This is a genomic window from Prosthecobacter debontii, assembly GCF_900167535.1.
Classification (GTDB): Bacteria; Verrucomicrobiota; Verrucomicrobiia; order Verrucomicrobiales; family Verrucomicrobiaceae; genus Prosthecobacter; species Prosthecobacter debontii.
Genome location: NZ_FUYE01000001.1, coordinates 55128 through 112798 on the forward strand (window position 1 = coordinate 55128; position 57671 = coordinate 112798).

Annotated in this window: 45 protein-coding genes (1 of these 45 only partly in view); 22 read left to right on the forward strand and 23 right to left on the reverse strand. The window is 56.1% G+C overall.

What is annotated here, in order from left to right; all coding sequences use genetic code 11:
* Window positions 1–11: 11 nt before the first annotated feature.
* The 3 genes from B5D61_RS00290 to B5D61_RS00300 form a co-directional block, all read right to left on the reverse strand.
* Window positions 12–896, reverse strand: a complete 885-nt coding sequence (locus B5D61_RS00290) for a CvpA family protein (RefSeq protein WP_139372969.1) — start codon at window positions 894–896, stop codon at window positions 12–14.
* A gap of 110 nt (window positions 897–1006) precedes the next feature.
* The gene (locus B5D61_RS00295; protein ID WP_078811304.1) at window positions 1007–1591 is read right to left on the reverse strand and encodes a hypothetical protein; all 585 of its coding nucleotides are present in this window, start codon (window positions 1589–1591) and stop codon (window positions 1007–1009) included.
* 42 nt (window positions 1592–1633) lie between these two features.
* Window positions 1634–2674, reverse strand: a complete 1041-nt coding sequence (locus B5D61_RS00300) for an aldo/keto reductase (RefSeq protein WP_078811305.1) — start codon at window positions 2672–2674, stop codon at window positions 1634–1636.
* Window positions 2675–2870: 196 nt separating this feature from the next.
* On the opposite strand from B5D61_RS00300, the gene B5D61_RS00305 reads away from it, so the two are divergent.
* Window positions 2871–4412 carry a porin gene (locus tag B5D61_RS00305; protein ID WP_176159145.1) on the forward strand — a complete coding sequence of 514 codons (1542 nt, stop codon included), beginning with the start codon at window positions 2871–2873 and terminating at the stop codon, window positions 4410–4412.
* 79 nt (window positions 4413–4491) lie between these two features.
* On the opposite strand, the gene B5D61_RS00310 is transcribed toward B5D61_RS00305, so the two are convergent.
* Both B5D61_RS00310 and B5D61_RS00315 read right to left on the reverse strand, forming a co-directional pair.
* Complete coding sequence (locus B5D61_RS00310; protein WP_078811306.1) at window positions 4492–5385, reverse strand: alpha/beta hydrolase; 894 nt, start codon at window positions 5383–5385, stop codon at window positions 4492–4494.
* A gap of 56 nt (window positions 5386–5441) precedes the next feature.
* Window positions 5442–6371, reverse strand: coding sequence for a ribokinase (locus tag B5D61_RS00315; protein WP_176159146.1), 930 nt, complete (start codon window positions 6369–6371; stop codon window positions 5442–5444).
* Window positions 6372–6716: 345 nt separating this feature from the next.
* Here B5D61_RS00315 and B5D61_RS00320 point away from each other — a divergent pair, with 345 nt between their 5' ends.
* Window positions 6717–15650 carry a beta strand repeat-containing protein gene (locus B5D61_RS00320; RefSeq protein ID WP_078811308.1) on the forward strand — a complete coding sequence of 2978 codons (8934 nt, stop codon included), beginning with the start codon at window positions 6717–6719 and terminating at the stop codon, window positions 15648–15650.
* 66 nt (window positions 15651–15716) lie between these two features.
* Here the strand turns inward: B5D61_RS00320 and B5D61_RS00325 are convergent, their stop codons facing one another.
* The 8 genes from B5D61_RS00325 to B5D61_RS00360 form a co-directional block, all read right to left on the reverse strand.
* Window positions 15717–16730 carry a nucleoside hydrolase gene (locus B5D61_RS00325; protein ID WP_078811309.1) on the reverse strand — a complete coding sequence of 338 codons (1014 nt, stop codon included), beginning with the start codon at window positions 16728–16730 and terminating at the stop codon, window positions 15717–15719.
* A 26-nt stretch (window positions 16731–16756) separates the two neighbouring features.
* Window positions 16757–17767 carry a nucleoside hydrolase gene (locus B5D61_RS00330; RefSeq protein ID WP_217698866.1) on the reverse strand — a complete coding sequence of 337 codons (1011 nt, stop codon included), beginning with the start codon at window positions 17765–17767 and terminating at the stop codon, window positions 16757–16759.
* A 5-nt stretch (window positions 17768–17772) separates the two neighbouring features.
* Complete coding sequence (locus B5D61_RS00335) at window positions 17773–18786, reverse strand: nucleoside hydrolase (protein WP_078811311.1); 1014 nt, start codon at window positions 18784–18786, stop codon at window positions 17773–17775.
* Window positions 18783–19715, reverse strand: a complete 933-nt coding sequence (locus B5D61_RS00340; protein WP_078811705.1) for an ABC transporter permease — start codon at window positions 19713–19715, stop codon at window positions 18783–18785. Before B5D61_RS00340 ends, B5D61_RS00335 begins: the two co-directional genes overlap by 4 nt.
* 11 nt (window positions 19716–19726) lie before the next feature.
* The gene (locus B5D61_RS00345) at window positions 19727–20662 is read right to left on the reverse strand and encodes a sugar ABC transporter substrate-binding protein (RefSeq protein WP_078811312.1); all 936 of its coding nucleotides are present in this window, start codon (window positions 20660–20662) and stop codon (window positions 19727–19729) included.
* Between the two features lie 7 nt (window positions 20663–20669).
* Window positions 20670–21758, reverse strand: a complete 1089-nt coding sequence (locus tag B5D61_RS00350; protein WP_078811313.1) for a LacI family DNA-binding transcriptional regulator — start codon at window positions 21756–21758, stop codon at window positions 20670–20672.
* Between the two features lie 9 nt (window positions 21759–21767).
* Window positions 21768–22676, reverse strand: coding sequence for a ThuA domain-containing protein (locus B5D61_RS00355; RefSeq protein WP_078811314.1), 909 nt, complete (start codon window positions 22674–22676; stop codon window positions 21768–21770).
* A gap of 80 nt (window positions 22677–22756) precedes the next feature.
* Window positions 22757–24217, reverse strand: coding sequence for a DEAD/DEAH box helicase (locus tag B5D61_RS00360; RefSeq protein ID WP_078811706.1), 1461 nt, complete (start codon window positions 24215–24217; stop codon window positions 22757–22759).
* A gap of 145 nt (window positions 24218–24362) precedes the next feature.
* Between B5D61_RS00360 and B5D61_RS00365 the strand changes: the two genes are divergently transcribed.
* The 3 genes from B5D61_RS00365 to B5D61_RS00375 all read left to right on the forward strand — a co-directional run bounded on the left by B5D61_RS00365 (window position 24363) and on the right by B5D61_RS00375 (window position 27166).
* Window positions 24363–25682, forward strand: coding sequence for a hypothetical protein (locus B5D61_RS00365; protein ID WP_078811315.1), 1320 nt, complete (start codon window positions 24363–24365; stop codon window positions 25680–25682).
* Window positions 25683–25722: 40 nt separating this feature from the next.
* Complete coding sequence (locus tag B5D61_RS00370) at window positions 25723–26481, forward strand: Nif3-like dinuclear metal center hexameric protein (RefSeq protein ID WP_078811316.1); 759 nt, start codon at window positions 25723–25725, stop codon at window positions 26479–26481.
* A 79-nt stretch (window positions 26482–26560) separates the two neighbouring features.
* On the forward strand, window positions 26561–27166 hold the full coding sequence (locus tag B5D61_RS00375) for a DNA-3-methyladenine glycosylase (RefSeq protein WP_078811317.1): 606 nt from the start codon (window positions 26561–26563) through the stop codon (window positions 27164–27166).
* On the opposite strand, the gene B5D61_RS00380 is transcribed toward B5D61_RS00375, so the two are convergent.
* From B5D61_RS00380 to B5D61_RS00390, 3 genes are all read right to left on the reverse strand, one after another.
* The gene (locus B5D61_RS00380; protein WP_139372971.1) at window positions 27159–27377 is read right to left on the reverse strand and encodes a hypothetical protein; all 219 of its coding nucleotides are present in this window, start codon (window positions 27375–27377) and stop codon (window positions 27159–27161) included. The two genes, B5D61_RS00375 and B5D61_RS00380, sit on opposite strands and share 8 nt — an antisense overlap.
* Before the next feature lie 92 nt (window positions 27378–27469).
* Window positions 27470–28576, reverse strand: a complete 1107-nt coding sequence (locus B5D61_RS00385; RefSeq protein ID WP_078811319.1) for an SMP-30/gluconolactonase/LRE family protein — start codon at window positions 28574–28576, stop codon at window positions 27470–27472.
* 26 nt (window positions 28577–28602) lie between these two features.
* The gene (locus tag B5D61_RS00390; RefSeq protein WP_078811320.1) at window positions 28603–30390 is read right to left on the reverse strand and encodes a prenyltransferase/squalene oxidase repeat-containing protein; all 1788 of its coding nucleotides are present in this window, start codon (window positions 30388–30390) and stop codon (window positions 28603–28605) included.
* Between the two features lie 50 nt (window positions 30391–30440).
* Between B5D61_RS00390 and B5D61_RS00395 the strand changes: the two genes are divergently transcribed.
* From B5D61_RS00395 to B5D61_RS00410, 4 genes are read left to right on the forward strand one after another with little or no spacing between them, the layout of a single operon-like run.
* Entirely contained in the window at window positions 30441–31712 is a 1272-nt protein-coding gene (locus tag B5D61_RS00395) for a PHP domain-containing protein (RefSeq protein ID WP_078811321.1), read from the forward strand.
* Window positions 31713–31764: 52 nt separating this feature from the next.
* Complete coding sequence (locus tag B5D61_RS00400; protein WP_078811322.1) at window positions 31765–32571, forward strand: MlaE family ABC transporter permease; 807 nt, start codon at window positions 31765–31767, stop codon at window positions 32569–32571.
* A gap of 4 nt (window positions 32572–32575) precedes the next feature.
* Entirely contained in the window at window positions 32576–33343 is a 768-nt protein-coding gene (locus B5D61_RS00405; protein ID WP_078811323.1) for an ABC transporter ATP-binding protein, read from the forward strand.
* Between the two features lie 6 nt (window positions 33344–33349).
* Window positions 33350–34387 carry an MlaD family protein gene (locus B5D61_RS00410; protein ID WP_078811324.1) on the forward strand — a complete coding sequence of 346 codons (1038 nt, stop codon included), beginning with the start codon at window positions 33350–33352 and terminating at the stop codon, window positions 34385–34387.
* Window positions 34388–34393: 6 nt separating this feature from the next.
* Here B5D61_RS00410 and dinB read toward each other — a convergent pair whose 3' ends face one another.
* Together dinB and B5D61_RS00425 are read right to left on the reverse strand one after the other, a co-directional pair.
* Window positions 34394–35473 (reverse strand): DNA polymerase IV, encoded by a 1080-nt coding sequence (gene dinB, locus B5D61_RS00415; protein WP_078811325.1) that lies wholly within the window; start codon window positions 35471–35473, stop codon window positions 34394–34396.
* Between the two features lie 599 nt (window positions 35474–36072).
* The gene (locus B5D61_RS00425) at window positions 36073–36957 is read right to left on the reverse strand and encodes a LysR substrate-binding domain-containing protein (RefSeq protein ID WP_078811327.1); all 885 of its coding nucleotides are present in this window, start codon (window positions 36955–36957) and stop codon (window positions 36073–36075) included.
* Window positions 36958–37097: 140 nt separating this feature from the next.
* Here B5D61_RS00425 and B5D61_RS00430 point away from each other — a divergent pair, with 140 nt between their 5' ends.
* The 6 genes from B5D61_RS00430 (at window position 37098) to B5D61_RS00455 (ending at window position 41894) form a co-directional block, all read left to right on the forward strand.
* Complete coding sequence (locus B5D61_RS00430; protein WP_078811328.1) at window positions 37098–37895, forward strand: DJ-1/PfpI family protein; 798 nt, start codon at window positions 37098–37100, stop codon at window positions 37893–37895.
* A 135-nt stretch (window positions 37896–38030) separates the two neighbouring features.
* Window positions 38031–39131 carry an NADH:flavin oxidoreductase/NADH oxidase gene (locus B5D61_RS00435; RefSeq protein ID WP_078811329.1) on the forward strand — a complete coding sequence of 367 codons (1101 nt, stop codon included), beginning with the start codon at window positions 38031–38033 and terminating at the stop codon, window positions 39129–39131.
* Between the two features lie 61 nt (window positions 39132–39192).
* Window positions 39193–39774: a cupin domain-containing protein gene (locus B5D61_RS00440; RefSeq protein WP_078811330.1), complete on the forward strand. Its 582-nt coding sequence runs from the start codon at window positions 39193–39195 to the stop codon at window positions 39772–39774.
* A 6-nt stretch (window positions 39775–39780) separates the two neighbouring features.
* A complete protein-coding gene (locus B5D61_RS00445) occupies window positions 39781–40347 on the forward strand; it encodes a carboxymuconolactone decarboxylase family protein (RefSeq protein WP_078811331.1) in 567 nt (188 codons plus the stop codon).
* Between the two features lie 47 nt (window positions 40348–40394).
* On the forward strand, window positions 40395–41156 hold the full coding sequence (locus tag B5D61_RS00450; protein WP_078811332.1) for an alpha/beta fold hydrolase: 762 nt from the start codon (window positions 40395–40397) through the stop codon (window positions 41154–41156).
* A 99-nt stretch (window positions 41157–41255) separates the two neighbouring features.
* Window positions 41256–41894 (forward strand): NAD(P)H-binding protein, encoded by a 639-nt coding sequence (locus tag B5D61_RS00455; protein ID WP_078811333.1) that lies wholly within the window; start codon window positions 41256–41258, stop codon window positions 41892–41894.
* A gap of 8 nt (window positions 41895–41902) precedes the next feature.
* Here the strand turns inward: B5D61_RS00455 and B5D61_RS00460 are convergent, their stop codons facing one another.
* Both B5D61_RS00460 and B5D61_RS00465 read right to left on the reverse strand, forming a co-directional pair.
* Entirely contained in the window at window positions 41903–42139 is a 237-nt protein-coding gene (locus B5D61_RS00460; protein WP_078811334.1) for a hypothetical protein, read from the reverse strand.
* Between the two features lie 62 nt (window positions 42140–42201).
* Window positions 42202–43287, reverse strand: coding sequence for an OmpA family protein (locus tag B5D61_RS00465; RefSeq protein WP_078811335.1), 1086 nt, complete (start codon window positions 43285–43287; stop codon window positions 42202–42204).
* A 123-nt stretch (window positions 43288–43410) separates the two neighbouring features.
* Here B5D61_RS00465 and B5D61_RS00470 point away from each other — a divergent pair, with 123 nt between their 5' ends.
* Window positions 43411–44709, forward strand: coding sequence for a GDSL-type esterase/lipase family protein (locus B5D61_RS00470; protein ID WP_078811336.1), 1299 nt, complete (start codon window positions 43411–43413; stop codon window positions 44707–44709).
* A 3-nt stretch (window positions 44710–44712) separates the two neighbouring features.
* Here the strand turns inward: B5D61_RS00470 and B5D61_RS00475 are convergent, their stop codons facing one another.
* Window positions 44713–45246: a hypothetical protein gene (locus tag B5D61_RS00475; protein ID WP_078811337.1), complete on the reverse strand. Its 534-nt coding sequence runs from the start codon at window positions 45244–45246 to the stop codon at window positions 44713–44715.
* Between the two features lie 108 nt (window positions 45247–45354).
* Here B5D61_RS00475 and B5D61_RS00480 point away from each other — a divergent pair, with 108 nt between their 5' ends.
* The 3 genes from B5D61_RS00480 to gltB all read left to right on the forward strand — a co-directional run bounded on the left by B5D61_RS00480 (window position 45355) and on the right by gltB (window position 52982).
* A complete protein-coding gene (locus B5D61_RS00480) occupies window positions 45355–46605 on the forward strand; it encodes a hypothetical protein (protein ID WP_078811338.1) in 1251 nt (416 codons plus the stop codon).
* A 251-nt stretch (window positions 46606–46856) separates the two neighbouring features.
* Window positions 46857–47939: a hypothetical protein gene (locus tag B5D61_RS00485; protein ID WP_078811339.1), complete on the forward strand. Its 1083-nt coding sequence runs from the start codon at window positions 46857–46859 to the stop codon at window positions 47937–47939.
* 447 nt (window positions 47940–48386) lie between these two features.
* Complete coding sequence (gene gltB, locus B5D61_RS00490; protein WP_078811340.1) at window positions 48387–52982, forward strand: glutamate synthase large subunit; 4596 nt, start codon at window positions 48387–48389, stop codon at window positions 52980–52982.
* A gap of 131 nt (window positions 52983–53113) precedes the next feature.
* Here the strand turns inward: gltB and B5D61_RS00495 are convergent, their stop codons facing one another.
* Together B5D61_RS00495 and B5D61_RS00500 are read right to left on the reverse strand one after the other, a co-directional pair.
* A complete protein-coding gene (locus B5D61_RS00495) occupies window positions 53114–53986 on the reverse strand; it encodes a DUF4159 domain-containing protein (RefSeq protein ID WP_078811341.1) in 873 nt (290 codons plus the stop codon).
* 81 nt (window positions 53987–54067) lie between these two features.
* Window positions 54068–55171: a dienelactone hydrolase family protein gene (locus B5D61_RS00500; protein WP_245846412.1), complete on the reverse strand. Its 1104-nt coding sequence runs from the start codon at window positions 55169–55171 to the stop codon at window positions 54068–54070.
* Between the two features lie 86 nt (window positions 55172–55257).
* Here B5D61_RS00500 and B5D61_RS00505 point away from each other — a divergent pair, with 86 nt between their 5' ends.
* From B5D61_RS00505 to B5D61_RS00515, 3 genes are all read left to right on the forward strand, one after another.
* Window positions 55258–55668 (forward strand): thiol-disulfide oxidoreductase DCC family protein, encoded by a 411-nt coding sequence (locus B5D61_RS00505; protein ID WP_078811343.1) that lies wholly within the window; start codon window positions 55258–55260, stop codon window positions 55666–55668.
* A 485-nt stretch (window positions 55669–56153) separates the two neighbouring features.
* Window positions 56154–57179, forward strand: a complete 1026-nt coding sequence (locus tag B5D61_RS00510) for a TIGR02597 family protein (RefSeq protein WP_078811344.1) — start codon at window positions 56154–56156, stop codon at window positions 57177–57179.
* 320 nt (window positions 57180–57499) lie between these two features.
* Window positions 57500–57671: the 5' end (the start) of an Ig domain-containing protein gene (locus tag B5D61_RS00515; RefSeq protein WP_176159147.1), read on the forward strand. It continues 2363 nt past the right edge of the window; the window shows 172 of its 2535 coding nt (coding positions 1–172); it begins with the start codon at window positions 57500–57502; its stop codon lies off the right edge, out of view.

Genomic DNA, 57671 nt, shown 5'->3' on the forward strand with positions numbered 1-57671 from the left:
CTTTCGCCGTTTTACCGCCTTTGTTGATACACGATGTTGTCCATCGCTTGCTCCAGCGCCAAGCCTTTGAGGAATGGCTCAAGGTCTGGATTGTTGGCCACTTCAACGACTTGGGGAAGCTGCATGAGTCCGGCGAAGTCTTGCCGCTCGATGGCTTGGCGCACTTTCGGGTCACGGCCCAGTTTGCCCAGTTCAGGGTGATTGAGGGCCTGGGCCATGGAGGGGCTCTTCGCTGCGATTTGCTGCCAGACACGGCCATCGGGCCAGAGAATGAGTAGGCGTGCGAGGTTCGCCGTGGCCTTGAGATCATAGGGGTCCAGCTTTTCCACCCACTGTCCAACGGAGGTGCGGTCCACCTTCTGCGCGAGTTGCTGCACCCAGGCTCCGAAGTCACTGGTGCTGCCTTTTCCACTCTGCTGGACGGAGGCATTCTCCAACCCGTAAACGCTACCGACGAGGCGCAACACTAGAGTGCTCAGCCAGACGATGACCCCCGAAGGAAGTAGGCTCAGCAGTCCCGCCTTCCAGCCTGTGATGTTGGCCAGGAAGGCTAGCAGGCCAAAGCCTGCGACCAGATTGATCACAGCGCGGACGATGAAGAAAGTCAGCAGAGCGGCGGCGCCTGACATGATGAGCAGCGTATCCGTGCTCATATTGGCCCCATAGGCGCCAAAGATCTGGGCCCGATGCTGGAAGACGTAAAGCCCGGCCAGCACGGCGGCCCCGAGGCTGGCCATGGTCAGAATCTGCTTCACAATGCCACGTGCGAAGGCCAACCCCGCTAAGAAGGCGACCACGATCAAGCCCCCTGTCGTCATGCTGCTGCCTGAGAAGGCGCGTTTGACAGATTCGATGATGCCACTGAAGTCCGGCAGGCTAAAGGCAAGGTCATGCATGACGTGGCGCATCAAACGAGGTCGCCGGGCAGCCTGCAAGCCGTTTGTTGAAGTGCCCTTAAGGTAGGAAAGGGCTCTGTGTCTCGCGTGGCAGCGAAGCTTGCGGGCGGTCACTTACCTTTGGGGGGCTTGGACTCGGTCCTCCATAAACTCGGCGGATTGAGTTCCTCCCCCTTCATGAATCTGCCGTCGTAATGACGATGGAGATCATCGTCCGTCCACATTTGGCCGTCAGGTCCAGCACTGCGGATATCCACGCGGTCTTGTGAGACGGTGTGGAAATAAAGCGGACTGCCCCAGCGATCCAAAAGCTGACCGTTGGGATTGAAAGCCCGGTGGGAGTCTGACACAAAACGCAAGTGGCTGCGGTTCTTCCCACGGAGGGCGGCTGCGAATTCTTCATTCGCCCCCATGTGAAAGGGCGAGTCACCTTTGACGAGAAGCATGAGATTTGAAAAGGCATGTGCGAGCATGTCCAGATCCTCCTCTGGGCGTGTCTCGGGAGACGCATAATGCTTCAGGATTTCATCCCCCGGAAGAGTGGTGGCTCGATCTTGTCGAGTTTCCATCACCTTCTGGGTTTGGGCAAAACGCGCAGCATCCTGGTGGGCTCGATACCTGCTGATCCCATCATAGAGCCCCCAAGACAAGGTCACGACAACGGCTAAGATGAGGAGCTTTCGCAGCCGTGACATGGCGAGGGGGGAAGAATGCTAGGAATACAGATGGCAGATCGTTTAAAGCCGTCGCAATCCGTCTTCCGTCATCGGATTGGGGATTTCGACATCCAACTCGTCAATGCGGCGGAGGGTTGCGGCATCCAGAATCAGATCTTTGGCCTTCAGACTCTCATCGAGTTGCTCAACGCTTGTAGCTCCAATGATGGTCGAGCCCACAAAGTTGTGCTGCCTGCTCCAGGCCACCGAGAGGGCAGTGACACTCACCCCGATATCGGCGGCGATCTGTTGCAGGCGTGCGGTTGTGGCGAGGGTGCGCTCGTTGACGAAACGTTTGGCCATGCGCTTCTGGCGTTCCCCGCCATTGACGAGGTAATCGCTAAAGCGGGCCCCCGTGGGGAGAGCACCTTGATTGTATTTGCCTGTCAGCACCCCGCCGCCCAGGGGGGAGTAGGGGAGAAGGCTCACGCCTTCCATCCGGCAGACCTGCGCCAATTCATTTTCGCAGCGGCGATTGATGAGGGAGAAGTTGTTCTGGACGGTGTCAAAGCGAGCCAAATGATGCTTTTCGGAGGCCCAGAGGTTTTTCATCAGACCCCAGCTTGTTTCATTGCTACAACCGATGGCGCGGACTTTTCCCTGCTTCACCAACTCTGTGAGGGCCTCCAGGGTATCTTCTTGGCGCATGCCGTGGTCCGGCCAATGGGTCTGGTAGAGGTCGATGTAGTCCGTTTGCAACCGCCGCAGGCTGTCCTCACAGGCGCGATGAATCTGACGGCGATCCAGAGCTGTGAAGCCTCCTCGAAGGGGTGGGCGAAACCAGCCGTGACCCGGACCCGTGACCTTAGTGGCAACGATGATTTCCTCTCGGCGTTTCGTTTTCAGCCAGCGACCCACGATCGCCTCGGTGTCACCTGCGAGCTCGGCGCTGGGGGGCACAGGGTAAATTTCGGCGGTGTCGAAGAAGTCAATTCCGGCTTCATAAGCCCGATCCATGATTGCAAAAGAGGTCTTTTCATCGGCCTGGAGACCGAAAGTCATGGTCCCCATGCAAATGTCTGTCACTACAATGCCACTGCGTCCGAGTCGTCTGCGTTCCATGATAACAGGGTAAAAAGAAGCGGGGGAGGATCAACTATCAGCCGAATTTACCTGCTTTGTGACAGGAAAACGTCACAAAACGGGCCCATGTGACAGGTTGTGTGACGAACATGTCACACATGATCGCTACGCATTTCCCGCGGATGTTTCAAATGTGACGCGCATGTCACTAAGTAACCGCGTCACATCAACCCTCTTGTCAAAGCTGTCACAGAGCTTCCGTGTCGGCACCGCCCTCCTTACCCTTTTTACCTTGGCTCTGCCGCCTCAGGTTCTGGCCGATAATGCGGCTCTTCTGAAGCTGTTTGAAATCATGAAGGCCAAGGGTTCCATCACCCAAGAGGAATATGATCTCCTCGTGGCCACGGCGAAGGAGGACTCCGCTAAGGATGTGCCATCAGCCAGTCCCGCTCCGGCGGCTGCACCTGCGCCTGCCGTCGCTTCTGTGGAGAGCTACCCGACCGAACAACGCCTCCAGCAGATGGAGGCCCGGATTGCCGAAACGGAGGCAGAAATGAAGGCCTTGGATGCCCATATCGCCGAAAGCCGCAAATCTCTCGCCGAGCTCGACAAACTTTCCGCCGAGAATCCCAAGGACCTGCTGGAAAAGATGTTGGACGGCAAGTGGTATGAAAACTTGAGCTTCCGTGGGTATGCCCAGTTCCGCTACACGGCTGTCTATGGCGACAACGGGGGAGATCTGAGTGTGCCGAATGACCGTTCCGTCAGCGATATGGAATCCTTCATGATCCGCCGTGGTCGGTTGGTGCTGAGTGGAGATGTCACCGACCATCTTTATATCTATGCGCAGACCGATTTTGCGGGTTCCACTGGTAGTGGCGACTACGCGCTACAGATGCGTGATCTTTATGCAGATATCGCTCTGGATGCTGATAAGGAGTTCCGTTTCCGCGTGGGTCAGTCCAAGGTTCCCTTCGGCTTCGTGAACATGCAGTCCAGCCAGAACCGAGCCGCCCTTGAGCGTCCAGACGCCCTTAACTCGGCAGTCGAAGGTGAGCGTGACATCGGTGCCTACTTCTACTGGGCACCGAAAGAAAAGCGCAAGCTCTTCAGCAAACTGGTCAAAGAGGGCCTCAAAGGTTCCGGCGACTATGGGGTCTTTGGCATCGGTGCCTACAATGGCCAGGGTTTGAACCGAGGGGACTTGAACGGCCAGCCTCACTATGTGGCTCGCTTCAGTTACCCTGTGGAGTTTAGTAACAAGCAGATCATGGAGTTTGGTATTCAGGGTTATACCGGAAGCTATGTTTCCCGAGTTTCGAGCATTCCTGGCGTGGGCACGCCAGCGTCTCCGGAGCACGGGAATAAGGATGAACGTGTGGCTCTCTCCTACATTCTGTATCCGCAACCTTTCGGCATCGAGGCCGAATGGAACTGGGGTCGCGGGCCCCAGCTCACGGACGATATGACGGCGATCGAATCCACATCCCTCCAAGGTGGATATGTACAGGCCAGCTACCGCATCAAGGATGGTCAAGCCGCTTGGTTGCCATTCGTTCGCTACAACCACTATGATGGTGGCCGCAAGTTCGGCACCAACTCGCCATGGGATCGCGTAACTGAGCTCGATATCGGTCTGGAGTGGTCACCTCGTCCAGAAATCGAATTGGCACTGATGTATACCCACACCTTCACTCGCACCAACACCTCCACCGCACCTTACAACGATGTGGAAGATGTGGATCGTCTAGGTTTGCAACTCCAGTGGAACTTTTGAGCCGAAGCTTTGTGTAGCAATCTGAACTCCTAAAGTCTTGAAACAAAACGGGGAAACCACACTGGTTTCCCCGTTTTGGTTATTTGAGATGCTCTAACAGAAACCCAAACAAGTCAGGATGCTTCACGGGTGGAGCTCCGATGTAGTTCAGTTCATAGGGAATGCCGACTTCGTTGAGTTTCTTTTCCAAACCGACGCCGAAGTTGGCGGAGTGCGGCGGGTCCTTGGCCTCTTTTCCCATGGCGGGTGCAGAATCATAGAAAAGATAAACGGGAGGATCGTCCGAGGTGGCCAGTTCATAAGGCGAGAACTTCTGGATCCACGGCATCAACTCCTGGCGGCGATTGATGAATTCCTGGTAGCTCGGCAGCAGGAAGGCGTGGTGACCGTAATCATTGTTAGAAATCCAATCGCGCATTTGCTGGGGATCGAGTGAGGTCTGCGGCACGAAGGCAAGCACACAGCTTAGACGTGTGGATTCATGAGCGATAGGATCACTGCTTTGAGGATCAGCCAAGTCGGGGTGGAAGGCCAACCAGAGGCAGTTGAATCCACCCGCAGAGCCGCCGCAGCCTCCGATGCGAGTGGGATCTATCTGCCATTCGTGGGCTTGGCTGCGCACGAATTGTAAGGCCCGGGCACAATCGTCCAGGCAGGTTTTTACAGCCGGGATCTGCTTGTCCGGGCTTGCATCGGGGATGAGGCGATAGTTGATCGATACAACCGAGATACCGGCTTGGAGGCATTGTGGTAGAAAGTCAGGATTGGCTTTATCCCCACTCATCCACCCACCACCGTGGATGAAAAACAATAGTGGGTGAATGCCTTCGCCGGGGGCTTGATAGAAATCCAGCACCTGCTTCGGGTGGCCTCCATAGGCCACGTCGGCGTGAGTGGGCTTTGCCTGCTCGGCCCCGGATGCCAGACGAAAGGTGAAGGCGACTGAGGTCAGCAGGATAAAGAAAGAGCGCATGCCCAAACCAAGCGGAGAAATGCTCGGTAGCAACTGGATGCTCGTGGAGGGGGCCTCTAGGCAGAGAGTGCACTCTGGACATCCCCGCGATGAGGAATGCCTTCCTGAGCGCCCACTTTAAGGGTGGCCAGCGCCCCTGCGGTATTGGCCCAGCGCACGCACTCCAGCAGCGGGGAGCCCTCAGCCAGATGAGTCGTGAAGGCTCCTGCAAAGGTATCTCCTGCACCCACGGTATCGATAGGTTTGACCTTGTGGGTGGCCACTTTTTTCAAGCCCGAGTCGGTGAGTACCAAAGTCGATTTTTCACCTCGGGTAACGACCAGAGTACGCACCCCTTTCTCTTTCAGGCGCTGTTTCCAGGCATCAAGTTCATCGGCGATGTCATCGGCATCGGCACCGAAGATTTGGCGAGCCTCTCCGTTGTTGACGATCAAGACATTGATGGTCACTTCGCCCCAGGGGAAATCGGCTTGAGCCGGAGAAGGATTCAAAACGACAGGCACCTCGCGGCCGTTGGCGAGTTTGATGGCCTCGATTACCGTATCCAGAGGTACTTCCAGCTGTACCAGCAGGGCTTTGGCCACCTCGATGCGAGAGCGTTGCATCTTGAGAGAGGGGGCTGTCAAAGCTGCATTTGCGCCCGGGATAACGATGATCTGATTCTCCCCTTTGGCATCGACGGCGATGAAGGCGCTGCCGGTGCCGCCTTTGACAGTATTCACCGCACTGCAGTTGATCCCCTCACGACGGAGATGATTGCGGTAGTCCCGGCCGTCGGGATCGTCTCCGAGGCATCCAATCAACGTCACCTGAGCCCCGTGGCGAGCTGCAGCCAAGGCTTGATTGGCTCCTTTACCGCCGAAGCGTTTTTCCAGAGAGGTCGCCGAAACGGTCTCACCCGCAGTGGGCAGACTCTTCACGGAAGCGATATGGTCCACATTCAGGGACCCCACGACGACAACGGAGGCTGCAGAGATTCTGGCCATGATAAAGGAAGTTAAAACGTGACGAGACGCCATCAGCCTTGCATTGCAAGCGTAGTCCAGAAATCTTTTTCAGGGGTGAATGCAAGGCCCGACTTCATTTGTGGGCTCTTAGCGGATAGCATTCTCGTTGGAGAGCCGGGAAGGAAAAACGTATTCTAACGAGTGTTTCCTTTATGGAAACACAAGGCCCTTTGAGGGGATATGGGGATTGCTAAATCGCGTTCATTTTGAGCAAATGCCCCGGCTGAGCCCAGGGCCAGTTCCAACCCCCACCCCAAGGCCGCTCTCTGCATACGGATTCCCCTTCCGGATTGTCGGTGCTGTCGTCTCTACCTGTCATTTCTTATGCCAAGCACTCGGCTTACTTCCCTGTCTACAAGTGCCCGCACTCTCTTCCCGAAGATCTCTTCGCTGATGTTCAATGCCACATGGGCGAGCTTAGTCACTCTTGCGACCCCTGCCATAGCTCAGACAGGTTCTTTTGCGGATTGGAATGTGAACGCAGATGGCAATTGGGGGGATGCAAGTCGTTGGACAGGAGCAACACCTTCTTCCACTTACCCTAGCGGTGTCGGAGCAACGGCCAGTGTGGTCCACGACATTGGGGCTACGCGAACGATTTCACTGGTCGATGGCTCGGGCAGTATCGACGTGACGCTCGGCACACTGAGGTTAGGGGACACCAATGCAACTCATGCGTTCGTCCTAGGCTCTGTCAGCAGCGGTGGCAAATTCATCTTCGATAACGGTGGCCTTGGGGCGTTGCTGGATCACAGCGTCAAGACGGGTGGCACTACGACGGATCCGAATAAGAATCCTAACAGTGGAGATCGCATCGATGCTCAAGTTTTGCTCAATGACGACCTGACCATCTTTGCCAACACCAACATTGAATTTAGGAATCTGTGGACGGCTGCTGGCCATGACATCACGCTAACCGGAGCAGGGCGAGTTTACTGGAATGCCAACAATACCAGCACGGCAAAGGGCACTCTCTCGGGCATGGGCAATCTCTACATTTACAATGGCGAGGCTCGTTTTGATGGTATTGCAGGCACGGCGGATTCTAATGTTATTGATGCGCCGGAGATTTATATCGGAGATGGCTTGGTCACGACGGGCAATACGGGTTTCCGCACCTTACCCCGCCTTTATCTGGTCAATACTGAATCCACGCTGACTTCGGATCTCTTCCTCAATGGGGGCATGCTGGTCTCTGACCTTGGTAACCTGACGCCCGTCAATGGCGATGGCATGGTGATCCTGAGTGGTAACTTACAAATCACAGGGGCAGCGGCCACGAATATCATCGATGTCAATGACACCAGCACCTCGGTCGCAGGAACGCCGGAGGTTCATTATGTAACGGGAGTCATCAGTGGCACGGGTGGATTCAGCAAGGTCAATATTGGTAGTCTGAACCTCCAGGCTGACAACACGATCCAGGGTGAGATTTATGTGCAGCGTGCTGGACCCGGAGGGGCGGCTTTGACGGCTAAAGGTGGTCTCACGCTCTCGGGGGCGGACGGTGCCTTCTCTGCGGCTTCAAAATTAATCATGAGCCGCGATGGCAGCTTCTATCTGGATAACTCGAAGGCGGTGAATTTGAACCGTGTTACTGATACCGCAGAAATCATCCTGCGTGGCCAAGGGCGTCTTCGCATGGTGGGAAATGCCAGTGCAGCCACCTCGGAAACCTTGGGGGCGCTGACGGTTGAGACAGGGTCTGGCAAGATCAACTTTGATCTGGATGACACCACACCGCAGTCCACCACACTGACCTTCAGCAGCTTTAATCGTAGCGTGGGTGCCATCGCGCAGTTTCAGGTGCTGGATAACACCCCCGGTGCCTTTGGCTCCTATCTGGGCGGCAATGCCAGACTCAACATCGCGGATCAAGGAGCCTCTGCTGTGCTAAAAGGCGGCGGTGGTGCTAATGGCAGCACGAATCAAACGCTGGTGATCGGTGCCTTTGGAGGGGTCAATAACATCTCCAATCACTTCATGACCTTTGATAAGACGAATCCGACGGAATTGCGTCCGCTCGATTTCGATACGGAGTATCTCAAGAGTTCCACCCTGGTGGATGGCGGTGTGATCCATACCATCAACCCCACCACATTGGGAACGTTGGATCAGAACCTGATGATCAACTACAACGTGGATCGTGATGGCGATGTGAATTGGTATGAAGCTCGTCCGGTGCGGATGACCGCTAACTCGGCCGTCAATTCGCTTCGATTCGGTGTGAATGTGCCCACTGCGGCGAGCAACAGCCAAAACACCAATGAAATCGGCGCGGCCCTGGTGCTCAATCCGGGGGCGGTTCTGTATCTTGGCGATTCCCTGGCTGCTAACACGGGTCTCTCGGGGAATACCGATGGCTCAGGCATGGTCCTCTTCGGAAGGGATGTCACGGGCACGAACCCTGGAAGGAATCAGTTTATCGCGGGCGGTATTTTAGACTTCGGCAGCCGCGAGGCCATCTTCGTCAATGAAAGTGGTAACAGTGCCTTCATTCGTTCCGAAATTCGAGGCACAGGTGGTTTCACCAAAGCGGGTGCACAGACGATCTATCTCGATAACTCGAACAGCTACTCCGGCCCAACTAACATTGCAGAAGGTCTCTTGGTGTTGCGTGATCAACATGCACTGGGGAATTCGAACATCGTCAATATCCAAGGCTCCGGCAGTCTTTATCTTGATCTCGGGACTAATATTGTAAGTTCCGTCTCAGGTGGCGCGGCTCCAGACCTCTATGTGGGGGTTACGGATGCCAGCCGCACGATTCTTTATAGCAATGGCACCAACAATACCTGGGGTGGCAACGTCATCATCGATGCGGTCGATAGCTCAGGTAACTGGGTCTTCGAATCCCGTATTGGCACAAATGCCCTGGCGACCTTGAACATCAATGGTGATATCTATTCCAACGACATCGCCAATCCGATCAATACCGATACGGCCCTGAATGATGCACGACTGCTGACGACCAACGGGACGAGCGCCACGGGAGGTATCATCAACCTCAACGGTCAATTCAAGGATAACATCAATGGTGCTGCAGGTGGAGGCTTGCCCATCAATTCGAATGTGGAAAACCAAGTCCTGCGATTCCAGATCCGTGGCAGTAATGAGCTGGTCGTGAATGCCCGCCAGCAGTGGGACTCGGCAGGGCGTATCTATGTGGAGCAGGGTATCCTGCGTTATGAAGGTGATGGCAACTTCTTCACCGATGGCGCAGCAGCGGCCACCACGACAGGCAATGGCCAGAGTGGTATTCGCATGGGTGGCACAGCGGGCGGCACTAACAATGGCACCGCGAATAACGCCATCATCCTGACCAAACCAGGGCAGGTGCTGAACATCAGTCGCATTGATATCGGCGGCGATGGCAGCAATAATTTTAATGCTCTCGGCAATACAATGCTGGCGGGCACGAACACCTCTGGCACGGTCACTTTCGGTAATGGTGATGAGCGGATTCTTTTCACGCAAGCCAGCTCGACGAACGGTGTGGGCTTTAATCGTGATCTATCCGTTTATGCGGCGGAAGGTGGCACCGTAGATCTGAATTTCTGGCTGGATGACCAGGGGGGCAATGTCTCTTCCTGGTTGACCAAGATTGGCCGTGGGACAGTCAACTACAACAGCCGCAATAGCAGCCAGGCATCGGATGTGGAAGGTGTTTTCCTTTCGGGAGGTTTGCTGAGGCTAACGAATTATACACTCGGAACGGGTGTCCGCTTTGCCACCGGAGCACGCACCATTTTTGGGGGTGGTGGCCTGGAAATGGATGGGACGGCAACGAGCAATCGCACAGAAAACCTCACGGGTGATGTGCGCATCATGGCGGGTGGCACGGATGTGATTGTCAGTTCGGCGGCTGGGCGGACGACGACGCTGAATATTGGCGCCACGACAGCGACCTTTACTCGTGAGTCGGGTGGCACGCTGGCTTTGGTGGAAAATACCAATGGTGGTGTGGCCTCGGTGATCACCCTCAATGGTGCCACTGCGCCTGCGGCCGGATCTTTGATTGCCTACTCCTCATACGGTAGCGGCATAGGCACAGCCTTTGCCACGGACTTTGCAATGAGAGCGGATGCGTTGGGGAATATCACCGGCTTTAGCGGTGCTACCCGTCAGAATGAAGATAATACTTCGCTCTGGACGAACGGTAACGATATCAGTGAAGGAGCTTCAGGCTTTGGCGCAGCAACGACCAATGCTGGTGCAAGCATCAACAGCCTTCATTTCGATGCCAATGTCGCTAGCACTGTGAATGTGGATGCGGGAGGACTGACCATCACCAGTGGTGGCCTTCTCATCAGCTCAGGGATTGATGTGTCTACCTCAACGAAAACAATCACTGGAGGCACCCTTTCTGCCGGCGGCGGAAACGATCTCATCATTCATCATTATGGAGCGGGAACCCTCACCATCGAATCCGCTATTGGAGGCGCTTCTTTGGTGAAAACAGGCACGGGGGACATGGTCTTGACGGCCATGAATACCTACACGGGTAACACTTACTTTAACGGAGGCAGTGTCTCCATCTCCTCCCAGTCTGCTTTGGGTGTAACGCCAGTATCGCTCACAGCAAACAATCTTTACTTCAACGGAGGCACTCTTCACACCTCTGCGGACATGAGCCTGGATGCAAATCGCGGAATTCTGTTCGGCGGTAATGGTGGAGCGATTGATGTGGAGGCTTCCACAACTCTGACGGTCAATGGTCAAATGGCCTCGGAGGCCAGTGTTTTTGGGTATGTCTCGAATGTGGCTGTGGGGCGTTTGGATAAGCTCGGAGCAGGCACATTGGTGCTTACTCAATTTGATAACGCCTACAACGGACTCACCGATATTCGTGAAGGTACATTGATCTGGGCTCCTGGCGTCGAGGGTTCCACCACACGCTCTCCGTTCGGGTCCAACAGTGCTTTCTTGGATGGAACCATTGTCCGTAGTGGTGCTACCTTAGAGATCGCTGCCACGGGAACCTCGACCAACCAAACCACGACGATGCAAGAGTGGTTTACCTTCGAAGGCGGCAGCACGCTGAATGTCTCTCTGCTTGCGGCCAATGATCGTAACCTTGTACTGAACGGTGTGATCAAACTCGATAGCCTGGGGCATATAGGCACGCTGGATGGCATTTCTACTGCAGACACCATTGCTGGCGCAACGACGATCAATGTCGGACGCCGAACCACTCACTTGAATAATGCCGGTGGGTATCTGACGGGCGATGGCGGGATCACCAAAATTGGTGCTGGTGCCCTGGCCTTCCGTGAGAATAACCCTGAGTGGACTGGGCAGCTCATCGTCAATGAAGGGCTTGTGGAAATTTACAGTGCTGGATATGCCCTCGGCACAGGCACGATGCCGATCATCCTGGGGCATAACCTATCTGCCGAACTCGCAGGTGAGGCAGTCAGTGGCAATACGACAGTTCAGCTGTTCTTCCGTGATGAGGGAGGTTACCGAGATGTCTCGACCATCACCCAGGACATCATCGTGCGTGCAGATGAAGGCGCAGGCACCCAGGCGAAGCACATTGGAGCCCGCTACATGGCCGATGTGGATGTAGTCAATTTTGCCGGGAATCTGACACTCAACGATGATGTCACCTTCTTTTACCAAGATGACGTGAGGAACTCCACTGACCAGTTTAATGAAACAAGTTCGAGCACGGCGGCTGCCAACACGCGTAACGATACGCGTTCTTATGGTGCCGCGCTGAATGTGGAAACGATTTTCATCAATTTTGATGGCGACATCATCGGTTCGAAGAGCATCACCACTCGTGTGGATCAAGGTGGGAATGGAAATGCGACCAATGGGAGTATCACCGGTGCCAATGATGACTTTGTGCTGCGGCCTGTGTTTGGTCTCAATGGCGATAACTCGGCTTGGACAGGCTCGCTGACGCTGGGAAATACCAGCAGTGATGTGGACCGCGAGCATCTTGTCCGCTTCGGCCAATCGTCCAGCATCTCATCGGCTAACGATGTGATTATGCATCACAATGCCTCTCTACAGGCGGGTGGTCAAAACATCACCATCGGCAGTTTGATCAATCCCACAGGGGCCGCCACGATCGATAGCTACATTGAAAATGCCGCTACCTCACCAGGGGTGATTACCATCAATCAGCTCACGGACGCCACCGTCGGCATCATCTTCCGTGATGGCATCAATTTTTTCCAGCTTCAGGCGGGTGAAGTGGATGCTTCACTGTCCATTGTGAAGACGGGGGGAGCGATGCTGGAATGGCTGAAAGGAAACAGCTATTCGGGCTCCACCACGATTGATGCTGGCGAACTGAAACTCAGTTACGGGGCAGATGCATCGATGCTCGCAGACTCCGCCTCACTGATCATTCGTGATGGGATGTTGAATCTGGCGGGAACGGTTGCCCATCAAGAGATCGTCAGTGGCACCACCATTGATGGAAATGCCCGCATCATTCGTTCGGCCGGCAGTTCGACGATCCAACTCAATGCGATAAACTACATCAGCGGCACCCTTCACATCAGTGAGGATAACATTGCCACCACAGATACCTTAAACGATCCGACAACAGGCATCATTGGTGTCTGGGCTACGGTGGGTGGAAGTTGGGCGGTGAATGCCACCAATTCCGTTGACGGCGCACTGGTCGGTCTCACGACGTTTTCGGATGTAAATCGCCTCGGCGGAGTGATTCCAGATGGAGCGGCGCTGAATGTTCGTATCATCGAGGCTGGCAGTTCTGGTCCTGTCACGCTTGGCGCAGGAACAACGGTGATCAATACCTTGCTCCAAGGTGCTAGCGGTGGCGCGGGTGTAGAAGCTGCATTCGTGCAGATAGGCGCGACAGAGACGCTCCGAATCGCTTCGGGTGGGATTCTGCTGCCTTCGACCAGTTCAGCACTCACTTTCGGTGGCACGGGTGCTTTGACGGCAGGCGTCAATCTGAACGATGACGCGGTTCTGAATCTCCAGAACGAAAGCGTGACTGAGGCTCTGACGGTGGGAGTCAGCATCACTGACAACGGCACGGGCCAGGTCGGTGTGGCAACGCCTGGAGTTGGAAACGTGATTTTCACTGGCACTAATAGTTACTCCGGACAGACTCAAGTGACGTGGGGGACTTTGTCAGTGGGTGATGGTGGAACAACGGGCACTTTGGGAACAGGGGCCGTCGAAGCCGCGGCAACGGGCACGCTTCGTTTTAATCGTTCAGATTCAGCACTCAGCATTGTTGGACCTGTGAATGGTGCGGGAACGGTCATTCAAACTGGATCAGGAACGACGACGCTGAATAGCTCGACTGTGCTGAATGAGCTGAATTTCATTCTTGCTGGAGGAACGCTAGCGACGGGTGCGGATCAGGCGATCAATACGACTCGACCATTGATCTTCGGTGATACTGTGGCCAGCACATCCGTCGGTTCACTGGATCTGACTCTGGGTAGTGCCACGGTGGGGGGGCTGCAGGTGCAAACCAACACCACGACGGCGAACGAAATACTCATCGGCTCAGGCAAGACCCTTCAGGTGAATGGCAATGTTCTGATCGGTATCAATGTCGCTCCTAGCGGGACTGGAACTCCGGTTTTCCCGAACACTGCGCTGACCGTCTCTGGGGGTGGGCAGTGGGTGGTGAATAGCCTTGGAGGCAGCTTCCAGATTGGCGGTGGAACGGGCAGCGTGAATGCCAACCGCGTGGTGGTTGATTTGTCTGGTTTGGCCAATTTCTCCGTGGATCTAGGCAGCTCCGGCACGTTCCGGCTAGGAGATGCCAATGGCAATTCTTCGGGTTCTGGTAATGCCACTTCCTCTCTGCTGCTGGCTGAGAATACCACCATCACGGCTTCGCTGTTGGGTATCGGTGATCGTCAAGGTGTGGGGGGCAGTAGCAATGCGCTAAGGATGGGAGCAGGCACGACTGTGTTTAATGTGAACACACTTTCGGTTGGTGATCGGGGCCAGCGTGGCACCGGCAGCCTGAACTTTGCCGGGAGCACTGGGACGCTGAAAGTGCGTGCTGCCGATGGGGTTGGCCGAACGGTGATGCACGTCCTGAGTTCCTCGGCGGGCACAGGTTATGATCTTTCAGGCACCGTGAACCTTCTGGGGCACGATGCGGATTTACTACTCAGCACTTTGGAGATCGGTATCCGCACCAATGGTAACGGGTCGGGCATCGGCACGTTCTCTTTTGATCAAGGGACACTGGACGTCACTTCTATCTCCATCGGCAGGAAGACAGGAGGTGCGGGAACGGAGAGCGATTCGGTGGTGGGCACGCTGAACATCGGTGGCGGCACGGTGATTGTTGGGGAGGGCGGCATCGCGATGGCTGAAAATAGCTCGACGGGAACCTCGCCCTCCAGTGGTGTGCTGAATTTCACAGGCGGTGACATTCAGATCGGTGGAGACATCCTTAAAATCGGCACCACAGGGGCGGCTGCCGCTTCAGCGACTCTGAATCTCACGGGCACTGCGGTCCTGGATATGACTGGGCATGCCATCGGCTCAGTTTCGCAGCCTTTGGATTCTTTGATTCTCGATAGCGGCACACTCAAGAACGTGAGCCAGATCAATGGCGGAACGACAGGCCTTATCACGGCGGGTAATGGCGGCACCTTGATCCTGGCCGGCAATAACAACTACAGCGGGGGAACCCAGATCAACACAGGCACCTTGCTGATTGCTAGCGCAGCCACTACCGGTTTCGGAAATGTCGCGGTGAATGCGAATGGGGTCCTTGCAGGTGTCGGCACCGTGCGTGGAGATACGACCATTTCCCTGAATGGAGCTGTCAGTCCGGGTTTGGGCGCTGGCACTGTCGGCACGCTGACCTGGGCTTCGGGGATGGACTTGAGCTTTGAATCCGGTTCCAGCGCGAGCTTCCTGCTCGGCTCGACCTCGGGTGTCAGTGATCAACTTGCCAGCGAAGGGCTGGGCACGCTGACGCTGGATGCAGGCACCACCTTCAATGTGACGGGTTGGGACTCGGCTTATGTGCCCAACGGTGGCGACTCCTGGCAGATCTTGGATTGGGGAACTATCACTGGAAGCTTTGAAGTGGGAACCAACTTCCGCTCATCAGGTTCAGGTGGTGGGGATCTCTTCTTGCCAGACTTAGGAGGCGGTCACTTCTGGGATGTTTCGAACTTTATGAGCGCAGGTGTTATTACCGTGGTGGCCATTCCTGAGCCTGGTCGTGTTTCCTTCCTGCTTGTGGGAGGTTTGTTGTTGATGATGCGCCGTCGGCGTAAGTCGTGAGTCGGTGAACGAAAAGGGGCGGTCCAATGGCCGCCCCTTTGAGTTTAAAGATCAGGTTTGATCAGCTTACTTGGCAGGTGGTTCCACACAAAGCTGCACAATCGCTTCACGCACTCGCGAAGCTTGCTCGGGAGACATGACTAAATACCGGTGGCGGCCTTTGCCATCCTTCGTGGGACGATACCATGTGGCGCCGTTATCTTCCACGGTCACACCGCCACCAGGGGAGAGATCAAAGTAACCGCGATCTGGATAGATGACGTAGAGGACAGCCGTCGGGTCCCATGTCGGACGATCATGGGGAGGTGGATTGTAGAGATAGTAAGCTTCCTTCAGCGGGTGATGTTTCACATACTCAAAGTCCTTCTCGATGCTCACATGCGGATAGGCGGCGGCGACACCGATCTCATAACCACTCCACACGATGGGGGTGGGCCAGTGAACCGCCAGCTTCTGAGCGGCTGGGATGTCTTTGATCACATTGTATTCCAGATGGCGCGTATTCCAGTTCACCGTCTGGAAAGCACCTGCCATGATGGCGAGCACCGTGACTTTCTTTTTGATCAAGTCGCGACCACTGAGCGGTGAATGCTCATCTGCTTGGGAGTCTAGCAGGCGCGAGAAGTTGGTAAAGAAGCCGACCTGAGCCAGGGCCACAGAGTTGTCAGGCTGAGCTGCCAGCAGCTTACGGATCAGACCGACAGCTTCCGGGGCATCCGCACCGCTGAGGAGGTCATGGGGATAACGGAAGCTGCCATCTGCATTCTTTTCATCGGCCAGCAGGTTGAATCTGCCGGGTTCTGGAGTGGCTCCATTTCGCACGACACCGATGGGAGTGTCGGGATAGCCATGGAAGGTGTTGATGGCGTCAACGAAGGCTGCGGCCTGGGGATGATCCTTGGTGATCGTCACTGCAAGCAATTCACAAGCGCCACGCTTTTGCAGGTTGTGAATCATCTCCAGAGCCATCACGTCGTCCACGTCATTACCCATATCGGTATCGAAGATGAGCTTGACGGGAGCGGCTTGAGACCAACTGCCAAGGGCAATCAGAAGCAGGGGGAATAAAGTTCGTTTCATGCAGGGTTGGTTGGGTTGGGTGAGATTTAGCGGGTTCTTTTGGAAGGTGGTGCGGCCATCAGTTCACCGATAATCTTTTGCAAAGCGGAGGGACCGTTTTTGATTTTCACGTAGCGATGCGGGCGCGGCCAATCCCGTGACCATTCGGTGTGACCATCGGAGTCCACGATCACGCGCCCTTTATCCACCACGTCCCAAAGTTCGGGTTGGGGACCTCGCACGGCGAGTAGCACGGTGGCTTGATCATGGCTGGGTTTGCCGTGTTCCAGCGCAGGTTTGCCATGATGCATGCGCAGCTCGAAAGCTCGCCTCACCGGATTATTGGAGGGGGTAGCCTGAAGCTCTGAGCCCGTGATGAGGGCTGCGCCGATTTCATACCCCTGCCACAGGAGCGGACCTCGCCATTCATTGACCACGCTGACAGCCGCCGGTGGGTCGAGCTTGATGTTGGTTTCAGGATTGGCGGTGCGTGGAAAACCGCCGCCCATGATGACGGTGAGCTTCACCTTTTTCATCACCAACTCGGTGCCGGAAAGCGGGCTGAATTCATCGGCCTTAGAATGCCATAGATCTTCCAGATTGCTTAAAGCTCCGACGCTACAAATCACCACGCTGCCGTCAGGTTGCGCAGCTAAAGTCCGGCGGTAGATGGCCAGAGCATCAGGCATCTCGTCATCGGGTTTCGCTTGATGAGGAAATTCATCGCGCAGGGCCGGCGTGTAGCTGCTGGCTCTCCCCCCTGAAATCTTGGCTCCATCTTTGTCTGTGCCGATGGGGATGTTGCCCCGTCCATAGTAGGTGTTGATGGCGGCACATGCGGCGGCAGACGCATTGCCCGGGCATTTGCGATTGGTCACCTCCGCCAAGATTTCAGCTTCACCGCGGTCAGCTAAAGCATGCAGCACGGCTAGGGCTCCGACGTCATCGCAGTCATTCGCCATGTCTGTGTCAAAGATCACTTTGACCGGTTCGGCTGTTGCCAAAGACGCTGACACGCAGAAACTGGTGAGAATGCACAATAAGTTAGGCTTTGGCATGACGATCATTTTCTGGGAGGTTGAGCCGTCAGGTGAACCATCGCTTCCAGCGCACGAGCTCTTTGAGCGGATGTCAGAGTGAGAAAGCGGTCGCGCGGTGTGGAGCTGTTATCTTTTTTGGGAAGGGTGAAACGTGTGAAACCATCGTTTTCCACCGACACCCAACCACCTTTCGAAAGCCCGAAAATATCGCGATCAGGAAACACAGCATAGAGGACGCTGCTTTGATCCCAGCAAGGTCGGTCATGCTCAGGACCACTGTGGAGCAGGTAGGCTTCTTTGACGATGTGATGCGGCACGTAGTCAAAGTCCCGCGCGATGCTCTGGCGTGGATAGGGGAGGGAAACTCCGATTTCATAACCGCTCCAGACAACCGGCACTTCTTGAGGCCAATCACGTGCCACCGTTTGCATGGCAGCAATGCCGTTGATGACGTTGGCTTCCAGGAAATGATTGTTGGCGTCGATCGTTTCAAAAGCGCCAGCCATGATGGATAGCAGCTTCACCTTTTGCCGGATCAGAGTAGGACCGTCGAGAGGAGATACGGTATCGGCTTTAGATCGCAGCAGATTGGCCATGTTGGAAGCGATGCCGACACTGACAAGGCTGACGCTGCCGTCCGGCTGAGCGGCGAGCAATTGTCGGAGCAATGCCACCGCTTCAGGCACATCGTCATTGCTGCGGATGTTGTGGGGATAATTAGCAGAATCGGCGAGCTTCAAATAACGACTCTCCCGTTTTTGCGCCGTTTCGTCTCGGGTGACACCAATGGGCAGATCAGGTCTCCCATAAAAGGTATTTTGAGCGTCCACAAAAGCCGCCGTCTGAGGATTCTGTTTGGAAATGGTGACACCTAGCAAGTGACAGGCTCCACGATCAGCCAGCGAATGCAGCATGGCGAGCGCCAGCACGTCATCCACATCCCCCGTGATGTCGGTATCGAAGATGATGCGAGGGATATCTCCGTGAACGGTGCTGATGGCCAAACAAGCCGCGAGAGTGGATAACCAAGTTTTCATGCTTTTCTCCTCCAGGTGTCCGCCAAGACGGCGGCAACAATGACTGCCCCAGTGACCACGCGTTTCATGGGTTCCGAGGCACCAATCTGCACGAGGCCTGCCTCCAAAGTGGCGATGATGAGCACCCCCAGAAAGCTTTTTACGACGGAGCCGCGACCTCCCATCAAACTGGTCCCGCCGACAACGACCGCGGCAATGGCAGAGAGCTCGAATCCGACACCTGCATTGGGGTCCGCTGAACCGAGGCGAGAGCAGTTGAAGACTGCGGCTAGGCCTGTGAGAAGGCCTAACAGGGAGTGGGCAAGAATGCGGGGGCGATCCACGGGGACGCCCGAGACGAGAGCCGCTTCACGGTTGGCACCGATGGCAATGAGATGTCTGCCGAAAGCCATGTGCGAGAGCATGATTTGTCCGACAGCCACGATGACCAGCGAAATAACAAAGGCGGGTGAGATGACCAGCCCACCAATCGGTGCGCCAAGGGACTCGATGCTTGCACCGATGTATTTCGTTTGTGAATCGGTGGTGAGGAAAGAGAGTCCGCGTGCGATCTCCAGCATGCCCAGGCTGACGATGAAAGAAGGCAAGCGGAGTTTCACACTCACGGCTCCAGTGAGCCATCCCATGAAAGTGCCGGCAGCAAGGCTCACGGCCAGGGCACCGGGAAGCCCCCAGTGCTGATCGGCCATCATGACTCCCACGATGGCACCACAGAATCCCAGCAAGGAGCCGACCGAGAGATCAATGCCGCCCGTGACCATCACCAAGGTCATCCCTGTGGCTACCAAGGCTAAAGCAGGGATACGATTCGCGACCGACCCCAGCGTGGCGGCGCTGAAGAAGCTATCCCGCATGCAACCGAAGAGCACGATCATGCCTGCCCAGACGGCAATCAGAACGAAAAAATCTGCCCAGCGACGGAAGTTCATGGGTGTGAGAGTCACTTGGAAATCACATCCACCGCCGTGGTCTGATCGGCGGGGTTTTCACCACCTTGGAGAACCTTCAGTGCGGCTTCGATGCCATACACTGCGAGTTGATCAGCATGCTGATCTGCGGTGGCGATGACACGACCATCTTCCAACAAGGGTTTGATGGCGCTGATGTTATCGAAACCGACAATGAGCACTTGGCCAGACTTGCCTGCCGATTGGACAGCTGCGGCAGCGCCGAGAGCCATGTTATCATTGGCACAGAGCAGCGCTTTCACGTGGGGATGCGCACTGAGAATCCCGGCCGCGACCGTGTTGGCTTTTTCCATCTCCCACTGACCGCTTTGCGTGGCGACGATGTTCATGCCTGCTGCCTTCATGGCATCCTCAAAGCCAGCCCGGCGTTGCTGGCCATTAAAGGCGGTGGTGACACCTTCAATAATGGCGACTTCATCTCCGGCTTTGAGTTTTTTGGCCAGGACATCTCCCACCTTCTTAGCTCCTTCGCGATTGTCGGGTCCGACGAAGGGGACGTTTAACCCCGCTTGTTTCAGCACGTCGGCATCCAGCTTGTTATCAATGTTAATAACGAGAACTCCCGCTTGTTGAGCACGCTTCAGGGAAGGCACCAGGGCTTTGGAATCCGCCGGGGCGATAATGAGGGCCCTGGCTCCTTGAGCGACCATTTGTTCGACAAGGTTCACCTGCTCGGAAAGGTCGGTTTCGTTTTTGATGCCACTGACCAGAAGCTCATAGTCGGCAGCATGCGCAGCCTGATGCTTCTTGGCTCCCTCTGCCATGTTGCTGAAAAATTCGTTCGCCAGGGATTTCATGACCAAGGCGACCTTGGGTTTACCTGAGCTGGAATCGGAGGTGGAAGCCGGTTTGCAAGCAATGAGGCTGAGGGCCAAAAGGGGCAGCAGGAGACGTGAGGTGAGTTTCATGGCTGGATTAGCGCAAACGTTTGCGCAAAGGAGTTCTTTCGGTCAATCTTATTCTGTTGGAACCTGCCAGCGGCGCGACCGAGGCGCGTTGGATCAGGGTGACAGGGAGAAGAATCTCCTGCTTATGAGAATTCAATGGGGTGCGCGCGAGCTGTTGAAACAGTAGATCCATGGCGGTCTCAGCCATCTTCTCCACAGGCTGTGAGAGGGTGGTCAGCGGCGGATCCACCAACTCTGCCCAGGGCTGCTCGTCGAAGGAGATGAGCGAGACATCATCCGGCACCTTGAGTTTCAGATGGCGCAGAGCCTGCAAGGCTCCGAGGGCGATGAGGTTTCCTAAGGCCATAATGGCCGTGGGCCGTGGGTTTGACTGGCTGAAGAGTTCATGAACAGCCGAACGTCCGGTTTCGATGGCGTAGTCATGACCGATCACGAGCTTGGCATTCACGGGGACTCGGGCTTCTTGGAGCGCCTGTTGATAACCGAGCACGCGTTGCTGATTGGCGGATGAAGCAGGTAACCCTTGGAGACAGACGATATGGCGATGCCCCTGTTCGAGGAAGTGTTGCACGGCTGCCTTGGAGGCTTGTCGGTTATCACTGGTGACACAGGGGCCTGCATAGCCTGTGGGCACGCGATCGAGCAGGACTAAGGGCCAGTTCTCAGATCCCGTCTGGTGAAGGTGATCCCCGCTAATCCCCACCGGTGCGACGACGAGGCCATCCACACGACGGCTGCGCATGAGCTTCACGGATTCCGCTTCGACTTCGACATTCTCCTGGGAGTCCGCCAGTAGCACCGAGTAGCCCTTGGCTCTCGCGAGGTGCTCGATGTGGCGTGCTAATGAAGCAAAGAAGGGGTTGGAGACGTCTGGGATGATCAGGCCGATGGTCTGTGTGGTGCGCAGGCGTAGCCCTCTTGCCACTTCGTTCACGACGATGCCTTGCTGGCGTGCGGCGCGCATCACACGCTCCTGGGTATCTGTGCTGATGCGATAGGCTGCGGCCTTACCACTGAGCACTCGAGAGACGGTGGAGACGGAGAGTCCGGTGGCCTCAGCCAGATGTTTCAGACCGTCTTGGGGGAGGGAAGCCATGATGGGAGCTTACTTCTTCGCGGCTGTTTTTTTCAGGAAGACTTTGCGGTCCCAGTTCTTCGCCAGATCTTCGGGAGTGGTCTCGGATGAGGCTCCGCCCGCAGGCACCTCCAGCTTACTGGTCCAGAGGATGCCATTCAGCAGTAGCTTACGTTGGTTAGGCTCAGACCAGTTGCTGTGCAGGTCACAGCCCGTGAAGCCGAAGCTGCGTCCACCGTTCGGGCGTTCATAAGCCCAGGCCACGGTTTCAGCACGTCCGGCATGGCTTTTGGCATCCTCCGTTTTGCGACTGCTGTCGGGCATGGGGCAGGCCAGGAGGGAAGTGACTCCTGTTTGGGCAAAATGAAGGTTGTAAAGCCACCCATCTTTAAGCAGTTCAAAAGGGACGATACCCTGATTCACTGCATGAGTAGGCACGGCATTAAACTTCACGTCCCAATGACCGCGACAGCCGATGTCACTCTGAAAAGCGGCACCGAACCAATTTTGAAAATCGGTTGCTCGGTCTGCGTGACAATCAATCGCTTGATGGAGAATGACGAAGCCAGTCCCCGCATCCGCAAGAGCTTTCATGCGTGCCCAGCGCTCGGGCGCGAGGAAGGCCAGCTTATCGCCGCCATCCATGTAGATGACTACACTGTGTGCTCCCTCCAGCACAGCCTCATTCTTCGGCCAGCCATCGGCCACCATGACGGGGGCGACCCCCGGCACGCTTTTCAGCCAGTCCGCCATTAAAGAGCAGCCGGCGAAGTATTCGTGCTGCCCAGGTTTGTTACTGGGGGAACCTGCAAGCAGAACGATCTTGGCTTGAGAGGGATCGGTGGGGAGACTTTCCAGCGGCACCTGCTGCTGCTCACCGGTCAATTCCGCTTGGGCCGCGGAGGTGAGAAGAAGGGAGAGGAAAAGGAAAGGGCGCATGACAGAGAGCGTGAATGATGGCTTGGGTATAAAGCAAGCATCAAACGCTGCTAAGGCATGAGCCCTTCCAGAAACTGGGATTAACGCCCGGATAAACGCCGCCAGATGCTGCGCTTGGCAGGTTGCTCTTGCGCTGGCGCAGGTGGTTTACCCTGGCCATCGGCTCGTGCGGGGGGGCGCTGCTGGGGTTTGGATTTCTGCTGCCCGCGTGGGTCGCGTCCGCCGGATTGCGGCCGTCCCTGCTTGTCTGCGGAGGGTTTGCCGCCCTGCTGACGTGGAGGGCCTCCTTGTTGTTCGCCTTGGCCTTTTTGATCCCCTTGACCTCCCTGCGGTTTGCCTCCACGGCCCTGACCCTGAGGGCGGGCGCGAGGATCGCGATAACGCGGTGGTTCTTCTCCACGTGGAGGAGCTGAGGCGGTGTAATCAAAGCCGTCCGCTTTCTTGCGAACCAGACCTCGACCGATGAACTTCTCCAGGGCACGAAGAGAGGCCTGATCCTCAGGGCTGATGAAGCTGATGGCATCACCGATGGCTTGAGCGCGTCCGGTGCGGCCGATGCGATGCACGTAATCCTCGGCATGCATGGGGAAGTCGTAGTTCACCACATGGGAGATGCCATCCACGTCAATGCCACGTGCCGCGATGTCGGTCGCCACGAGCACACGCACTTCTCCGGATTTGAAGTCGGCCAGCGCTTTGAGGCGTTGATTCTGGGAGCGGTTGGCATGCAGGGTAGCGCACTTGACGCCGGTCTGTTCCAGCTTGCGTGCGACTCGGTCAGCCCCGTGCTTGGTGCGGGTGAAGACGAGCACCATGTTCAGGGAGTCATCGCGTAACAAGTGATTCAGTAAGGTGATCTTCAAGTGCGCCGGGACTTCATACACCCACTGAGCGACGGTTTCTGCAGGATTGGACCGGCGGCCGATCTGCACGGTCTTCGGGCGATGCTGAAACTCGTGCGTGAGGGCTTCGATCTCTTTGGAAAGCGTGGCGGAAAAGAGCAGGGTTTGGCGCTTTTTCGGGAGCTGTTTGACGATGCTTTTAATGCTGGGCAGGAAACCCATGTCGAGCATGCGGTCGGCCTCATCGAGCACGAGATTTTGTAGGCCGCTGAAGTCGCCATAGCCCTGGTTCATGAGATCTAGCAAGCGGCCAGGCGTCGCGATGACGATGTGGCAACCGGAACGGAGGGCCTGGATCTGAGGGCGCTCGCCCACGCCGCCGAAGACCTTGGCAATCGTCAGGGGAAGATGCTTGGCATAGGCCAATACATTTTCTTCGATTTGTACGACCAACTCACGGGTGGGAGCTAGGATGAGGACCTGGGTGCCACGCCGCTGGGGCTGCATGGCCAGACGTGTGAGGATAGGGAGCGTGAAGGCGGCTGTCTTGCCTGTGCCGGTCTGGGCGATGCCAATGAGATCGGTGCCCGCGATGATGGGCGGAATGGCGGCGGCTTGGATCGGCGTGGGTTCGGTGTAACCCGCTTCGGCGATGGCTTGGAGAATTTTGGGATCGAGACCCAGTGCTTTGAAAGGCATCGCTGAGGATGCACGGGATTGGGCCAAGTGCGAGTGGTTGTTTTGATCTCCGGGTGGGAGAACCGATGAAAATTGTAACTGGCAAGAGTCGATTTTTTGGCATTCTTGAACCCTGTCGGCTCCGAACCCTTCAGAGATCTTGGTCATGAACACACGCCTTCTGAAATCCGCCTGCCTTGCGTTACTCCTGGGGCCTTTTATCGTCGGTTCCACGATGGGGCAGGACGTCATGGCCTCACCCGAGGCTGAATCCGTAGCGAAGAAGCTGCGCTCGGATATGATCGTTCCCGGGGTCGCTCTGGCTGAGGGGGTCTCCGAGATCACCGGCGTGGCCATCAGCCCGTTGCTGGGCATGAGCGCCATTGGGGCCTGGAAATATTACGACACGGTTCCGGAGATGCGGGATCGTTTGCCTTGGTATTGCCATCCGTATGCCTGGGGCACAGGTTTGGCGATCATTGGCATGTGCTTTTTGAAGGACTTTCTCGGCGCAGCCGCTCCGGCCTTGGTGAAGAAGCCCTTGGATTTTGCCGAACTGTTTGAGGATAAGGCCAGCGCCCTCGTGGCAAGCACAGCGTTTGTGCCCTTGGTGGCCTTGGCGATGTCGCAGATTCAGAGCATCCAGCCGCAGGCCATGGATGGCATGGCGGCTTCAGGTTTGGCCATGCTACCGCTCGGCAGTGCGCTGGGTGCGACCCTGAACACCCCCTGGCTGACGGTGCCTGTCTCCGTCTTCATTTTCATCGCGGTGTGGTTGAGTTCACATGCCATCAACGTGCTGATCGCTTTGTCGCCTTTTGGGATTGTGGATGCCGGCTTGAAGCTGACCAAGCTTGGGCTTCTAGCCATCGTGACGGGGAGTGCGGCCTTGATTCCTTACAGCCCGATTCCTGCGTTGGTGGTATGCTCCATCATCATTCTGGCCGGTCTGCTGATGGCGGGTTGGTCTTTCCGACTCACGCTGTTTGGCACGTTGATGGGCCGCGATTTTCTCCTGAACAAACGTGCCGAGAAAGCCGACCTTGATCAGGGTGTGAAAGGCTTCTTGGCGCGTCGGACTCAGAGCGTGCCTGTGCGCACCTGGGGTAGGCTGGACCACGATGAATCTGGCGCGGTGTGTTTCCATTATCGCCCCTGGCTGGTCCTGCCTGAGAGAAGGCTGCCGCTGGTGGCTGAAGGTGTGGTGATGTGCCGTGGCATGATGCATCCGAGCGTGGCGCATCGTCCTGATGCAGACACACGCTTACGCAGTTCGATCATCCTGCTGCCGCGTTATCGTAAGCTGGAGGAATCCATCGCCACCAAGTTCGGCTGGCAAGAGATCACGGACAGCGCCCTGCTGCGAGGTTTCAAAGCCATTCGCCAGTGGCTGGTGGAGATGCTTTCCCGCAGGGAAGAATCTGGTGGAAGCACGCTCGGCGACCTCGGCATAAGGCGCAAGGCCTCGATCATCTCTTGCTGGTGAATGCTCGTTGATGCAGGCTAATTAAAATCAACCCTGGCCCATGAATCTACCCGACCTCACCGCTTACCTCGATACTCTTTTGCGCATCCGCGAACTGCCGGATTATTCCAATGCGGTAAACGGACTGCAACTGGCCAATCGCAAAGGTGAGGTGACGAAGATCGTGGCTGCGGTGGACGCGACGCTGCCCGTGGTGAAGAAGGCCATCGCGGCGGGGGCAGATCTGCTGATCGTACATCACGGCATGTTTTGGAGTGGGCTCCAACCGTGGACCGGAGCCACGTTTGAGCGCATGAGCTTGGCCTTGGAAAATAACCTCGCCATCTACAGCGCGCATTTGCCTTTGGATGTGCATCCCGACCTCGGAAACAATGCGCAAATTGCAAAGGCTATGCAGTTGGTGCCTAGCGGTGGTTTCTTGGATTATAAGGGGATGTCTGTTGGTGTGACCTGCGAGTCTGCTTTGTCATTGGAGGAAGTGGTGTCGAGATTTACCAGCGCCTTGGATGGTGGTCGAGTGCATGTCTGTGCAGGTGGGCCGAAGATCACGCGCAAGATTGGCATTTCCTCGGGTGGTTCGGGCTCGGAAGTCGCCGCAGCGGCGAAGGCGGGCGTGGATACTTTCATCACGGGGGAAGGCCCGCACTGGAGTTATACCTTGGCTGAAGAGTTGGGCATCAACGTCCTGTATGGGGGACACTATGCGACGGAGACCTTTGGTGTGAAGGCTCTCGCTCAACACCTCCAGGGGCAGTTTGATTTGCCCTGGCAATTTGTGGATCACCCGACTGGGCTTTGATTAAACAACCACGGAACATGCTGAATACACGGAAAGTGTTTTTAGATTTCCGTGTGTTTCGTGTCTTCAGTGGTTGCTCATGATGGCTTTCCTCAATTCAGATTTCTTTAAGCGTGACGTGCTCACCGTCGCCCATGACCTGATTGGTGTGGAGTTGGTCTGGGAGGGATGCTCGGGCGTCATCGTGGAGACGGAGGCTTATGCTGTAGAAAATGACCCCGCTTGTCACACTGCGTCGCGCCCCAGCGCCCGAGAGTTTGTCAGGACCCAGACACCGGGCACGGCTTACGTCTATTTCAACTACGGCATGTATTGGCTCTTCAACCTGCTGGTGAAGGGAGGAGATCGAGATGGCTTGATCTTGATTCGAGCCTTAGATCCGAGGCAAGGCATTGAGGAAATGCAGGAGCGGCGGCAGAAGCAAAAGCTCACCGATCTCTGCTCTGGCCCGGGGAAGCTGGCCGTGGCTATGGGCATCGGTGGCGTGCATCACGGCACGCCGATGACGGGTAAGCAGAGACCTAAACTCTGCGGCTTACGGGCGCGTTCAGAACCCGTCGAGGTCGTGGCGGATGTGCGTGTGGGCATCAGCCAAGCGGTGGATTTCCCCTGGCGATTTCTTGCCCGTGACAACCCGCATGTGAGCGTGAAGCACGGGCGTGTGAAATTGCCGCCCGTTAGATGACGCCGCCGCCGAGGAAGAGGCGAAGGGCTGCGATGAAGGCCACGGCCAAGTTGATGGTTAGGCCGATCTTGCGCTGCGGGAAGGCTCCGAAGATAATGCCGATCAAGCTGCCGAAAAGAGTGACCCACAAGGTCCATCCCAGCAGTGGAATGAGCCCTGGGACGAGCAACACCGCGCACAGCACGCCGATAAGAACAGAGATGGTTTGCATGACGAACGGAAAGTCATGCAAACCGCTCGAACCGCAAAGATAAAATGGGCGCAGTTTTGTAAAGAAGGGCAGGCGTCGCCCTCTGGCTTGAATTAGCAGAAGTGTGCGCCGCTGGTATTTACATGCAGCGAGTAGAGTGACTGGCTGGCGGTGATGAACAAACGGTTACGCTTCGGACCGCCAAAGCAGAGGTTACTGCCGGTTTCGGGGAGCCTGATGAGGCCGATGCGTTGACCTTCGGGAGAGAAAATATGCACACCATCGAATCCACCCCCAGCCCAGCCTGCAGAAGCCCATACATTGCCGTCCACATCGCACCGAACGCCATCGGAACCGCCTTTGCCTGAACGCAGTATCCCTTGGAGAAGTAGCGTGGGAGGAATCGGCTGGACACGCTTATTGGGTTTTTGGCTATCGGGACTAACTGGCGCCGACTTGTCGATCTTCATCGCTGCAAACTCCTTGCCCTCCCCCAGCTTCAAGCTGTCTTTGACATCATAAACCCGGATATTCTTGGCATCGCTCGTGTCCACGATGTAGAGTTTCTTGTAGTCAGGGCTGAAACACAATCCGTTAGGCTTGCCTTCGGCTTCGGTCACCTTTTCGACCTTGCCGCTGGGATCAATGCGATAGACCGCTTCTTTGAGTTGGAGTTCGCCTTTATTCCCCTCGTAGTCTCCCATGCTGCCGTAGCCAGGGTCAGTGAACCACACGCCGCCATCGGGATGCACCACCACGTCATTGGGGGCATTGAGCGGTTTGCCTTCAAACTCGGAGGCCAGCACCGTGACTTGGCCATTGAGTTCATAACGCACCACACGGCGGTTGGCATGTTCGCATGAGATTTGGCGCCCTTGCAGGTCAAAGGTATTGCCGTTGCTATTGCCCGAGTTGTTGCGCATCACGCTCACATGACCGTCCTCAGGCAGGTAACGCATCTGGGCGTTGTTGGGGATGTCACTCCAAACGAGGTAATTACCCGAGCCATTCCAGGCCGGACCCTCAGCCCAGAGCATGCCGGTATGCAGACGGCGGAGGGGGGAGTTGCCTTGGATGTATTTGCCAAAGGAGGGCTCGAGGGCAATCACATCCGGGTCGGGGTAGCGCTCAGGCACTTGCCCCGTCCAATCACGAGCGATGGCGGAGGCGGCGGCGCTGCTGGCAAGTGTGGTCAGGAAAGTGCGGCGGGATGTGTTCATGGTGGGATGCGCGTGGTTGTAGAGACTCAGGAAACGGAGGGCAAGACCGCTTTTGCACGATGAAGTGCTTGGAGTGTCCAGACCACAGGATAGAGTTTCTCGTGATACCACAGTCGAGCGAAGTAAAGACCGATGGGAGAGGGTGGAAACTGAGTGCCTTTTTGAGTGGCGTTGCTGAGCCATTCGACGGCTCGTTGCGCGGGTTCTATCGCTAAGTCTCCCTGTTGCAGTAAAGCATTCAAGGCGACGGCGGTTTCTTCAATGGAGGAGGGGGCGTTTTTGTCTCCTCCCCAGCTTCCATCAGGCTTTTGTGCGGAGATCAAGTAACGACGGCCACTTTGAATCAAGTCTTGGGCCTGGCTGGCCAGAGACGCCGTGCCGCTGAGATAAGCCACGACCTGAGCCGTTCCATAAACAGGATTGTTTTCATCAGGCGTGTGTTCATTGCCGAACCACAGTGGAATCCAAGAACCTTCGGGACTCTGATTTTTACGCAAGTAACTCAAAGCGTGGCGGGTCGCTCGATGAATCTGCAGCTTCAAGGATTCAGGCATCTCCTTCTCCCATAGCCACCACGCCAGAAGCGCATGGGCGGTGAGCTCGGGCGTGCTGCGATCAAAGGGGAGCGTTCCCCAGCCCCGGCAAAAGGTCGGAATACCGCCATCGCGATTTTGCAGATCCAGCAGCCAAGTGATGCCCTTTGCTGCGGCGGCTGCATTGCGGGCGGCATCGTCACCCGTCAGTTTCATCGCAATCAAGGCCCCAGCAGTATCATCCGCATCCGGGACGCCACCGGGGAGGTCGGTCCAGGCCCAACCTCCGGGAGCGGCATTGGTGAAGGGGTGAATCGTTTGATATTGTTGGTTAGACACCCATTCGCGAACGTAAGTGTCTATGCTTCCAAGCGCCTTGCTGGCAAGCGTAGTCCCCCAAGTGGCGAGGTTGGTGTCGATGGGCCAGCTCCCATCGGCTCGCACGGAGCGAAGAAGGAATTCGACAGCGCCAGGGATGCAAGGATGATCTTTCTCCCCGGCGGAGGCGAGGGCCATGGTGACAAAGCTGGTTAGGGGTGTCGCTTCTAGATAACCCCCGCTGGAGGGCTGCAGGGTCTTGAGCATCGGTCGAATCCTTCCCCATGTGGCCGCGCGCAACCAACCCAACGGATTCCACCACGCAGGTGGGGCGTTTTTAAACCGGGCATACCCAATGGCGATCAGGGCCGGGAGGGCGTAGCTCACCACTGGAAGCCCGATGGCACCGAACCATGAGCGCGGCAGGGCTGCCAATTCGAAGGGTAGGGGAAGCACGCGTCGCCACGCGTTTTTCCCCATCGTCCCGCCTATGGTGCAGAGCATGAGGATGGGCACGGAAAAGGTCTTGTCCTTGCCATAACGAGCGATGACGGCCTTGGCGATGTCATCTGGTTGAAGAGAGCCGACCTGCGTGGTGATCCAGGTTTCGCAGGCAAGCATGGCAGGGACACGCTGCGTCGTGTCCGACAGTGAGGAGGCAGTGCGGCGCGTCCCGACCAGAGTGAGCGCACTCCAGCAAAGAAGCGTGGTGGAAAGGTTGCTCTTGCTGATCGCCGTATCGCCCCAACCGCCATCGGCATTTTGGTGAGCGACCAGCCAGGCTGCGCCCGCTTGAATCAAAGTCTCATGCTTCGCTGCATCCACGCCGTGTAGTGCCACGATGGCGGTGGCGGTGGATAAGGCGCTGCTGGATAGCTCGCCCTCCCAATGCCCCGCGGCATTGCGTAGGGCAAGGAGGTGGGCCTCAGTATGGGCCAGCGTTTCGTGAACAGAATGTAACATGCGTATGGCTGATTGTTCGTGCCTGTGGGCTCCGTTCAAGAAGAACCACCATGAGATTTATCCTGCTCCCCGTTCTTTTGATTGCCATGACGGCTGCCGCCGACGAGCCCCGCTGGTACAAAGGCAACACCCACACGCATTCCCTGTGGAGCGATGGCAATGACTTTCCGGAGATGATCTCGGCTTGGTATAAAGATCATGGCTATGACTTCCTTTGCATGTCGGATCACAATACGTTGGCCGAGGGAGATAAATGGGTGGCGGAAGCGACGATCGAAAAGAAAAAAATGACCCTGGGCAAGAAGGTCATCGATAAGTGCAAGGCTCGTTATGGTGACGACTGGCTCGTCACCCGCACGGACGAAAAAGGCGGCCTGGAGGTGAAGTTGAAGACGTTAGAGGAGTATCGCGGCAAATTGGAGGAGCCGGGCAAGTTTCTGCTCGTCCAGGCGGAAGAGGTCACAGGTGGTTTTGCCAAATCACCCATCCATATCAATGCTCTCAACATCACCGAGGCGATTGAGCCGGTGAAAGATCTGGTTTCAATCCGGGAAACCATCCGCAAGAACCTGCAAAATATCGCTGCTCAAGCGGCCAAAACGGGCCGTCCTATCATGGCGCATGTGAATCATCCCAACTTCCGTTGGGGCATCAGTGCTGAGGATTTGGCCCATGTGATTGAGGATAAGTTTTTCGAAGTGTACAATGGTCACCCCATGACTTATCCCGAGGGCGATCCTCTGCGTGCGGATACTTCCACGGATCGCATGTGGGACATCGCCAGCACCATCCGTCTGGTGGAGCTGAAGCAGCCTCCGCTTTACGCTTTGGGCACCGATGACAGTCATCACTATCATGGTGGCACAGCGACTTCTGGACGTGGTTGGGTGATGGTGAAGTCGGATAAGCTCGACCCGAATGCCTTGGTGGAGGCCATGCAGCGGGGTGACTTCTATGCGTCGTGCGGTGTCACCTTGGAGGATGTGAGTTTTGATCCAGCTACGCGCAAACTAACCGTCAAAATCAAAGGAGAACCCGGGGTGAAATACACCACGGAGTTTCGCGGCACTCCGAAAAACTATGATCGTGCAGTGAAAGAAGTGCCTGCCCCTGCGGATGACAACTACCCCGTTCGTCTAAAGCACAGTGAGGATGTGGGTAAGCTGCTGGCCAGCAGCGAGAGCCTGGAATCCAGCTACCAGATGACGGGGGATGAACTGTATGTGCGTGCGATCATCATCTCCGACAAGGTGATGGATAACCCCGCTACCCCGGGGCAACTCCAAAAAGCCTGGACGCAGCCCGTGGGCTGGCAGCCTTAACAGCATACCGTGGGTTGCCTTTGCGGCAGCATCGTGCCATCGTGCATGTCTGATGGGTGCACTGTATGGTTTTTTGGCGATTCCTGGCCGCTCCTTACTGAACTTCCTGGGCTATCTTGGGCAGTTGGGGGCGTTGCTGGGAGAACTGTGGCAGTCTGTCACGAAAGGCACGTTGAGACTGCGTCTGATGGCCGAGCAGATCGTCACGATCGGTTACGGTTCCCAGGCGGTGGTGCTGGTGACCGGGGCATTCACGGGAGCAGTGTTCACGGCGCAGTCGTATTTCAAATTCAAGGACTTTGGCATTGAGTCCACGGTCGGGGGCATTGTGAGTGTTTCCCTCTGTCGTGAATTGGGACCTGTCTTGGCGGGCCTGATGGTCACGGGTCGAGTCGGCGCGTCCATGGCGGCCGAGATTGGCACCATGAAGGTCAGTGAGCAGGTCGATGCCTTACGCGTCATGGGGGCTCATCCGGTGGACTATCTCGTGCTACCGCGCTTTTTGGCCATGATGATCTCCATGCCGCTGCTGATTGCGGAGTGCATCGTGTTTGGTCTGGCGGCTTCCGTGATCGTGGGCACAGGGGTCTTTGAGATTCCCTTCGCCTGGTTCTGGGAGCATGTACGGGATCACACGAACCTCGAAGATCTGAGCTTTGGGATGATCAAGGGGTTTGTGTTCGGTATCCTCATCGTGCTCATTTCCTGTCACCAAGGTCTCATCGCTTCGAATGGAGCTGTTGGTGTCGGATTAGGCACGATTCGTGCCGTGGTGTTTTCCTCGTTGGCCCTGCTGGTGGCTAACTTCTTCCTGACCATGCTTCTGAATTATTTCTTCCCCCTGGGGACTGCTCTGTGACGCCATGCATGTGCCTAGCAATCCAGACGTTCCCTTCATCCGTGTCTCCGGGCTCAAAAAGAGCTTCGGCGAGCAGAAGACTCTACAGGGAGTGGATCTCACCATCAGCCATGGCGAAACGTTGGTGCTGATCGGACCGAGCGGCGAGGGCAAAAGCGTGCTACTGAAGCATATCATCGGCCTGTTGCACCCTGATGAAGGGCATGTGGAATTGGATGGCGTGGATCTTTGCAGCATGAATGAGCGCCAGATGGTTAAGTTCCGGCGGCGCATGGGCTACCTCTTTCAAAATGCGGCGCTGTTTGATAGCCTGACTGTGGCTCAGAACGTGGCGTTTCCTCTGAAAGAAGCGGGTGTCACGAACAAAGACGAGATCGACCAGCAAGTGCATGAAGCTCTGGAGTTGGTCGAACTGGAAGAGCATAAAAATAAAATGCCCATCAACCTCTCGGGGGGGATGCGTAAGCGTGTAGGCATCGCTCGAGCCATCATCTGCCGCCCGGAATGCGTGTTGTATGATGAGCCCACGGCAGGTCTGGATCCGATCGTTACCGATGTGATCGATCAGATGATCATCCGCCTGCAAAAACGTTTTCGTGTGACCAGCATCGTGATCACCCATGACATGAGCAGCGTGTTCAAGATCGCGGATCGTGTCGCCATGCTCAAAAACGGCGTGATCTCTTTCCTCGGCACTCCTGAGGATTTGCGCCAATCCCCTGATCCCGACATTCAAAATTTCATCGCCGGACGCTCCGGTATGTGTGCTTAGACCTGTATGACTAAAGATCGTAAAACCGAAATCCTCGTGGGGTTATTCCTCCTCGTAGGCCTGCTGATGCTGGGCGGCATCATTCTGGAGTTTGGCAGCTTGCGCACGTTGTTTCGGGATACCTATGAGCTTCGTGTGGCTTTCCCCAATGCGGCAGGCATCAAAGAAGGTTCTCCCGTTTTCCTGGGCGGTTCCAAGGTGGGCAAGGTGAAGAAGCATCCTGAGCTGAATGACACCTTCACAGGGGTGGTGATGACGCTGGAGATTTTTGACGATGTGGATATTCCCGTGGACGCTACCTTTGGCATCGGTTCCAAAGGTCTGATGGGAGATGCCCTGGTGGAGATCAAACCCAGTGGCAAACAGACGGATCAGTTTCTCGCCCATGATTATGACAAGATCATCGACGGTAGCCAATCCGGCGGATTGTCCGATCTGCAGGGGCAAGCCGAGGTGGTGGCAAAGAAGGTGGATTTAGTGTTGGATGATATTCGGACCGCGTTGGTGGATGTGAAAGCCGCCATGGGGAAAGTGAATCAAGAGGCGCTCTCAGACACGACCATTCAGGATTTCAAAAAGAGCATGGAGCACCTCAGCAACACCATGACGCGGATCGACACCCAAGTGCTGGGTGACGAGAATACCAAGAACCTGAAGGCCGCTATCCTGGATATCAAGGAGGCGGCAGCGAGCTTTAAAACCTCCGCTAAAAACATCGAGGCAACGACGCAGAAGCTCACCCCGATCGTGGAGAAGCTGGACCCGGTGATCACGAAGGCTGACAGAGCGATGGCTACCGCAGATGAGTCCCTGCAATCCATCAAAAAAGCGGCGGATAGCTTCTCGGTCGCCGCCCGCAATATTACCACGGGGAAAGGCTTGCTCGGGGCCTTGATGAATGACCCAGTGCTCAAGGACGACTTCAAAGATCTAATCGGCAACCTCAAGCGCAACGGGGTGCTGTTTTATCGTAACAATGCCGAGAAAGAGCGCGCGCGTCAGGAGGCTGAGCGGCAAGTGCCCTTGTCACCTCTCCGTCGGTGAGCGTTTTCAGAAAGGCAGCCGCAATTGATGGCTCGACGGAGGCACGAGAGTCGAGACACCGATGCCGATGAGGCGCAGCGGGCTGGTGACGAGGTGATGCCTAGCCAGTAAGAAGCAAGCAATGCGGTAGATCTCGTTCTCTGAGGTCACGGGATCATCCAGGCGAGTCTGACGGGTGAGCGTGGTGAAGTCGCTGTAGCGCACTTTCACCTGCACGGTTAGAGCACCGAGATCATGCTTTGAGAGCGTCTGGGCCACATCCAGCGCCATTTCCTTCAAGGCGGCCTTCAGGGTAGGGCGGTGCTCCGTATCCTCAAGGAAGGTGTTTTCGGCACTGATGCTCTTACGCTCGTCGCTCAGATCCAGAGGCCGATCATCGATTCCAAAAGCCCGGGCTTTCAGCTTTTCGGCAAACGAACCAGCCACCTCGCCCAAGGGAAGTGTGGTGTCTTGGAGATCGCCGATGGTTTTCAAACCCATCGCTTCAAGCCCACGTGCAGTCACGGGGCCAACGCCGTGAATGGTGCCGATGGGCAGCGGCCGAAGAAAGGCGACCCTATCACGATCAAAGATCAGGGTCAGCCCGTCTGGCTTTTGATAATCACTGGCGAGCTTGGCCAGAAATTTGTTCATGCTGATGCCGATGCTGGCGGTCAGTTGGCAGTCGTGCTTGATTCGTTCCTTGATGGTTTCGGCGATGGGATGCAGGGCTTCAATGGCCGTGTCTTGCGGCAGTCGTTCATAGGCCAAAGCGCTGACATCCAGATAGGCTTCATCCACGGAGACTTGTTCGATGAGCGGGGTGAATTCCTTCAAGATGGCCATGATGCGTGCCGACTCCGCTCGATAGACCTCCATGCGAGGTCGCACAAAGATGCCCTGCGGGCAGAGGCGCCCCGCCGTACTCGAGGGCATGGCGGAGCGGACCTTGAATTTCCGCGCCTCATAACTGGCTGCACAAACCACTCCACGCTGATCTGGAGGGGAACCGACAATGACTGGTTTGCCTCGGTATTCTGGATGGTCACGCTGCTCCACGGAGGCGTAAAACGCATCCATGTCCATATGCATGATGACTCTGGGCATGCCTGAGTGAAGAAGAAACGAAACCTATCAGATCCCTGCGTTACAGCCGCGCATCACAAGGGGCAGCAATGCCGTGCCTGCGATGGAGATGAGCAAGGAAGTGAGGCAGCCAACCCAGTTGGAGAAGAAAATCAATATCGGGTTATATCGCAGGGCCTTTCAGGCTCGGCCTTGCGTGTAGGTCAAATCTGAACTGAGCACCGAAGGGGAGCTACGCATGGCCAAGACCTTCGCGCTGGCGACGCCGCTGCGAAGGTCATCAAAGTGGGTTCACACACTCCCTGTGCGGGCCACTTTAAACAGTTGCGCTACCTTTTTGCAAAGCGGACCCAATAGCCGATGGCAACAGCTATCAGGAGGCTGACGAGTACGGACCCGCTAAGCAGCGAGTCCAACGAGCAAGGCATGACAAGGCTTTTGGGGCCGACAAAGAGGATCACCTGTCTGCCTGGGGCGATGCGGTGCCCAAATTCTAACATCACAACCCTATCGGTCTCCCAGACACCCCACCCCACTCCATGTGCCGAAGCCGTCCATTCACAATGAACCCGAGGCGTTGGAAGATAGGCTAGCATCAATGTTTTGGTAAAGGCTGCCCATTAGCGCGTCTTCTTGACCAGCTCCACAAACTTGACCAGCGCCGGGCTCTGGCTGCGACGGAGCCAGGCGAGTTTGTATTGGTATTTCGGCAGGCGACCTTTCATGGGTAGAAACCGAACGCCGGGGGTGGCGAACGAGGCGATTCGGGCAGGAAAAAGAGAGACCCCAAATCCGGCAGCGACATAGTTCAGGACGGTGGCGGCGCGGTCGGTTTCACGGGCGATGCGCGGCTGGAATCCGGCGTTTTCGCAGAGCTTCATGAGCCAGGGATTGAACACGGGCGCATTGGCCTGCGCAGTGAGGTAAAAAGCCTCATCCTTGAGATCCGCCAGCCCGACGGTGGATTGTTTGGCCAGCGGATGATTGGATGGGATGGCGGCCATCAGGTCGTCTTCGGCGACAACTATCATTTCCAAGCCCGGGTCAGGTGACTCCACGGCAAAGCCGATAAAACCGCAGTCGAGATGACCGGAATGGATTCGTTCGCGTTGCGGAGTCGGACCGAGCTCGCTGAGAATCAGATCGACCGATGGATATTGCGCCCGGTAAGTTTGCAACAGGTGCGGCAGCAATGAATGGCTCAGAGTGCCGATGAAGCCAATGCGCAAGGTTCCAGTCTCGCCACGCGCCCGGCGTTGCGCTTCTGCCACGGCATCGCGTGTATCTTCCAGGATCAATCGCACTTTCGAGAGAAAGAGTGTTCCGGCTTCGGTGAGGGCCACACCGTGGGTGCTTCGCTCCAGCAGCTTGACTTCCATTTCGAATTCCAGGTCGGCGATGGTGCGGCTGAGCGCGGATTGAGCGACGTGGAGCTTCTCTGCGGCCCGGCTGTAGTTCAGTTCTTCGGCGACGGTTTGAAAGGAGCGGAGATGACGCAGTTCCATGCGGTGAACGGTTATCTAAAAAATAGATCACGGCAATAGAATCGTTCTATTTCAACTATAACCAATATTGAATCACTCTGACGACGTGATGAATCCACAACGGACGGATCCTAACAACAAACGACTCAGAAAATAACATCATGAAAACTGTGACTTCCCTCTTCACCGCCAGCGTTCTCAGTCTGCTCCCCCTCTTCAACGCAACAGCCCAGGACGCCAGCGCCCGCGAGCTCGACATCATCAACCAGCTCTCCACCCAGCCCGTGGCGTCCACGCTGCCGGTGACGGGTTTCCTCAATGCTCCCGGGAATGAAAAGGTGAAGGATTTTTTCCTGACTCCGGTGAAGGACACCACTGCGCTGAAGGGCAAACGCATCGCTGTTCTGGTCGCCGATGGCTTTGAAGAGATCGAACTTACCGGGCCGGTCTGGTTTTTCCGCTCGCTCGGAGCGCAGGTCGATATCGTGTCACCGAAGTTCGTGGCTCCTCCTGCCCGCTACGGACTCAGCGTCCCGGAAATGGCGAAGACTCACGTGATGGCCATCCAATACTTGCAGCCCGTTGGCTGGATCAAAGTGGATCGCCGTGCGAATGAAATCAAAGTGGACGAATACGATGCCGTTTTCATCCCCGGAGGTGCATGGAACCCGGACAACCTTCGTTACGACAAGGACGTCATCCAGTTCCTCAAAGACTTCAGCCGATCTGGCAAACTCATCGCCGCCATCTGCCACGGCCCCGTTGTGCTGGCTTCTGCGGATTTGCTGAAAGGCAAAAAACTCACGGGCTACTGGAATATCCAGGTCGATCTCACCAACGCGGGTGGCACCGTTTTGGAAGAACCTGTCGTCGTGGACGGCAACATCGTCACCAGCCGCCACCCTATCGATGTGGCTGATTTCTCCATCGCCGTGAAGGATTGGCTGCTGGCCAAATGAGCCTCCCACAAATGAAAGCCACTCATCGTCTGGCTGTGAGGAAAATCGCTTAACACAAACGCTCCTGGCACACCTGATGTTTACTTAACGTCATTTTGCATCAACCAAGTCGCCCCGTCTCATTTCTTCCGCATCATGAAACCGAAACTCTTCACGCCGATCCAGCTCAAAGGCATCACCCTGCGCAACCGCATCGCCATGTCGCCCATGTGCCAATACACTGCGGTGGATGGACTGCCCACCGACTGGCATCCTGCCCACTATCAATCACGTGCCCGTGGCGGAGCGGGGTTGGTGGTGGTGGAGGCCACCGCTGTCAGCCCGGAAGGACGCATCACGCCGGGATGTCTCGGGATCTGGAGCGATGAACATGCTGCCGCGCTGAAACCCATCGCCGATGGCATCAAATCCGGCGGAGCGGTCCCGGGCATTCAGATCGGCCACGCCGGACGCAAGGCTTCCGCCAACCTGCCCTGGGAGGGCGACAACCACATCTCTGCTGACGATCCCCGTGGCTGGGAACCCATCGCGCCAAGCGCGATTGCCTATGGCGGTGATCTTCCCCGCCTCCCTCATGAGATGACCAAGGCGGAGATCGAGCGTGTGAAGGCTGACTTCGTCGCCGCTGCCAAACGCGCCCGCGACATGGGTTTTGAGTTTCTACTTCTACACTTCGCCCACGGGTATCTCGCGCAAAATTTTCTCTCCCGCTGGTCAAACCAACGCACCGATGAATACGGCGGCAGTGCCGAAAACCGCGCCCGCTTCATGATTGAAACCCTCGAAGCCGTCCGCGCTGTCTGGCCTGAACATCTGCCGCTGGCAGCCCGGCTTGGCGTGATCGAGTTCGATGATCGCAACGAGGAAACCTTGGCGGAGTCCATCGCCCTGGCGAAGCGTTTCAAAGAACTCGGTCTCGACTTCCTCGATGTCAGCATGGGTTTCTCCATTCCAGATGCAAAAATTCCCTGGGGGGCTGGACAGCTTCGCGAAATCTCCAAGCGTGTCCTTGCCGAAACCGGCCTGCCCGGCTCCACCTCCTGGAATATCAACAGCCCGGTCCTCGCTGAGGCGATGCTCCAGGAAGGCGCGGGTGACCTCGTCATGATCGGTCGCCCCCTGCTGGGGAATCCCCATTGGCCTTTCGCTGCCGCGCGCGAACTCGGCCTTGAAAATCCCACCTCAGTGCTGCCGCCCTCCTACGCGCACTGGCTGTCCCGCTATCACTTCGCATAAACCGTACCCAACCGGGCAACGTCATTCCCGCAAACAGCAACCATCCTCCAAAAACAAGTCGATGAATACTCAATCCCACCCATTCAGGCGTATCGTGACAGGGCATGATGCCGCAGGACAGGCCATCATTCTCTCCGAAGCGCCCCCCACGCGTTCACAGTTGGTGGGAGGTCCCGGCGGCCCCACTTTTTTTGAAGTGTGGCAGACCCTGGAAACTCCCGCACTCATCCATCCGCAGCCCGAAGAACCGGAGCAGGCCGGACTTGTACTGGCTCCGCCATCGCATGGGACCAGAATTCGCGTGATCGAGTTCCCTCCCGAGGGCGAAGAAATCCGTCAACTCACGGCAGCCGCCGCTCAGGAAAAGTTTCAATCCATGAGCGGAGGTCATGCCGCCACCGCCCAGGCAGGAGCTCCGCATCCCCTAATGCACCGAACTCAAACGGTGGACTATGGCATCGTGCTTGAGGGTGAGATCACACTGGTGGTCGATCACGGAGAAACCACGATCCGGGCGGGGGACATTGTGATTCAAAACGGCACCAACCACGCTTGGGCAAACCGCTCGGGAAAAATCTGCCGCATGGCCTTTGTCCTCATCAGCGGACAATACGCCGCAGAACTCAGCCAACCTCAACTCTGACAAGCCATGCGCAGTCCCCCCATCCATCCGGACACGTTGAGTCCCGAACTCCGCCAGGTGCATGACGAGATCGCCAGCCTAGTTGGTCGCAGTCAGGGCCAAGTGACCATGCTCGATGCCTCTGGCGCCTTGACGGGCCCGTTCTCGCCCATGCTGAGGCACCCCCAGTTCGGCATACCTGCGCTGACCTTTCTTCGCTCGTTAGACCATCACGCCACGCTCGACAAGGCCGTGCGCGAGGTCGCCATCCTCACCGTAGGAGCAGCCTACGGCGCACGTTTTGAACTCTACGCTCACGAGATCATGGCGGCGGCCTTTGGGCTTTCACCGGATGTGATCGCCACCCTGGCGGCAGGAGGCCGCCCCTATGGGTTGTCCCCGCAGCAAGCTGTCGCCCATGACATTGCCCATGCCCTGGTCTCCGGCCATGTGATCCCCGAGTCCACTTATCAGCACGCCACGCGCCTGCTCGGCAGTGATGCCGTGGCGGAACTCTTTTTCCTGATCGGCGGATACAGCCTCATCGCCACTCTGCTGAATGGCTTCGATGTGCCAGCTCCAGAAAGGTCATGAGTCTCTTTTTTAACACCGCTCATTGAACTCGGATAACCCTCAAGAAAATGAAAACACCAAATCAAACCTACCTCTTAATTCACGGGGCCTGGCAGGCTCCCTATGTCTGGAACCAGGTCAGCTCCGATCTACGCCAACAAGGCCATCAAGTCATCGTCGTTGAGCTGCCAGGACACGGCGCTGACCACACCCCTGCGTATGCTCTGAGCCTGGATATTTACCGGGACAAGGTCATCGAAGCAATTGCAAAAGCTGAAGGAGAAGTGATCCTGGTCGGCCACAGCATGGCGGGCATGGTCATCACCCATGTGGCCGAAAGTGTGCCTGATAAAATCAGCAGGCTCGTTTACATCGGGGCCTTCCTTCCGGCCTCAGGGCAATCGCTGACGGATCTGGCCTACTCCGATCCCGATTCAAAACTCGGCCCCGCATTGATCCCATCGACCGACGGTCTGACACTCGATGTCGCCCGCGATCAATTGGTGGACCTTTTCATCAGTGACGGCTCACCCGCCGAGCAGGAACGTGTGCTGGCCAACTATCGGCCCGAACCCGCCATTCCCTTCACCAACCAGGTCACGCTCACCACCGAAGGCGCAGGCTCTGTCGAAAAAGTGTATGTTAAAACACTCAACGACATCGTCATCTCTCCCGGTCTGCAAGAACGCATGATCGCCGCTGCGGGCATCGAAAGAGTCTATGAGCTGGAATCCAGCCACTCACCTTTCCTCTCGCAACCGCAAGAGGTCGTAAAAGTGTTTCTGGAAATCGGAAAACCAGCCAAGCTCATCAGTGCTGGAGTCGTGTAATGCGATGGCTTTTGGCATACCGCTTTCCGAAAGCACAAAGAAAGTCCGGCACAGACGATAACAACAAAAGTGGTGCTTCACGCCGCACTCCGAACATTTATGAAAGCCTTGATCATTGGTGCCACCGGGGCCACGGGAAAAGACCTCGTTGAAGTGCTGTTAAAAGACCCGCATTACACAGAAGTCGTGGCTTTCGTGCGCAGACCCAGCGGGCGGGCGCACCCCAAATATAGCGAGGTCATCACCGATTTTGAGAAGTTGGAGAACGTCGCCAGCTTGATCCGAGGAGACGTTTGGTTTTCGTGCCTCGGAACCACTCGGAAAACAGCGGGTTCCAAGGCCAAACACTGGCACATCGACTATGACCTGCCCGCAAAATTCGCTGAAATCGCCAGACGAAATGGAGTTGTCAGAGCAGTCCTGCTGTCCGCCTATGGCGCATCCAGCACGAGCCGAGTGTTTTATTCCAAACTGAAAGGCACGCTCGACGATCACATTGCCGCTCTTGGCTTTGAACCATGCATCATTTTCAGGCCGGGCTTTTTGATTCGTGAAAACACCGACCGTCCAAGCGAACTCATGATCGCCAAAGCGTTGAAGATTTTGAACGGACTTGGCCTGCTCAAAAAATTCCGCCCATTGCCGACCTCAACCTTGGCTGAAAAGCTGGCCAAAGCGCCCCAAGTTTTCACCTACGGAACCCACATCATCGAATTGGATGATGTCTTCCATGTTTGAAAACCGGTCTAGGTCAAATCCGAACTTAGCACCGAATGGGCGCTGCGCATGGCCAAATCCTTGGCTTGGGCCACGACACGCACGGGGGTGGCGTCGAATTTGTAAGCGTGGCAGCTCGGGCAGGTGACGGCGCGTGTCACCACGATGGAGCCACACCCTTCGCATACTTTGTATTGCTCAGGATGGGTGGTGATTTTTTCGGCTTGTTTCAGCCGCTGGTCCTTAGACTCGTCAGGGGCGCTCATGAATGTTCTTGTTTGCTCATGTTACGTCTCAGCCTCTCAAAGCGCAACGCTGTGCCCTAAGTTTATTTGCGGGGGCGGACCTTAATTTCCACACGGCGGTTCAGGCTCTGCTCCTCAACAGTGCCAGTGGTGGTCACGATGGGCTTACTTTTGCCCATGCCCATGGCCTGGACACGGTCTGTGCCCAGACGCAGGGAATTGCGCAGCCATTCCACCACGGCATTTGCACGGCGCATGCTGAGCTGAAGGTTAAAATCATCCCCGCCGAAGCTGTCGGTATGGCCCTCAATGATGAAAAGGGAATCTGGGTTTTTCTGGATGAGGAAACCCAGCTTCATCAGGCTAAGACGAGCACCTTCAGCTAGCTGATCGCTACCGTATTCAAAGAGGAGGTCCGTCGGCATCAGGATCGGGGCTGTGCTGCCGCCCATCGCCCCGCCTCCACCGAGGAGGTCGTCCAGATTACTGTAACCCTTCACCCGGCTCCCCACACCGTCGCCATCGCCCTGGGCTTTGACCTGGTCCAGCAGCTTCATGTCCACCTCTCCGCCATCGGCGGGGTCGAGCCCGCCGGCGTCGATCAGCATCTGTTTTTCAGACACGGGCTTGGACAGCACATCTCGGCGCATGCTGGCCATCTCAGTGGCGAGATCAGGGGTGGCAATGGCCTGGGGCGCGAGAAGCGCGGCCATGTCGGGCATTTTGCCCCCAGGGGTTTTGCCATCACCCAAGTCACCATTGCGGATGAAGTTGGTCACTTCTTTGACGTTCGGTGTGAGGTCGATCTCCTGGTTTTCAGGGATCATGGCGGCCTTGTCAAAGTTGTCCAAATTCGGCTCAAAGGATTTGATATCCGGCTGATTCCCCGGGGCGATCATCTCGGGAATTTCCTGGATGGCTTTCTGTTCTTGCAGGAGCTTGGGGTCAATCTTGATGCGCTCCGGGACCTTGGCTGCCACCTGTTGTTGGGGGATGCTATGGCCGAGGAAAACACTGATTTTGTCAAAGCTCACATACAGCAGTCCATGGAGTAGGAAGGACAAGATCAGGGCAAACATGATCCACCACTTCAGGCTCCAGTCTTCACGGGAGCGAAAAGAGGAGCGCGGAGTGCTGCTCCAGACGGGGGATTGAGAAACATTGGCCATGAGGGCAGGGAACAGTAACACGCCTTCCGCGTTCAGGAAAATTCAAAGTCAGTTTTGCTTTTTCCTGAGCAAAATGGGTGCCGGGATGAACTTCCAGACGTTCCCATACGTCAGAGAATTCGAATGTCAGTCATTCGCTCCAGCCTTTTTCTTTTGATGCTGCTGCTCGGATTACCTCTCCGGGCAGCCCAGCAGTGCTTGGTTATTGGAGATAGCCTGACGAAGGAATACGAGGTGGAGTTTCCCCTGTTGTTCCCTCAGAACCCCGCTTCCTGGGATTCCCGAAACTGGGCTGAAATCTTGCACGAGCGCCGCAACACTTGGTTCGATCTCGGGAACTTCAGCGGTTACGCGGATAGCCGTGCGACCGGTCACGAATACAACTGGGCGATTCCTGGAGCGACCACAGGCGAGATCAAAAATCTGCTGAGAAACTTCGGGTTCCTGCTGGAAATCAGCAGTCAGATCCGCAGTGGGGCTGAACGGGTGGTCATCTTTGCAGGCGGCAATGATGTGGATAGCTATTATCGACAGATCTACGACGGGCAGTCTCCAACCAGCTTCACCCGCTCGACCCGGGACAACCTGCAATGGCTCGTGGATTACGTGCGGGGGCTCAAATCCTCCCTGCCGATCGTGCTCGTCTCGGTGCCACACCTGGGCTGTGCCCCAGATGTGCAAGCTCAGTGTCCGACGGACCCTGTGAAAACGGCTCGGGTCACAGCGGCGCTGGATGATCTGAATGCGCAACTGGCCACATTCGCCCAAACTCGAGGAATCGCTTTCGTGCCCGGGGTTTATCAACTGACCAAGGACATGATCTCTCTACCGTTTCGTATTGGCGGCATTGAGTTTTATCGGCAAGCCGATGCAGATTCCCGCCCGCGATACGCTTTCTCAGGCGATGGTTTTCATCCAGCGGTGAGTCCCCAGGCAAAAATCGCGCAGATGATCATCGACGCCTTCGTGAGTCGTTATCCCACGACGAAGATAACGGCACTATCGGATCGGGAAATCATCGAGCAAATCCTGGGACTGAATTCAGATTTGCCCTTTCAAGAGTGGATGGCCACGCAGGACGTTCCTGAAAATCAGAGGGGAGTGGAGGATGATCCCGATGGGGATGGTCTGATCAACTTGATCGAGTTCGTTCGTGCGGATGGGAATGCGGCACAAGCAACCTCCGTGGCTTGGCCGACTCCCCGTGTGGACCGCAGCCAGTCTCCCTCTCAAGTGGTCTGGACGGTTCCGATGCGGCCTGAGTCCATAGGGTGGGCTACCGCACGGTTTATGCAATCGAGTGACTTGGTGTCTTGGCAAACCATGAATGCCAGCCAAGTCACAATCAGCAGTGAAGGGGCTCAAACGGTCCGGTTTCCCCTGTCACCACGAACTTTCGTGAGGTTGGAAATTTCACGATGATCGCTATCGGGAGGCCCTCCTCAGTTCGCTGGCTTTGGCACGTAGCTCGGCGGCTTGTTGAGCCAAGGCGGCCGTTTCTGGCTGGGTGGCATAAGCTTCCTCTTTTTTCTTCATGTAGGCAGCTCCGGCGTTGGCGGAAACTTCCATGAGTGCAGCGATTTCAGGCACTTTGCGGCCTTCTTCGGTGATGTGATTTTCGGCTTTTCGATAAGCGTCTTGGGCAGCCTGTTTGCCTGCGGCGTCCTGCTTGCCGATGGCGGTGGTCAGTTGGTTGAAGGCTGCATCTCTTTGCGCTCGTGCTTCAGCGAGGGCGGAGTGAGTCTTGAGTGCTTCTTGGACGCTGCGTGATGCTTCACGTGATTGCTCCAGCAGTGCTTTCAGTTCTGGCACTCGTTCCTCGATCTGAGGGAGCTTTTCATACATTTCGCGCTCCAACTTAAAGGCTTCGCGACTCATTGCTCGGGCTTCGTCTTTCGAGTCGGCTTGAGCCGGGCTGAGACTGAGAAGGAGGAAAAGCAGGGCTGGAAGCAACTTCATAGAGGTTGGGAATGAAGGGTGGTTACTCCTTTAACTACCCCCTTTGTATGCGAAGGTTTCTCCAAGGTCTTTGCTAGGAGGTGGGTCTTGACTTCGTTTGGGGGCTGTATGCCTAACAAATTTTTGATAGCGACCCTGCTGAAGTGCTGTGTTTTCGGCTGTTACGGCCTCCACGCTCAGGAGTTGGCTTTTGAGGGAGCGGCCGGTTTCGGTGCTTTTTCACGAGGGGGTAAGGGCGGTGTCGTGATCGAGGTGAATCGGCTGGATGATGATGTGAAGGCTCCCCAGCCAGGCATGCTGAGGTGGGCCGTTCAGCAGAAAGGACCGCGCATGATCCACTTTACGCAGGCGGGCACCATCCACCTGCTCGATACCTTGGAAATCCGAGAGCCCTTTTTGACCCTGGATGGTCGGGATGCTCCAGGTCAGGGGGTGTGCATTCGTGGGGGAACCTTGGAATTTAAAGATACCCACGATATCATCCTGCGTTCTTTCCGTGTCCGCCTAGGGGATGAAACGACGAAGCGCCGAAATCGTGAGCAAGGGCTGAAGCGGCCGAAGAATTCGAATGGTCTGGATTGTCTTTCTTTCTCACGCTGTCGGGATGTCATTGCCGATCACATCTCGGCTTCATGGTCTTGCGACGAGGTTTTTAGCGTGGTGCATTGTGAAAATGTCACGGTGCAGTGGTGTCTGATTTCTGAACCGTTGACCAATCCCGAACTGCACCCTTACGGCGATAATCATGCCTTTGGTTTCAATGCCAGTGCATCAACGCTGAGTGTTCATCACTGCCTATTTGCTCGATACGTCATGCGCGGACCTCAATTCGAGGCCAATGATCTGCGCAAGGAGGATGCGTATGAGGTCAAGATGGAGGCCGTGAATAACGTGATGTTTGATTATCAGAAATCAGGTTCACGCTACACCACGGGTGTCGAAGATCATCGTGATGCGGCAGCGGGTAAACACTACGCCTTTCAATTCATGGGCAATGTTTATCTGGGTGGAGCGGAACCTCCTGCGATCCAAGCGGTGATGAAGCACGAGGTTCACTCCGGTGTGCGTGTGCATGTGGATGATCCGTCACTCATCCAGCTCAGTGATAGCAAGGGCAGGGAAGGTTTCATCAAGGAGGTGCAGGCTCAGCAGCAATCAGCGCCCTTGTTTGCTTCACCCAGACTTCAGGCAGACCCCGTGTCCACCGTTCTGGAGAGGGTTTTGGCCTCCGTGGGTTGTTCTCATGTATGTGATGCGGTGGATACACGTGTTTTGGCGGCGGTGCGCAATCGTGATTGGCATAAGCCGATCCGGTCGCAGAACGAGGTGGGTGGATGGCCGGACTTGCAGGGAAACTGAGGATCGAGATTTCTCCGGTTTAGCGTCTGTCCTGAGGCCATCCTTGGCGTGCCTCAGATCGTTGCATTCTTGCCGCGATCTTGAGCCTTCCTGGCTGCAGAGGCGATTCGTTCTTGAGGTGAATTTGCCTGGCCGAGAGAGAGATGAAATTTTTTTTGCAGAATCTGCGCAAGTCTTCGGAGTGACCTGCATCTGCGGTGTGAAGGGCGGCCTTTCCGCCCGCCGAATCTCAAAATCGAACTCACACTCTTATGAAACGCAGAATTGCTATCCTGACCATCGCCGCCAGCCTGTTGACCTCGATGGTTTCCACCGCCTCCGCTCAGACTCTTCGGCTGGTCAATCAGATCAATGAGATCATCCCTAGCCAAGCCATGGCGGGACAAACGATCACCGTGAAGATTAGCAACACGGAGGTGAACTTTAACAGCATCATCAAAGATTTCCGTTCTCCGAAGCTTCAAGAAATCATTGCTCGCTTCCCACGCGTTCCTAGTCTGGAGACGAAAATCTTCTTCACCGGCACCCGCTCAGGCACTTTTGTGGAAGGTCTGAATGTCCGCCGTGTCGATGCCAGCACCTACACCGTGCAGGTGCCTACGACCGCACGCACTGGGCCGATGAAGCTCCAGCGCGGAATCGCTAGCAGCACCTCCACGGTTCGCTTTACGCTGGCGACAGTCGGCTTCACCTTTGTGAACCTGAGTCAGTTCAACGTGGTGAGCTTGAAAGTAGACAATGTCGAGCGCTTGGCTCCAGGCCAAACGATTGCCGCTGTGCCGCATACAGCTCCAAATGTGAATGTGCTCGATGTCGGCACGCCTTCCGGTAACCGCACGATTCAAGTGACGATGGGGCGTAACGCTGCAAGTCCAGTCCTGGTTCTGTTTTTCAATGCCCGTCAAGCACAGACGCTGATCAGCGCCAACGAAGGCTTCCGCAATCCGATCCTGCTGAACCCGATGCTGGCTGGTGAGTATTTGGCTTCTTCTCCCAATACTGTGTCCGTGGTCGGCACTAGTCGCACGGTGAGCTGGCAGGCCGTCGAAGTCCAGGCTGGCCCAGGCGGTGCGACGGCTGTGATCCACGGTTTCGACTTCACCTTCAACAGTGCGAATGGAACCACGACCTTCAGGCATTGGATCGGTGACCGCCCGAATGTGGTGGCTCAGGGCACGGTGTCAGAACCTACCGCAGCCCAGTGGGGGGTGAATCCTGCTGCGATCAACCTGAACCTGCGCCGCAGTAATAACACCGCTTACACGACCCTGGTTGTCGATCTGTCCAATGCCCGCTTCAGCGCCACCGATGGGTTGAGCTACGAGATGCAGTAATCGGAGCCCATGTTCCAAAAACCGCCCAATTTCAGACAAAGTCTGGGATTGGGCGGTTGGCTTTTGGTTGGGACGCTTCAGTGAAGAGACTCTGTTGAGACTGGTCGGTTTGTTTTATCTCGCAACACGACGGAATTTTTTTGCCCTCTAGCGCGATTTTAATTTTTAACCAGCGAGTCATGGTGTCGAAGGGGTTTGTTGCCTTCAAAACCGAGATTCTGACGACAGGATAAGACCAGAATTTCTTCTTTTTAAACGCATAGAGCGAGTGAGTTTTCCTAGTGTAAAGTGGGTTTAAAGTCTGAGGTATTCTTGGGTTGAACACCCCGATTTACGAGGGAGAACCTCTTCCTGGCATTCTCCTTGCTTGCGGATTTCTTCCGAAGGTACAAACTACCCGCCCCTCCGACCAGGCGGTTGTCGTCTGGTGGAGGGGTTTTCTGCCCCATGAAACACCCATTCTACGACCAGGATATCCCCAATGAAGGCTCGCTCCACCGCATGGATTTGGAACGCGACGCGTGTGGCGTCGGCTTTGTGGCGAATATTCATGGTAAACGTAGTCGTGACATTTTAGAGATGGCCATCTGCGGCGTCTGCAACGTGCAGCACCGTGGAGCTGTGGACGCTGACCGCGTGACAGGTGACGGCGCAGGCGTGCTGACCCAGATCCCCCACAAAGTGCTGATGCCCGAAGTGGAAAAAATGGGTCACAAGCTGGAGCATGAGATGGATCTGGCCGTGGGCGTGTTTTTCCTGCCGAACGATGAGACCCAGCGTCTGAAGATCCAGCTCGTGGCTGAGGGTATCCTGCGTAACCGCGACATCAAAGTCCTCGGCTGGCGCGATGTGCCGGTGAACCCGAATGAGCTGGGGGAAAAAGCCCGCCGCACCATGCCCTTCATCCAGCACCTCTTCATGGAGCGTCCTGAAGGCATGGATGACAACTCCTTCGAGCGTCAGCTCTACCTTGTGCGTCGTGAGCTGCGTATCAAGGCGAAGGAAGCGAAGCTGGCAGAGTTCTACATCGCCTCGATGTCGCACCGGACGATCGTTTACAAGGCGCTGCTGTTGCCTTCCTCCTTGGAGAAGTTTTACACGGACCTCCAGAGCGATGATTATGAGACCTCTCTGGCGCTCTTCCACCAGCGTTTCTCCACGAATACCTTCCCGACCTGGGCGCTGAGCCATCCTTTCCGCATGCTGGCGCACAACGGGGAAATCAACACCGTGCGTGGCAACCGTAACTGGCTCTCCAGCCGCGCCAGCGACTTCGAGCACGAAGTGTGGGACGGTGAAGAGTGGCTGCTGAAAGATCTGGTGGATGCCAACAGCTCGGACTCCGCCAGCCTCGACCAAGCCCTGGAACTTTTGGTGCTCAGTGGTCGCTCCCTCACTCATGCCATGGGTATGCTGGTGCCGAGCGCTTATGGCATCGATCCGACAACCTCTGCTGACCTGAAGGCTTTCTACGAGTATCACGAGTGCTTTAGCGAGCCTTGGGATGGTCCTGCCGCCATGGTTTTGACCAACGGCCTTAGCGTGGTGGCCAGCCTGGACCGTAACGGTCTGCGCCCAAGCCGCTGGAAGTTGACCGAAGATGGTGTCTTTGCCCTCGGATCTGAAGTGGGCATCATCGCTATTGATGACGCAAAAGTGCTCAAGAAAGGCCGTCTGGCTCCAGGTGAAATGCTGGAGGTTGATATCTTGAAGGGCAAAGTCCGCTTCAATGAAGAGATCAAAACGGCCCTGGCTAGCCGCCAACCCTATGGCGAATGGCTGAGCAGCCGGAAGAATCTGACGGCACAGTCTCCCCAGACTCCCAAGGAAGAACTGGACATCCTTTCACTGTCTCAGCGTCAGGCTGCTTATGGTTGGACGAAGGAAGAGATCGATTTCTCGCTCGTGCCCATGCTGCAGAAAGGTGAGGAAGGCATCTACTCCATGGGGGACGATGCATCTCTCTCCATCTTGAGCACTCGCCCGCGCCTGTTGACGACCTACTTCAAGCAGCTCTTCGCCCAGGTGACTAACCCACCGATCGACCCGATCCGTGAGCGTGCCGTGATGAGCCTGGACGTAGTGCTCGGCTGGCAGCGAAACTGGTTAGGCGAAACGCCTGAGCACGCCAGTGTGGTGCATCTGACCTCGCCGTTCTTGTTTGAGAATGAGCTGTCTGACATCAAAGCTCTGCCTAACTTCCCCCATCGCGTTCTGGATACCACTTGGCCGATCGCTGAAGGCCCTGCTGGGATGAAGAAGGCCCTGGATCGCCTTTGCTATGAGGCTGAGGCGGCCGTGAATGATGAAGTTCGCATCCTGATCCTCAGCGACCGTGCGGTGGACGAAGGTCGTGCGATCATCCCGGCTCTGTTGGCGACTGGTGCGGTGCACCATCACCTAAATCGGAAGCAGGTGCGCATGCGTTTGAGCCTCGTGGTGGATACCGGTGAAGCCCGGGATACTCACCAGATGGCTTGCTTGTTCGGCTTTGGTGCCAGCGCCGTTTGCCCTTACCTGACCTTCGATACCATCCAGGAAGTGCTGGAGAATGACAAGACGGCTCGCAAGCCCGTGCTTGAAGGGGTGGAATATGGCAAGGCTCTGACCAACTTCCGCAAATCTCTGGAAAAGGGTGTGCTGAAGATCATGAGCAAGATGGGGATTTCCGTCCTCAGCAGCTACACGGGTGCGCAGATCTTTGAAGCTGTCGGTATCGGCAGTGATGTCATGACCTATGCCTTCACTGGCACGCCCAGCCAGATTGAGGGGATCGGATTCACCGAAATCGCTGAAGAAGCCCTGGCCCGCCACGCACTCGGTTTTGCCCAGCCTGTGCCAACGCAGGAAGAAGCCGCGAGCAATGTGGACCTCGGTGACCCTGGTTACTACCGCCCACGTCAGAAAGGTGAGATGCACGCCGTCACCGGTCCGGTGATCAAGAACTTCCACACGTTCGTGAAGAGCGGCAGCCCCGAAGACTACAGCAAGTATGTCGAGGCTCAGTTGCAGAACAGCCCTGTGGCATTGAAGGACCTGCTGGACTTTGTGCCGAGCGGTGATGGTCCGATTCCGATTGATGAAGTCGAGCCGATCGAAGACATCCGCGTCCGTTTCACGACGGCAGCCATGTCTCTGGGGGCCATCAGCCCTGAGGCTCACGAAGCTCTGGCCATCGCCATGAACCGTATCGGCGGTAAGTCGGACTCTGGCGAAGGCGGTGAAGATCCAAAGCGCTTTAAGCCGTATGAGAACGGCGACTGGGCGAACTCCAAGATCAAGCAGGTGGCCTCCGGACGTTTCGGCGTCACGGCTGAATACCTGGCCAATGCGTGGGAGCTGGAAATCAAAATGGCTCAGGGAGCCAAGCCGGGTGAAGGTGGTCAGCTGCCAGCCATGAAGGTGAACCGCATGATCGCTCGTCTGCGTAACACCACCCCTGGCGTCATGCTCATCAGCCCGCCTCCGCACCACGATATTTACTCCATCGAGGACTTGGCTCAGCTCATTCATGACTTGAAGGAAGCGAACCCTCGTGCTCGCGTTTGTGTGAAGCTCGTTGCAGAGTCAGGCGTCGGCACGGTGGCCGCTGGTGTGGCTAAGGCCAATGCGGACATCATCCTGGTCTCCGGACATGATGGTGGCACTGGTGCTAGCCCGCTGAGCTCCATCAAGCATGCTGGCCTGCCTTGGGAGCTCGGTTTGGCCGAGACCCAGCAGGTGCTTATGCTCAATGGTCTGCGTGAGCGCGTGACGCTGCGCACGGACGGTGGTTTGCGCAATGGACGTGACATCGCCATCGCCGCGATGCTCGGTGCTGAGGAGTTTAACTTCGGCACCATCGCCCTGATCGCTCTGGGTTGTGTGTATGTGCGTCAGTGCCACTTGAACAACTGCCCGGTCGGCGTTGCGACGACCGATCCGAAGTTCCGCTCCAAGTTCAAAGGCAAGCCTGAGCATGTCGTGAACTTCTTCAATGGGGTTGCCCAAGAAGTGCGTGAGATCATGGCTCAGCTTGGCGTGTCCAAAATGAATGACCTGATTGGACGCCCTGAGTTCCTGCGTCAGCGCGAGGTTCCAGGCCACAAGAAAGCGAACATGATCAACCTCAGTCGCGTGCTGAAGGACGTGGGTAAGGATCTCGGTCAAGACGCACCAAGGATCTGTCTGATGAACCAGAATGACGGTCTCGACCAGCACCCGCTGGATGACCGCCTCATTCAGGATGCTCAATTCGCCATCAGCGATAAGCGCAAGGTCAAGCCGGTCCGCTACAAGATCAAAAACACCTTCCGTAACATCGGCACCAAGCTCAGCGGTGAGATTGCCTTCCATCACGGTAATCATGGTCTGCCTGATGGCAGCGTGGACGTCACCTGTGAGGGTAGTGCTGGCCAGAGCTTTGGCACCTTCCTCTGCGGCGGCGTGAAGCTGACTCTCATCGGTGAAGGCAACGACTACGTCGGTAAGGGCCTTTGCGGGGGTGAGATCATCCTCAAACCAAGCCCGAGACTGAACCCCGCCTGCAAGAGCTGGGAAAACAGCATCATGGGCAACACGGTGATGTATGGAGCTACCAGCGGACGCCTGTTCGCGGCAGGTCGTGCGGGTGAGCGCTTCTGTGTGCGTAACTCAGGAGCGACGGCCGTCGTCGAGGGCATTGGCGACCACGGTTGTGAATACATGACTGGTGGCGTCGTGGCCGTGCTCGGGTCCTTTGGCAAAAACCTCGGCGCCGGTATGAGTGGCGGCGTGGCTTACCTCTTGGATGAGGCAGGCGACTTCGATAAGCTGCACAACCCCGAGATGATCAAAGGTGAAAAGCTCAGCGACCCTGAAGACATCAATCAGCTCAAGAAGTTGATCAGTGATCACCTCGAGAAGACCGAAAGCCTGCGTGCCAAGGACATCTTGGAAAACTGGGCCTCTTTCGAGCCGCTCTTTGTCAAGGTCACCAGCAAAGCCGAGCCTGTGCAAGTGCCCGCTGAAGCCGAGGAAGATTCGGCGGGGCAGCCCCAGCCTCCACTGGTGAAGAATGACTGATCGAGGTCATCCCTTCGCATCGTAAAATCTAAAACCCCGCTTTTCTGGTCGCCAGGAGAGCGGGGTTTTTCTTGCTTCGGCCTGAAGAACCGGCCTGATGCGCGTTTTCTTGGTCTTCTTCGACTCCAGCTCTAATGGGTCAGAGCGTAGAAGATGATGTTGATGCCGAGTGGGTAAGCATACTTCTCGGAGAACTCGCGGAAATACCAGGGGTCGGTGCCTTCCTCCTCCCAGCCATCACCCAGATCCGTGTTATGGCAGATCATCATGACGATGCGTTTTTGATCATCGAAAATGGCCCGATAGTGAGCAGTCTGTGCATCTGGCCGCTCGGCGGTAATTCCTTGAGAACGCCCTGCCATGGCAAAGCCGACGCTGGGGATTTGAGGTTTGACCTTGAGCGGGAAGACCATGTGGAAAATCTCATGCTCCAAAGGGAGCTCAATGGGTTCTCGATCTGGGAAAATTTGCTTCAGGGCGAGGTAAAACGTGTCCCACTCTTCTTCCCCCCAAAAATCGTCCACCATGATGAATCCTCCGTTCAGCATGTACTCACGCATGGTTTTGGCATCATCGTCTGTGAGGCTGATGTGCCCTGGCTCAATCATGTAGATGAAAGGATAATGCCGCATTTGCTCGGCATTGATGTCCACAACGGCACCTTTGGGGCTGACCTGCAGCGAGGTGAGTTGCTGGAGGCGATAGCTGAAGTTCAGATCCGCATCCGGGTAATCGGTGGTCCACTTGCCACCTCTTCGCCGACCCCAACCCCAACTTTCCGAATTGTAGCGCAGCCTAGCGAAAACAAAGACATCGTTAGGCAACTCCTTGCTGACGGGCCATGTCGGGAAATCCATGAACTGACCTCCGCGACCTGCCTCACGAGGGTCTTCAGGCACCGAGCCGTCTTGAATCCCGAAGTTGGTGGGTGAAACCGCCGCTTCATCCGCTGCCAAACCCCAGCCGAGTAGGCCGAGGGCGAAGAAAGCGGGCAGTAGTTTCATGGCGGAGCAAGGGTGGATTTTACTGGACAGCCATTCTCTAGAACAGCAAAACCGCGTCCAATCTTCCTGACTTTCGATGTCTCAGGTTCCCGGTTTGCCTAGAACGGATTCGATAATCGAGTAAGCCTCATAGCGCTCCGAGTCTGGAAAATCATGCTCTGCATCGGGGTGTCGCACCGTGACATGTTCTTCCAAGCTGCGCCCGAACAGGGAGTAAACGGCACGCGCGGCCTCAGTGACTCGGTCCACGCTGTCCCACTTGAAATTGCTATCATGCAGAGGTGCATTCACAAAAAAGCGCCGTGGCGCCAGGCAGGCGACCAGTTCGTAAAAGTCGAAAGGTAGTTCCTGCGGGCGTCCCAGATAATCGCCCATTTTCGGCATGTAGCGTTCCTGTACCCACCCCTTGAGATTGCCTTCTTTGTAGTCGAGCAGGGAATCAAAACCGCAACTGGACACAACCACCTTGAGCCGACTATCCATCACTGCCGTAAAGATGCTGTTATGCCCGCCGAGCGAGTGGCCGATGGTGCCAAATCCGACTTCTTTTTTCACATGAGGCAGACTCTCCAGCAGATCCAGCCCACGCATGTTATCCCAGATGGCTTTCATCGTGCCACTGATGAATCCGAGTGCTTTCAGATCGGGCTGATACTCCGCCAGCAGAGGGTAACTGGGGGCCAGGGTGACAAATCCGCGCTCAGCTAACTCTGACGCATACTGACGGTGGGGTTTCCCACCCAGACCCACGACCACTCGGTGGCCAATGACATTTTCAGTGGGGTGCAGACATAGCACTGCGGGGGCGGGGATGCCTTGGAGAGCGGCTTTGGGAAGGCACAGGTAAGCAGGCACCCAGCCGCTGGGGCTGGACTGATAGCGGATCAGTCTCCTGATGTAGCGGCCACAGTCCACTTCTTCAATGACCTCCACATTGAGCGCACCACGCTGATTCTCGCCCGGAAGTTGACCTGCGACGGATTCAAAAGCGCGAATGGCCTCGCGACGCCGGTGTTCCCATTCCTTAGCTGAGGTTGCCTGCTTTAGAATTCCATCCGCCCCGCGATACTCGAGTAAGTGAGTGCGGCTGAGCCCCCGGAGCTTTGGAACGTTCTCCGCAGCGGCAGAGGCCCGATCAAAACTCATTCCCAAAAAGAAAAGCATAAGAGCACAAGCATGTTTCATGACGAATCAGGATTTCTCAGCATACGTGCAGCTAGAGGCGGACCTTCCTCAGGTTCCGCTGGCATCTCTTGAATTTCGTCGCCCTCATGTCCTCCACCTCGTGGTCCCATCTCCTTCTTTTTGATGGCGTCTGTCATCTATGCGATGGAGCTGTTCAGTTCATCCTCCGGCATGATCAGCAGGACAAAATTCATTTTGCCTCCATTCAGTCTGAGCTAGGCAGCCGCCTCTATCGTGAGCATGGTCTTGATCCCGATACGCCCCAGAGCATGCTCCTCATCACTCCCGACGGAGTCCTCCAAGAGAGCGACGCAGCGCTGGAGATTGCGCGACTGTTGGATTGGCCTTGGTCACTCGCTGGCCTTCTTCGCCTGATCCCTCACTTCTTACGCGATCCTGTTTACCGATTCATCGCCAGCCACCGGTATCAGTGGTTCGGTCGTCATGAACAGTGCATGCTGCCCAAGCCTGAGTGGCGTCAGCGGTTTCTGGGTTAGGTTGTTTTAATCGATCTTTGCGAGATCAGGGTTACCTCTTGGTTGTGTATTGCCTATCGACACCAGCCGGTGGATACGCCGTTGCTTTATTGTTGCGCCAGAGTTCCCTTCACATAGGCACGGCATATCCTGAGGGCAGTTGGAGCAATGATCAAAAGGGGGGAGAGGTGAAATTTGAAACCTGACAATCCGATAATGGAAGGGGTCCCAAAATGAAAAAGGAACGAAATTTCAAATGCTGATCCCCAAATTAAAAGTAAATCAACGTTTTTGCTTCGTGTGGGCTGACAAGAAATAAGAAAAAAAATTATGTCTGAAGCTGGAGGACCTATTTAGTTTGCTTGAATCTGCAATAAGCATTTTTTTATTTTATTTCGTTGCATCACAAAGTGCGAAGGAATAAAAGTTGCGGCTAGAGATTCTCTTCGAGGGTCTGTCTTCTGTTTCTTGGCCGAAACATCAGTCTCTTCTCACTTCTCCCGAACATGAATACTACTGCCTCTTGCCTCCTACTGGCTTTGTTTTCGCCTATGGTGGCTATAGCTCAATTGACTGTTTATAGCGAAATCGCGGGGTTCGACACAGTCACGGTCACAGGAACGGGAGGTGCTGAATCTAAGCTGACTTTCGCGGGAACTGAATTTTTGCAAACAGCGAAATATTCAGGAGTCGCGTCGGCCTTGGCAAGCAACACGATTACAGACGCCTCTGCGGCTTGGACAGATGATGAATTCAACGGTGACAGTGGATCTCACTATGTTGAGATTGTCAGCGTCAATGGTTCAAAAACAGCCGCCGGGGTAGGGGCCACCCGAACGATCATCAGAACTACGTCTAATACGATTACGTTAGAATCTGGTTTACCAGCAGGGCTAGGATCGCCAGTGGAGTTTCGAATTATCAGTCATTGGACTTTGGCAACCATTTTTGGCAGCACTAATACAGCAGGTTTGCAGGGCGGATCCGTGGTTTCTGCAGACCACGTCCAATTGTGGAACGGAACGGGTTACGATAGCTACTATTATCAGACGGCCGGTATTGGAGGCGCAGGTTGGCGAAAAGTGGGGAATCAATCCTTGGATGCCAGCAACACGGTCATCCGCCCCGATCAAAACGTCATCATCAAGCGTGTCGGCGGCGCAAGTGTTTCTCTCGTGCTCAGCGGCTGGGTGAAGACAGGCCCGAGCTCCTTGGACATCGTGCCTGGATTCAATTTTGTGCCGAACCCTTACTCTGTGGCAATGACTCTTGCGAGTTCCGGCTTGTATAACGGAAATGCGGTTACGGGGATCGCTGGAGGCAATGTTTCCTCGGCTGATCAAGTGCTGCTGTGGAATGGGACTCGTTACGAGACCTATTATTATCAAAATGCAGGCATCGGGGGCACGGGTTGGAGAAAGGCGGGAGAGCAATCTGTGGATGCCAGCGGTGCGACCATCTTGCCAGGGAGTGCAGTTATCTTACGTCGCAAGAATCCAGCCGGATTTACCTGGGTCATGCCACAACACTAAGCAGCAATCTGATTATGAAATTCAGGACTCTTCTTTTCATCATTGCGGCTTCGTTCGCGTCCACCGCTCCTGCGGCGACAATCAATTGGTCCGCTAGTGTCAATCACGGCTTCAGCCTGGAAAACCTTGACGCTTTGCCCGTGGGTTCGCTAGTGCGTCTCGGGTGGTTTCGTGATCCGACCAGCGGTCAGCAACTGACAGATTCACAGATCCAAGCGCTCAAAAAGACACCTTTGGAATTGGATAGCCGATTTGTGGAAGCAGGTCGCACGACCATTGGCGCAGGTTTTGACCCTGCCGTGGCTGGCCACTTTGCTGCTGTGAATATCGTCGATACCAGTGAGACGGGCCTTAATTTGGCAGGCAAGCAGATGTACATCTGGGTGCTGAATGCGGCGACTGTAGGTGCGGCAACTGAGCAGGCCATCCTCTATTGGAATATTGCCGACACGACGAGTAATCCCGATGGAATGGCAGACAAGCCCGGAAATT

What these genes read in the sequence shown, in the direction of transcription:
- B5D61_RS00290 (WP_139372969.1), bottom strand. Translation starts at nt 896, where the DNA reads ATGCATGACCTTGCCTTTAGCCTGCCGGACTTCAGTGGCATCATCGAA.
- B5D61_RS00295 (WP_078811304.1), bottom strand. Translation starts at nt 1,591, where the DNA reads ATGTCACGGCTGCGAAAGCTCCTCATCTTAGCCGTTGTCGTGACCTTG.
- B5D61_RS00300 (WP_078811305.1), bottom strand. Translation starts at nt 2,674, where the DNA reads ATGGAACGCAGACGACTCGGACGCAGTGGCATTGTAGTGACAGACATT.
- B5D61_RS00310 (WP_078811306.1), bottom strand. Translation starts at nt 5,385, where the DNA reads ATGCGCTCTTTCTTTATCCTGCTGACCTCAGTCGCCTTCACCTTTCGT.
- B5D61_RS00315 (WP_176159146.1), bottom strand. Translation starts at nt 6,371, where the DNA reads ATGGCCAGAATCTCTGCAGCCTCCGTTGTCGTCGTGGGGTCCCTGAAT.
- B5D61_RS00320 (WP_078811308.1), top strand. Translation starts at nt 6,717, where the DNA reads ATGCCAAGCACTCGGCTTACTTCCCTGTCTACAAGTGCCCGCACTCTC.
- B5D61_RS00325 (WP_078811309.1), bottom strand. Translation starts at nt 16,730, where the DNA reads ATGAAACGAACTTTATTCCCCCTGCTTCTGATTGCCCTTGGCAGTTGG.
- B5D61_RS00330 (WP_217698866.1), bottom strand. Translation starts at nt 17,767, where the DNA reads ATGCCAAAGCCTAACTTATTGTGCATTCTCACCAGTTTCTGCGTGTCA.
- B5D61_RS00335 (WP_078811311.1), bottom strand. Translation starts at nt 18,786, where the DNA reads ATGAAAACTTGGTTATCCACTCTCGCGGCTTGTTTGGCCATCAGCACC.
- B5D61_RS00340 (WP_078811705.1), bottom strand. Translation starts at nt 19,715, where the DNA reads ATGAACTTCCGTCGCTGGGCAGATTTTTTCGTTCTGATTGCCGTCTGG.
- B5D61_RS00345 (WP_078811312.1), bottom strand. Translation starts at nt 20,662, where the DNA reads ATGAAACTCACCTCACGTCTCCTGCTGCCCCTTTTGGCCCTCAGCCTC.
- B5D61_RS00350 (WP_078811313.1), bottom strand. Translation starts at nt 21,758, where the DNA reads ATGGCTTCCCTCCCCCAAGACGGTCTGAAACATCTGGCTGAGGCCACC.
- B5D61_RS00355 (WP_078811314.1), bottom strand. Translation starts at nt 22,676, where the DNA reads ATGCGCCCTTTCCTTTTCCTCTCCCTTCTTCTCACCTCCGCGGCCCAA.
- B5D61_RS00360 (WP_078811706.1), bottom strand. Translation starts at nt 24,217, where the DNA reads ATGCCTTTCAAAGCACTGGGTCTCGATCCCAAAATTCTCCAAGCCATC.
- B5D61_RS00365 (WP_078811315.1), top strand. Translation starts at nt 24,363, where the DNA reads ATGAACACACGCCTTCTGAAATCCGCCTGCCTTGCGTTACTCCTGGGG.
- B5D61_RS00370 (WP_078811316.1), top strand. Translation starts at nt 25,723, where the DNA reads ATGAATCTACCCGACCTCACCGCTTACCTCGATACTCTTTTGCGCATC.
- B5D61_RS00375 (WP_078811317.1), top strand. Translation starts at nt 26,561, where the DNA reads ATGATGGCTTTCCTCAATTCAGATTTCTTTAAGCGTGACGTGCTCACC.
- B5D61_RS00380 (WP_139372971.1), bottom strand. Translation starts at nt 27,377, where the DNA reads ATGCAAACCATCTCTGTTCTTATCGGCGTGCTGTGCGCGGTGTTGCTC.
- B5D61_RS00385 (WP_078811319.1), bottom strand. Translation starts at nt 28,576, where the DNA reads ATGAACACATCCCGCCGCACTTTCCTGACCACACTTGCCAGCAGCGCC.
- B5D61_RS00390 (WP_078811320.1), bottom strand. Translation starts at nt 30,390, where the DNA reads ATGTTACATTCTGTTCACGAAACGCTGGCCCATACTGAGGCCCACCTC.
- B5D61_RS00395 (WP_078811321.1), top strand. Translation starts at nt 30,441, where the DNA reads ATGAGATTTATCCTGCTCCCCGTTCTTTTGATTGCCATGACGGCTGCC.
- B5D61_RS00400 (WP_078811322.1), top strand. Translation starts at nt 31,765, where the DNA reads ATGGGTGCACTGTATGGTTTTTTGGCGATTCCTGGCCGCTCCTTACTG.
- B5D61_RS00405 (WP_078811323.1), top strand. Translation starts at nt 32,576, where the DNA reads ATGCATGTGCCTAGCAATCCAGACGTTCCCTTCATCCGTGTCTCCGGG.
- B5D61_RS00410 (WP_078811324.1), top strand. Translation starts at nt 33,350, where the DNA reads ATGACTAAAGATCGTAAAACCGAAATCCTCGTGGGGTTATTCCTCCTC.
- dinB (WP_078811325.1), bottom strand. Translation starts at nt 35,473, where the DNA reads ATGCCCAGAGTCATCATGCATATGGACATGGATGCGTTTTACGCCTCC.
- B5D61_RS00425 (WP_078811327.1), bottom strand. Translation starts at nt 36,957, where the DNA reads ATGGAACTGCGTCATCTCCGCTCCTTTCAAACCGTCGCCGAAGAACTG.
- B5D61_RS00430 (WP_078811328.1), top strand. Translation starts at nt 37,098, where the DNA reads ATGAAAACTGTGACTTCCCTCTTCACCGCCAGCGTTCTCAGTCTGCTC.
- B5D61_RS00435 (WP_078811329.1), top strand. Translation starts at nt 38,031, where the DNA reads ATGAAACCGAAACTCTTCACGCCGATCCAGCTCAAAGGCATCACCCTG.
- B5D61_RS00440 (WP_078811330.1), top strand. Translation starts at nt 39,193, where the DNA reads ATGAATACTCAATCCCACCCATTCAGGCGTATCGTGACAGGGCATGAT.
- B5D61_RS00445 (WP_078811331.1), top strand. Translation starts at nt 39,781, where the DNA reads ATGCGCAGTCCCCCCATCCATCCGGACACGTTGAGTCCCGAACTCCGC.
- B5D61_RS00450 (WP_078811332.1), top strand. Translation starts at nt 40,395, where the DNA reads ATGAAAACACCAAATCAAACCTACCTCTTAATTCACGGGGCCTGGCAG.
- B5D61_RS00455 (WP_078811333.1), top strand. Translation starts at nt 41,256, where the DNA reads ATGAAAGCCTTGATCATTGGTGCCACCGGGGCCACGGGAAAAGACCTC.
- B5D61_RS00460 (WP_078811334.1), bottom strand. Translation starts at nt 42,139, where the DNA reads ATGAGCGCCCCTGACGAGTCTAAGGACCAGCGGCTGAAACAAGCCGAA.
- B5D61_RS00465 (WP_078811335.1), bottom strand. Translation starts at nt 43,287, where the DNA reads ATGGCCAATGTTTCTCAATCCCCCGTCTGGAGCAGCACTCCGCGCTCC.
- B5D61_RS00470 (WP_078811336.1), top strand. Translation starts at nt 43,411, where the DNA reads ATGTCAGTCATTCGCTCCAGCCTTTTTCTTTTGATGCTGCTGCTCGGA.
- B5D61_RS00475 (WP_078811337.1), bottom strand. Translation starts at nt 45,246, where the DNA reads ATGAAGTTGCTTCCAGCCCTGCTTTTCCTCCTTCTCAGTCTCAGCCCG.
- B5D61_RS00480 (WP_078811338.1), top strand. Translation starts at nt 45,355, where the DNA reads ATGCCTAACAAATTTTTGATAGCGACCCTGCTGAAGTGCTGTGTTTTC.
- B5D61_RS00485 (WP_078811339.1), top strand. Translation starts at nt 46,857, where the DNA reads ATGAAACGCAGAATTGCTATCCTGACCATCGCCGCCAGCCTGTTGACC.
- gltB (WP_078811340.1), top strand. Translation starts at nt 48,387, where the DNA reads ATGAAACACCCATTCTACGACCAGGATATCCCCAATGAAGGCTCGCTC.
- B5D61_RS00495 (WP_078811341.1), bottom strand. Translation starts at nt 53,986, where the DNA reads ATGAAACTACTGCCCGCTTTCTTCGCCCTCGGCCTACTCGGCTGGGGT.
- B5D61_RS00500 (WP_245846412.1), bottom strand. Translation starts at nt 55,171, where the DNA reads ATGAAACATGCTTGTGCTCTTATGCTTTTCTTTTTGGGAATGAGTTTT.
- B5D61_RS00505 (WP_078811343.1), top strand. Translation starts at nt 55,258, where the DNA reads ATGTCCTCCACCTCGTGGTCCCATCTCCTTCTTTTTGATGGCGTCTGT.
- B5D61_RS00510 (WP_078811344.1), top strand. Translation starts at nt 56,154, where the DNA reads ATGAATACTACTGCCTCTTGCCTCCTACTGGCTTTGTTTTCGCCTATG.